At 35.8% G+C, this 42,113-nt stretch carries 41 protein-coding genes, 1 tRNA gene and 7 pseudogenes; 24 read left to right on the top strand and 25 right to left on the bottom strand.

The features are described 5' to 3' along the window. Positions 1-60 precede the first annotated feature (60 nt). The 16 genes and pseudogenes from purB (at position 61) to cybH (ending at position 14,117) form a co-directional block, all read left to right on the top strand. On the top strand, positions 61-1,398 hold the full coding sequence (gene purB, locus MRZ19_RS02275; protein ID WP_291029902.1) for an adenylosuccinate lyase: 1,338 nt from the start codon (positions 61-63) through the stop codon (positions 1,396-1,398). Positions 1,399-1,487: 89 nt separating this feature from the next. Next, complete coding sequence (locus MRZ19_RS02270) at positions 1,488-1,616, top strand: hypothetical protein (RefSeq protein ID WP_291029900.1); 129 nt, start codon at positions 1,488-1,490, stop codon at positions 1,614-1,616. Positions 1,617-1,824: 208 nt separating this feature from the next. Further along, positions 1,825-2,070, top strand: a complete 246-nt coding sequence (locus MRZ19_RS02265; protein ID WP_366936141.1) for a type I restriction-modification system subunit M N-terminal domain-containing protein — start codon at positions 1,825-1,827, stop codon at positions 2,068-2,070. A 338-nt stretch (positions 2,071-2,408) separates the two neighbouring features. Next, on the top strand, positions 2,409-3,689 hold the full coding sequence (locus MRZ19_RS02260; protein WP_291029898.1) for a PD-(D/E)XK nuclease family protein: 1,281 nt from the start codon (positions 2,409-2,411) through the stop codon (positions 3,687-3,689). A 163-nt stretch (positions 3,690-3,852) separates the two neighbouring features. Next, positions 3,853-4,008, top strand: a pseudogene (locus MRZ19_RS02255) (adenylosuccinate lyase); the annotation flags it as partial. A gap of 50 nt (positions 4,009-4,058) precedes the next feature. Then, positions 4,059-4,373, top strand: a complete 315-nt coding sequence (locus MRZ19_RS02250) for a hypothetical protein (protein WP_291029896.1) — start codon at positions 4,059-4,061, stop codon at positions 4,371-4,373. A 347-nt stretch (positions 4,374-4,720) separates the two neighbouring features. Next, positions 4,721-5,302 carry a site-specific DNA-methyltransferase gene (locus tag MRZ19_RS02245; protein ID WP_291029894.1) on the top strand — a complete coding sequence of 194 codons (582 nt, stop codon included), beginning with the start codon at positions 4,721-4,723 and terminating at the stop codon, positions 5,300-5,302. Between the two features lie 340 nt (positions 5,303-5,642). Beyond that, positions 5,643-5,855, top strand: a pseudogene (locus MRZ19_RS02240) (site-specific DNA-methyltransferase); the annotation flags it as partial. Positions 5,856-6,011: 156 nt separating this feature from the next. Beyond that, on the top strand, positions 6,012-6,197 hold the full coding sequence (locus tag MRZ19_RS02235) for a DpnII family type II restriction endonuclease (protein WP_291029892.1): 186 nt from the start codon (positions 6,012-6,014) through the stop codon (positions 6,195-6,197). Between the two features lie 385 nt (positions 6,198-6,582). Further along, positions 6,583-6,888, top strand: a complete 306-nt coding sequence (locus MRZ19_RS02230; RefSeq protein ID WP_291029890.1) for a hypothetical protein — start codon at positions 6,583-6,585, stop codon at positions 6,886-6,888. Positions 6,889-6,892: 4 nt separating this feature from the next. Next, a complete protein-coding gene (locus tag MRZ19_RS02225) occupies positions 6,893-7,723 on the top strand; it encodes a site-specific DNA-methyltransferase (RefSeq protein ID WP_291029888.1) in 831 nt (276 codons plus the stop codon). Positions 7,724-7,775: 52 nt separating this feature from the next. Then, the gene (locus MRZ19_RS02220) at positions 7,776-8,861 is read left to right on the top strand and encodes a hypothetical protein (protein ID WP_291029886.1); all 1,086 of its coding nucleotides are present in this window, start codon (positions 7,776-7,778) and stop codon (positions 8,859-8,861) included. Next, entirely contained in the window at positions 8,858-9,697 is an 840-nt protein-coding gene (locus MRZ19_RS02215; protein ID WP_291029884.1) for a DNA adenine methylase, read from the top strand. Before MRZ19_RS02220 ends, MRZ19_RS02215 begins: the two co-directional genes overlap by 4 nt. Positions 9,698-10,533: 836 nt before the next feature. Further along, positions 10,534-11,694: a hydrogenase small subunit gene (locus MRZ19_RS02210; protein ID WP_291029882.1), complete on the top strand. Its 1,161-nt coding sequence runs from the start codon at positions 10,534-10,536 to the stop codon at positions 11,692-11,694. Positions 11,695-11,704: 10 nt separating this feature from the next. Further along, a complete protein-coding gene (locus MRZ19_RS02205) occupies positions 11,705-13,438 on the top strand; it encodes a nickel-dependent hydrogenase large subunit (RefSeq protein ID WP_291029879.1) in 1,734 nt (577 codons plus the stop codon). A 10-nt stretch (positions 13,439-13,448) separates the two neighbouring features. Continuing rightward, the gene (cybH, locus tag MRZ19_RS02200; RefSeq protein ID WP_291029877.1) at positions 13,449-14,117 is read left to right on the top strand and encodes a Ni/Fe-hydrogenase, b-type cytochrome subunit; all 669 of its coding nucleotides are present in this window, start codon (positions 13,449-13,451) and stop codon (positions 14,115-14,117) included. A gap of 38 nt (positions 14,118-14,155) precedes the next feature. Here the strand turns inward: cybH and MRZ19_RS02195 are convergent, their stop codons facing one another. Genes MRZ19_RS02195 through MRZ19_RS02175 form a run of 5 tightly spaced genes read right to left on the bottom strand, consistent with a single transcriptional unit; the run spans position 14,156 to position 18,118 of the window. Beyond that, a complete protein-coding gene (locus MRZ19_RS02195) occupies positions 14,156-14,893 on the bottom strand; it encodes an ABC transporter ATP-binding protein (RefSeq protein WP_291029875.1) in 738 nt (245 codons plus the stop codon). Continuing rightward, on the bottom strand, positions 14,890-15,879 hold the full coding sequence (locus tag MRZ19_RS02190) for an iron ABC transporter permease (protein WP_291029873.1): 990 nt from the start codon (positions 15,877-15,879) through the stop codon (positions 14,890-14,892). The genes MRZ19_RS02195 and MRZ19_RS02190 overlap by 4 nt, the downstream gene beginning before the upstream one ends. Then, complete coding sequence (locus tag MRZ19_RS02185; protein WP_291029871.1) at positions 15,876-16,853, bottom strand: ABC transporter substrate-binding protein; 978 nt, start codon at positions 16,851-16,853, stop codon at positions 15,876-15,878. Before MRZ19_RS02185 ends, MRZ19_RS02190 begins: the two co-directional genes overlap by 4 nt. A gap of 3 nt (positions 16,854-16,856) precedes the next feature. Beyond that, positions 16,857-17,468, bottom strand: a complete 612-nt coding sequence (locus tag MRZ19_RS02180; RefSeq protein ID WP_291029869.1) for a hypothetical protein — start codon at positions 17,466-17,468, stop codon at positions 16,857-16,859. Then, positions 17,465-18,118: a hypothetical protein gene (locus MRZ19_RS02175; protein WP_291029867.1), complete on the bottom strand. Its 654-nt coding sequence runs from the start codon at positions 18,116-18,118 to the stop codon at positions 17,465-17,467. The genes MRZ19_RS02180 and MRZ19_RS02175 overlap by 4 nt, the downstream gene beginning before the upstream one ends. Before the next feature lie 176 nt (positions 18,119-18,294). Here MRZ19_RS02175 and MRZ19_RS02170 point away from each other — a divergent pair, with 176 nt between their 5' ends. Both MRZ19_RS02170 and MRZ19_RS02165 read left to right on the top strand, forming a co-directional pair. Beyond that, positions 18,295-18,834, top strand: a complete 540-nt coding sequence (locus MRZ19_RS02170) for a HyaD/HybD family hydrogenase maturation endopeptidase (RefSeq protein WP_291029866.1) — start codon at positions 18,295-18,297, stop codon at positions 18,832-18,834. Further along, positions 18,831-20,477 (top strand): protein hydE, encoded by a 1,647-nt coding sequence (locus MRZ19_RS02165; protein WP_291029864.1) that lies wholly within the window; start codon positions 18,831-18,833, stop codon positions 20,475-20,477. Before MRZ19_RS02170 ends, MRZ19_RS02165 begins: the two co-directional genes overlap by 4 nt. A gap of 16 nt (positions 20,478-20,493) precedes the next feature. Here MRZ19_RS02165 and MRZ19_RS02160 read toward each other — a convergent pair whose 3' ends face one another. Further along, complete coding sequence (locus MRZ19_RS02160; RefSeq protein ID WP_291029862.1) at positions 20,494-20,745, bottom strand: hypothetical protein; 252 nt, start codon at positions 20,743-20,745, stop codon at positions 20,494-20,496. A gap of 20 nt (positions 20,746-20,765) precedes the next feature. Then, positions 20,766-21,089, bottom strand: a complete 324-nt coding sequence (locus MRZ19_RS02155) for a ubiquinol-cytochrome C chaperone family protein (protein WP_291029860.1) — start codon at positions 21,087-21,089, stop codon at positions 20,766-20,768. 159 nt (positions 21,090-21,248) lie between these two features. Between MRZ19_RS02155 and MRZ19_RS02150 the strand changes: the two genes are divergently transcribed. Beyond that, positions 21,249-21,449 carry a hypothetical protein gene (locus MRZ19_RS02150; protein ID WP_291029858.1) on the top strand — a complete coding sequence of 67 codons (201 nt, stop codon included), beginning with the start codon at positions 21,249-21,251 and terminating at the stop codon, positions 21,447-21,449. On the opposite strand, the gene MRZ19_RS02145 is transcribed toward MRZ19_RS02150, so the two are convergent. From MRZ19_RS02145 to MRZ19_RS02130, 4 genes are read right to left on the bottom strand one after another with little or no spacing between them, the layout of a single operon-like run. Continuing rightward, positions 21,446-22,213 carry an ATP-binding protein gene (locus MRZ19_RS02145; protein ID WP_291029856.1) on the bottom strand — a complete coding sequence of 256 codons (768 nt, stop codon included), beginning with the start codon at positions 22,211-22,213 and terminating at the stop codon, positions 21,446-21,448. The two genes, MRZ19_RS02150 and MRZ19_RS02145, sit on opposite strands and share 4 nt — an antisense overlap. A gap of 31 nt (positions 22,214-22,244) precedes the next feature. Further along, entirely contained in the window at positions 22,245-22,589 is a 345-nt protein-coding gene (locus MRZ19_RS02140; protein ID WP_291029854.1) for a hypothetical protein, read from the bottom strand. A gap of 15 nt (positions 22,590-22,604) precedes the next feature. Next, positions 22,605-25,085, bottom strand: coding sequence for a DNA methyltransferase (locus MRZ19_RS02135; RefSeq protein ID WP_291029852.1), 2,481 nt, complete (start codon positions 25,083-25,085; stop codon positions 22,605-22,607). After that, positions 25,079-26,440: an MFS transporter gene (locus tag MRZ19_RS02130; protein WP_291029850.1), complete on the bottom strand. Its 1,362-nt coding sequence runs from the start codon at positions 26,438-26,440 to the stop codon at positions 25,079-25,081. The genes MRZ19_RS02135 and MRZ19_RS02130 overlap by 7 nt, the downstream gene beginning before the upstream one ends. Before the next feature lie 70 nt (positions 26,441-26,510). Between MRZ19_RS02130 and rdgB the strand changes: the two genes are divergently transcribed. Then, positions 26,511-27,125: an RdgB/HAM1 family non-canonical purine NTP pyrophosphatase gene (gene rdgB, locus MRZ19_RS02125; protein WP_291029848.1), complete on the top strand. Its 615-nt coding sequence runs from the start codon at positions 26,511-26,513 to the stop codon at positions 27,123-27,125. 130 nt (positions 27,126-27,255) lie between these two features. On the opposite strand, the gene MRZ19_RS02120 is transcribed toward rdgB, so the two are convergent. Next, positions 27,256-27,588, bottom strand: a complete 333-nt coding sequence (locus MRZ19_RS02120) for a hypothetical protein (RefSeq protein ID WP_291029846.1) — start codon at positions 27,586-27,588, stop codon at positions 27,256-27,258. Between the two features lie 64 nt (positions 27,589-27,652). On the opposite strand from MRZ19_RS02120, the gene MRZ19_RS02115 reads away from it, so the two are divergent. Both MRZ19_RS02115 and MRZ19_RS02110 read left to right on the top strand, forming a co-directional pair. Then, the gene (locus tag MRZ19_RS02115) at positions 27,653-28,615 is read left to right on the top strand and encodes a methionine ABC transporter ATP-binding protein (RefSeq protein ID WP_291029844.1); all 963 of its coding nucleotides are present in this window, start codon (positions 27,653-27,655) and stop codon (positions 28,613-28,615) included. Next, the gene (locus tag MRZ19_RS02110) at positions 28,608-29,258 is read left to right on the top strand and encodes a methionine ABC transporter permease (RefSeq protein ID WP_291029842.1); all 651 of its coding nucleotides are present in this window, start codon (positions 28,608-28,610) and stop codon (positions 29,256-29,258) included. The genes MRZ19_RS02115 and MRZ19_RS02110 overlap by 8 nt, the downstream gene beginning before the upstream one ends. Here the strand turns inward: MRZ19_RS02110 and MRZ19_RS02105 are convergent. After that, on the bottom strand, positions 29,248-29,712 hold the full coding sequence (locus MRZ19_RS02105) for an ankyrin repeat domain-containing protein (protein ID WP_291029840.1): 465 nt from the start codon (positions 29,710-29,712) through the stop codon (positions 29,248-29,250). The two genes, MRZ19_RS02110 and MRZ19_RS02105, sit on opposite strands and share 11 nt — an antisense overlap. A gap of 37 nt (positions 29,713-29,749) precedes the next feature. Further along, positions 29,750-31,174: a catalase gene (locus MRZ19_RS02100; RefSeq protein WP_291029838.1), complete on the bottom strand. Its 1,425-nt coding sequence runs from the start codon at positions 31,172-31,174 to the stop codon at positions 29,750-29,752. Positions 31,175-31,472: 298 nt separating this feature from the next. On the opposite strand from MRZ19_RS02100, the gene MRZ19_RS02095 reads away from it, so the two are divergent. Then, positions 31,473-32,228: a MetQ/NlpA family ABC transporter substrate-binding protein gene (locus MRZ19_RS02095; protein WP_291029904.1), complete on the top strand. Its 756-nt coding sequence runs from the start codon at positions 31,473-31,475 to the stop codon at positions 32,226-32,228. Positions 32,229-32,258: 30 nt separating this feature from the next. On the opposite strand, the pseudogene MRZ19_RS02090 reads toward MRZ19_RS02095, so the two are convergent. The 10 genes and pseudogenes from MRZ19_RS02090 to MRZ19_RS02045 form a co-directional block, all read right to left on the bottom strand. Further along, positions 32,259-32,896 (bottom strand): annotated as a pseudogene (locus tag MRZ19_RS02090) (HAD-IB family hydrolase). Beyond that, positions 32,890-33,885, bottom strand: coding sequence for an ABC transporter ATP-binding protein (locus MRZ19_RS02085; RefSeq protein ID WP_291029836.1), 996 nt, complete (start codon positions 33,883-33,885; stop codon positions 32,890-32,892). The pseudogene MRZ19_RS02090 and the gene MRZ19_RS02085 overlap by 7 nt, the downstream one beginning before the upstream one ends. A 2-nt stretch (positions 33,886-33,887) precedes the next feature. Further along, a pseudogene (locus MRZ19_RS02080) lies at positions 33,888-34,670 on the bottom strand (ABC transporter permease). After that, the gene (locus MRZ19_RS02075; RefSeq protein ID WP_291029835.1) at positions 34,671-35,507 is read right to left on the bottom strand and encodes an ABC transporter permease; all 837 of its coding nucleotides are present in this window, start codon (positions 35,505-35,507) and stop codon (positions 34,671-34,673) included. Continuing rightward, on the bottom strand, positions 35,508-36,539 hold the full coding sequence (gene glpQ / locus MRZ19_RS02070; RefSeq protein ID WP_291029833.1) for a glycerophosphodiester phosphodiesterase: 1,032 nt from the start codon (positions 36,537-36,539) through the stop codon (positions 35,508-35,510). A gap of 2 nt (positions 36,540-36,541) precedes the next feature. Continuing rightward, positions 36,542-37,343, bottom strand: a pseudogene (locus tag MRZ19_RS02065) (alkaline phosphatase family protein). A 2-nt stretch (positions 37,344-37,345) separates the two neighbouring features. Further along, positions 37,346-38,668 (bottom strand): esterase-like activity of phytase family protein, encoded by a 1,323-nt coding sequence (locus tag MRZ19_RS02060; protein WP_291029831.1) that lies wholly within the window; start codon positions 38,666-38,668, stop codon positions 37,346-37,348. A 10-nt stretch (positions 38,669-38,678) separates the two neighbouring features. Continuing rightward, positions 38,679-39,663: pseudogene (locus tag MRZ19_RS02055) on the bottom strand (extracellular solute-binding protein); the annotation flags it as partial. Between the two features lie 290 nt (positions 39,664-39,953). Then, positions 39,954-40,029, bottom strand: a tRNA-Phe gene (locus tag MRZ19_RS02050). Between the two features lie 50 nt (positions 40,030-40,079). Then, positions 40,080-41,006, bottom strand: a complete 927-nt coding sequence (locus MRZ19_RS02045; protein ID WP_291029829.1) for a hypothetical protein — start codon at positions 41,004-41,006, stop codon at positions 40,080-40,082. 114 nt (positions 41,007-41,120) lie between these two features. Between MRZ19_RS02045 and panC the strand changes: the two genes are divergently transcribed. Continuing rightward, entirely contained in the window at positions 41,121-41,966 is an 846-nt protein-coding gene (gene panC / locus MRZ19_RS02040) for a pantoate--beta-alanine ligase (RefSeq protein ID WP_291029827.1), read from the top strand. A 6-nt stretch (positions 41,967-41,972) separates the two neighbouring features. On the opposite strand, the pseudogene MRZ19_RS02035 reads toward panC, so the two are convergent. Continuing rightward, positions 41,973-42,113, bottom strand: a pseudogene (locus MRZ19_RS02035) (methyl-accepting chemotaxis protein); the annotation flags it as partial.

The following is a 42,113-nucleotide window of genomic DNA, read 5'->3' as shown; positions in this document are numbered from 1 at the left end:
CGTCTACCAAACTAAAAAGCAAGTAAAATCAGATAAATCTAAAGCACAAGGAAAGGAAAAATGGTAGAGCGATATGCAAGAAGTGAGATGAAAAATCTCTGGAGTGTGGAGGCCAAATACAGCGCGTGGCTAGAGGTGGAGAAAGCCCTTGTGCGCGGGTGGAATCGCTTAGGGCTAATCCCTGATTCTGATTGTGAGAAAATCTGCAAAAATGCGAAGTTTGATATTACGCGCATTGAGAAAATCGAGGCGGTTACAAAGCATGATTTAATCGCCTTTACCACAAGCGTCGCGGAGTCTTTGGGTGAAGAAAGCCGCTGGGTGCATTATGGGATTACTTCAAGTGATTGCATTGATACGGCTGTGGCGTTGCAAATGCGCGATTCTCTAAAAATTATCATTCAAGATTTACAAGACTTGCGCGAAGTCATAAAAAACCGCGCAATAGAGCATAAATACACGCTTATGGTTGGACGCTCTCATGGAATCCACGGAGAGCCTATCACCTTTGGGCTTGTGCTAGCGATTTGGTATGATGAGTTAGGACGGCATTTAAACGCTTTAGAATCTACCTTAGAAGTCATTGCTGTAGGGCAGCTAAGTGGCGCAATGGGGAATCTCGCGCATACACCTATGGAATTAGAAGAGCTGGTGTGTAAAGAACTAGGGCTAAAGCCCGCGCCTGTGAGTAACCAAGTCATCCAACGCGATAGATATGCAAGGCTAATGAGTGATTTAGCACTTTTGGCCAGTAGTTGCGAGAAAATCGCCATAGAAGTGCGCCATTTGCAACGCACAGAAGTCTATGAAGCTGAAGAGTATTTTGAAAGCGGACAAAAGGGCAGCTCTGCTATGCCACATAAGCGCAATCCGGTTTTGAGTGAAAACATCACAGGGCTTTGCAGAATGATTCGCTCCTATGCTCTGCCGGCAATGGAGAATGTCGCCCTCTGGCATGAGAGGGATATTAGCCATTCAAGTGTGGAGCGCTTCATTTTGCCAGATAGCTTTATTACGACAGATTTTATGCTCCATCGCTTAAAAGGGCTGCTTGAAAAGCTCGTGGTGTATCCAAAAAATATGCTAAAAAATCTTAACTTAACAGGCGGGCTTGTGTTTTCCCAGCGCATACTTTTAGAGCTTCCAAAACAAGGCATATCGCGCGAAGATGCCTATAAAATCGTGCAACGCAATGCGATGCAAGTATGGGGCGATTTGCAAGAAGGAAAAAATGCGCTAAACGATAAAGGCGAATCGCTTTATTTGCAATATCTCTTAGCAGATTCTGAGCTTGTAGGACTTATTGGAGAAGAGGCAATTAGAGAATGCTTTGAGTTTAGCTATTACACAAAAAATGTCGATGCGATTTTTCAAAGAGTGTTTGGGAACAAGATATAAAACCAGAGCATCACAGAAGCCTTTAAAGCCTTTTTTACCGCTATAGGTGATGTTGTGCTGGTATAAAATGTCAATTTAAGGATAGCGCAATGATTACACAGCAAAATCTAAAAGAAGTGCTAGAGCTTTTAGGCTTTGAAAAATTGGAATCTAAAAGCCTAGATTCTAAGCCTACCTACACAAAAACCATAGATTCCCACACAGCAAGTAGATTTTAACAATCAAAAGCTTATCTACCCACAAGGCATAGATATTCATGATGCTACGACTCCAAACTTTTCTCACCCTGACCAAAAAGACAAACCATGACACCAATTAGCCAAGATCATCTAGGAAGGCGCAAATCATCTGCCTTCTTAAAATTACTGAAAATATATAATACACACCAAAACACGCTATCAAAAATCAAATTTAAAGGTAATCAAAATGGCAAGCAACCACCAAAGAGAAGAATTACATAAAGCGATATGGTCCATCGCTGATGATTTGAGAGGTTCAGTGGATGGATGGGATTTTAAGCAGTATGTGCTAGGCGTTATGTTTTATAGATATATATCAGAAAATATAGCTAATTATATAAATGAAGGGGAGAGAGCAGCAGCAGGCGATACCACTTTTGATTATGCAAATTTAAAAGATAGCCAAGCCGAGTTGGAAAGGGCCCTGGTCTAGTAATGTCATGTAATCACCCCACAAATATTATCTGAATAAATTACACCACATTTTTATTATTACCTCAATCAGAACTACTTGTAATGATTTTTCTGGAAAATGGTTGGTATATACATTTCAAATCGGGGAATTATTTGGGACGGTTTATGCATTTTAGGTTTTTTATAATATTAATGATTGCAATGATAAGAGTACTATTTTATGAATTATATATTGGAATTTGAGTAGGTGTCAAAAGGTTATGTAAGGAGATTTTGTTTGTGATAGTTTGGATTATGACATGTTGTATATTATGATCTTTGTGAACAGAACAGCTATCTATAAGGAGGAACTTGCGAATGGATCATTACGAAGAACTGCTTTCAAAAATATGTGACGAAAGAAAAAATCTACCACTTTATAAGTCAATGTCAGAATATAATATCTTTAACGTACTGGGGATTAATGCAAAAGAGGTACTCATGTGCCGTTTTTTAGCGGATTTACTAAATCCGGAAGGACAGCATGGTTGTGGGACTTTGTTTTTGAAATCCTTTCTTGAGGATGTCCTAAATAGAGATGATGTAAATGAAACTTTGCTTGAATACACACATGTCATGAGAGAGTATGTAATAGACCGTGGCAAACGTATTGATATTATGATTGAGAATTCTCGGTTTAATATTCCAATGGAAGTAAAAATTTTTGGAGATGAACAGGAGGGGCAGTGTTATGATTATTACAAATATGCGAAAAATTCTCCATTGGTTTATCTGACAAGATTTGGAGATTCGCCCTCACCCTATAGCCGAAAAAAACAAGGTAGTACAGATATTTTACCACTCAATCACATACGCTGTATTTCATGGAAAGACGATATTTGTTGCTGGCTGACGAAGTTGTTGGAAAAACTGGATAAACCGATGAAGTCAATCATTATACAGTATATAGACAGCATTCATATGTTTACAAATGAAGGAGACAAAAGGTTTATGGAAAGAAACTTAGAAATATTATATAAATCGCCGGACTATTTTAGTGCAGGCATTGAAATTGAAAGGTCTATGAAAACAGCTAAGCTGGGTCTTATGAGACTTGTTTTTGATGACTTTAAGGAGGAAATGGAGATCATTGCCCCCCAATATGGGCTGGAACTTGAGAAAGAATTTGGTTATTATTCGTATGAAGAAAAAGAACATGACAAATTTTACGAAATTAGCGATGGTACATATCCTGGATTAAATTATGTAGTAAAGAAAGCGAAGTTCAAAAAAGGTAGTCTGCAGATGTGGTTTCGTATTGAACTCTGGCATAATCTATATGCCGGAATCACTCTGTTTGATACTGAGTTATTATCACAGGACGGGAAACAAAAAGGATATCAGGTTAACAATATAACGGAAAATCTCATAGATGAAGCAACCCATTATCTTGACAGAGATGTTATGACGCCTTTCAACTGGTGGTTTACATGGTGTTATCCGAATAGAAGACATCAGTTTGATTATTATGATGATGTGCCGGATTTTAAGCATATGAATCAGTGTGCTATCAATCTAGTTGATCGTCAGTACAGAAAGAATTTCGTGAGAAATGCTGTGAAAGTATTTGAGGAACATATTCTGAAATATTTGCGATAGACCGCATCTTGCACAGAAAAGGGGTTTTTCATTCGTCCTTCGGAGTTGTTTGCTAATGTGATTAAATCAGCTAAAAGCCATAGCGCTACATTCACAGATAGCGAGGGTAAAACTAAAAATATAAAAGATAATTTAAATGAATATTTAGAAATGATATTTAACAATAAACGATAAAGGCGAATCGCTTTATTTGCAATATCTCTTAGCAGATTCTGAGCTTGTAGGACTTATCGGCGAAGTTGCGATTAGAGAATGCTTTGAGTTTAGCTACTACACAAAAAATGTAGATTCTATTTTTCAAAGGGTGTTTGGGGAGTGAGAAAAGAGATGTTTTATGGATTGGGAAATATCTAAAATGAGGTGTGGAAAGTGAGTAAAAGGCTTGAGAGTAAAAAACATTTAGTTTTGGAAGCTTTGTATCAGTATTGTAGCAAACACAATAGTTTTACTTTTGATAATAATTTAGTTAAAGAAGTATCTAAACAATATGGTTTTGGCAATCCATTTGACGCGACAAAGCTAGATTCTAGTGAAAAACTCCCACAAAGCTTTATTAATGAAAATATTTGTATTTTGCATTTAGGTAGCGGCTATCATCAGTTTATAAAGGGTATTGATAAACTCTACCACCCTTTTGAAGCTTTGCAAAAACGCATAAGTTGGCAATATAAAAAAGCCTTTTAAATGAATACAATGATAGTGAAAGCAATATTTTACTAGTTTAAAACTTTGGGCTTATACTTTTAGTAATCCTTTGCGTTTAGATTCTATTGTATTTTTAAAATCGTGCGAATATGTTTTGGTAAGGCAATGAAATGAAACTCAATAAACTTTATAACGACGATGTATTAAAAGTGCTTAAAACCTTGCCAGATTCTAGCTTGGATATGGTAATGGGGACCCAGATTATAATGTAGGCATTAATTATAATGGCTCAAAATACACGCAAAAATGGGAAGACTATATACAATGGTATTGTGAGTTGGCTAAAGAATCCATACGTGTATTAAAGCCTAGCGGGAATTTTATTTATGATGAATTATCCTAAGCAAAATGCGTATCTAAGGGTTAAATGCCTAGATTCTATTGCTTATGATGTGCAAGAATATGTATGGGTATATAATACAAATGTTGGGCATAGCAAAAGGCGCCTTACCACAGCCCACAGAAGCATACTTCACGCGACAAAAACAAAGAATAATCATTGTTATAAAGACAATATCGCCCTGCCTTACCAAAACCCCACCGATAAGAGAATCTTACAAAGGCTAAAAGAAGGACATAAGGGCAGAATGCCTTATTCTTGGTTTTATTTTGATTTAGTCAAAAATGTCAGCAAAGACAAAACCTTCCATTCTTGTCAGATTCCCTTGGGCTTAGTGGAAATGTTAATAAAATCTTGCACCAATGAAGGGGATTCTGTGTTTATCCTTTTTGGTGGAAGTGGCGGTGAGCTTGTGCTATGTGAGAAGTTAAAGCGACAATGGCTAAGTTGTGAATTACATAAGCCCTATTATGCAATGATACTTGATAGACTAGCAAATCAAGGAAAAATCAAAGAGGAATTTAAGTTGCAAAGCTCACAAAATCGCAAGGAAGTTTCTTTGTTTTGAGCTTAGATTCTACATTCCAAAATCTATTTTGCTTTTTCACAATTTCAAAAAACTACCCAAATATCCTAAAACAGGCATTTTGACTAGCAAGACATAAAAAGTCATTTTACGGATTTCTGGCACACTCACTTTACTCGCGCCAAACTTACCACAAACAAAAGCATAAAGCCTAAGCCTCCAAACCGCGCCAAATCCCGCGCCCCAAAGGCAAGCCCAAAACAAAGAGAATTTTGCACTTTTTGCCTTGCAATTTTTTACAAAAAAACTTTTTTTGCAAGCCGTGCAACAATTTACTAAAAATAATTCTTTTTAAAAGCCCAAAGTCAAAAGCACTTACAATCCTGCTCCTTTTCCTAGAGAGTTGCCTAAGCGGTGCATTAAACTTTTCTCTTATGTGGGCGAAGTGGTATTTGATCCATTTTGTGGGAGTGGCACGACGCTTTTAGAAGCAGAATCTAATTGTCGCATAGGCATTGGGCTTGAGCTTGATAAAGCGTATTGCAAGCTTATAGAAAAAAGATTAAAAGAGAATGTGAAACTTTTTAAAGTCTAGTGTTATAATGCAGCTAGGCAGTAAATTTACACAGGCTGTTTATAGGTATTAAAAAAGAATCTAGTTGTATAGGCATAAAACGCAAAGAGATAGAATCCAAAATAAAGATAGTGCTTTAGAATATTGGATTTTAAAATCTTAATAAAAGGGATAATTATGAAAAATACATTGTCATTTGAGATTTTTCTAAGCACTCTGAGGGCTACAAATAGGGATTTGGGCTTGTTTGTGGATTGGCAAAAATGTCTAGCAAATAAAGATAGGTTAAGTATTAGCCTTAATGATTTCAATCTTTTGCTAGGTGTATCAAAAGATAGTTTGAGAGATTGCTTTGCTTTTTAATGAATATGCTAAGGCTTTTGATGTTTTGCCTTTGATTTTAGCGATCCGCGAATGTTTTAAATTTCAGCCACCACATAAAAAAATTGGTAAAAAAATGATATAACTTTAAGTTTTCTTTGTAAAACTATATCATTTAAACGAGAATTGTTGTGTTGGAAATAGAATATGTTCTAAATGCTAATACGCGAGATGAAATAAGAAAAGAGTTGATTTTCTTGTTTTTGCAAGAAAAGTCAGGGTGGGAATTTGCTGAAGGCAGATCAGCCTATTAAGTATATAGTTGAATCTGTAGATCAGTATGTTATTTATCTACAAAGACTTACACGACTTAATAAGGGCTTTGACTTTGTTGTGAATGTTGAAAATATGTATTTTAAATTAGGGGATGCTAGGCGACATAGAAACCCTTCTCATACGGACATCGTGGCCATTTTGGTGGCATACAAACAGCATTATTTCAAAGAATACGACAAAATTAAAAAAACTGATAAATAGGATTTTTCAATGTGAGAATTTTGATATTGTAGAAGAAGCAAAAGATTTGCCACCTTTTACAAACTATGATAATGAAGAGATACCTATTGCTGTTGTTTTGTGTTGTATTAAATGGTTGTTTATCAAGCAGGACATTACATATTGGAACAGGTCTGGTAGATCAATGCTGTTTAATGGCTTGCAAAAAAAGATTTAGCTTAATGATTGCTCATACACTCACTCCTACTTTTACAAGTCTAGATTCTACATTTAGTCTCTATCAAGGTGATTGTAATGCGCTTTTGCCACAGATGAAAGAGAGTTTTGATGTGATTTTTGCTGATCCGCCTTATTTTCTCTCAAATGATGGCTTAAGTATCCAAAGCGGTAAGATTGTGAGTGTAAATAAAGGCGAATGGGATAGGGGAGAAAATATTGATGAAATCGATAGATTTAATATGGAGTGGATACGCAATGCTAGAGTCGCCCTAAAGCCAACAGGTAGCATTATGATAAGCGGGACTTATCATAATATTTTTTCACTTGGCAGGGCGTTGCAAAAGCTTGATTTTAAGATTTTAAATATCATTACTTGGCAGAAAACTAATCCCCCACCAAACTTTAGTTGTCGCTATCTTACGCACTCTACTGAGCAAATCATTTGGGCTAGAAAAAGTCATAAACATAAGCATATTTTTAACTATGAGATTCTAAAAAAGCTCAATAACAATAAGCAAATGCGTGATGTGTGGAGTCTCCCAGCTATCGCCCCTTGGGAAAAGACCTTTGGCAAACACCCAACACAAAAGCCCTTAGCCCTTTTGGTGCGATTGCTTTTAATGGCAAGCAATGAAGATTCTATCATTTGCGATCCATTTTCAGGCTCTAGCACTACAGGCATTGCAGCAAATCTCTTGGGTAGGCATTTTGTAGGTATCGAGAAAGAATCTAGCTCTATAGATCTAAGTATAAAACGCAAGGACGAGCTAGACTCTAAATTTAAAGCAATAGAATCTAAAATAACTGATTTAAGGTTGTGTAATAATATTTAGAAAAATAATTTGTGCAATGAAATATATTTATACTCTATAATAAGGGACTTATATGCTACACGCAAAGATAAAGAATTTTTCTTATATAAAATCTTGCACAAAATCTTGGGGAGAGGATTTAGAGCGATATGATTTTGATAATATCAATAACCTGCCTAGCAAATGTATTGTAAATTTTGAGAATAAAAGCTTTGCTATAAGCAAGTGGGTAAGCCCCAAACGCACAAGATCTTATCCTTATGCTAGAGTGTATGATACTTTTAGCAGTGGCACAAATAAGGTAGTAACGATAATCCCACTAATCAAAGATGAAGGGATAAATGGCGATAGGGATTATTTACAATGGGATAGCCTTAGCCTTATGAGTTTGCTCAATGTTTATGCGATTATCGCCTTTTATGACAAGGCAAATTTGCACCCAACAAAGCAGGGCAAAATTACCAATCAGCAATTTAATAATGAGTATATTTGCAAACAACTTAGTAAGCTTACAAATTATCATCAATCAGCATTGCATTGGAATATAAATCAGCTTGAAAATCTTCCTGCCTTAGCACAAAAAGCTAAAAATGCTTATGTGGATATTGCTACATCTCTTGGAGTAAAACTTCATAGTTTGGAAAGTATTGATAAATTCATCGCAAAAATCATAAAAAGCAAAGAATCTTTTATGGATTTCTCACGGACAAAAGCTAGGGCAGCACAGCATAGAGAAATGCTAACTTTGCAGCCAAAAGAGCAAATTGGCATAGGGCAAAAATGTAAAATCACCATAGAAAACTATTTAGGTGGGCAGTATTTTTTCACTTGTGATGATGTGCTATTGCAGGATAATATTTTAGTTTTATGTGAGAGTAAGCATAGTAAAAACGCATTGCTTCCAAGTAGTGATGATGTAAAAGATGGACTCTTAAAACTTATGCTTTATAACAATATAGATTCTATTGTGGGCTATGAGAAGTTTAAAGTAGTTTTGCGACTTACTTCGGGGCTTTTACAAGATAGCTGTATATTGCCTAGTGATAATTTGCAAGATTTCATCAACCGCAATACTTTTTCACAAACGCATATTGCAACACTTCAAGCACTTAATATAGAATCTAGCAACAATCATTTTGAAGTATGGATAAATCTATGAAAAATTATCACAAATCTCCGCTTCGCTATCCCGGAGGCAAAAGCAGGGTGATAAAGTTTCTGCAAGACTTTTTTCCTAAAGATTTTAAAGAGTTTAGAGAGCCATTTTTTGGCGGTGGGAGTGTGGGGCTTTATCTTGCACAAACACATACAAACGCAATTTTTTTTGCTAATGATTTAAACTATGATTTATACTGCTTTTGGCAGACATTAAAAGTGGATTCTATGCGTCTTATTGAAAAGATTGTCGCAATAAAAGAAGCTTATAAAGATGGCAGAGAGTTACACACAGAGATTTTAAGCCGCAGGAAGCAAGATTTAAGCCCATTGCAAAGAGCGGTAGATTTTTTTATCTTAAATCGCGTTACTTTTTCAGGGCTACTTGATTGTGGCGGATATTCTCAAAAGGCTTATGAATCTCGCTTTACACAAAGTAGCATTGAGCGGCTTAGGGCAATGCCACAGATTTTGCAGCATTTTTATTTTAGCAGCGATGATTATGAAGTGCTATTGCAAAAAGAGGGGCAAGGCGTGTTTATATTCCTTGATCCGCCTTATTTTAGCGCGATTAAATCAAAGCTTTATGGCAAAAAGGGTGATTTACACATAGGCTTTGACCACAAAAGGCTTTGTGAAAATCTTAAAAACACAACGCATAAATTTTTGCTAACTTATGATGATAGTGAGTTTATTAGAGAACTTTATAGGGATTTTTATGTAAAAGAATTTAGTGTGCAGTATGGTATGAATAATTTTAAGCAAGATAAGGCACAAAAGGGCAGAGAGCTTTTAATTAGCAATTTTGCTTTATCTAGCCTTTCACTTTTTAGTGCGTAATTTATATGATAGTTATAAGGATTGCGCATAAGCACTAAAAAAGAATCTAGCTTTATAGATATAAGCATAAAATGCAAGAATTCTAAGGGCAAAATGTTGGAATCTAAAATTAAAGATTTAAAATTATTTAGGGCGTTTTGAGAAAGGACTTTAAAATCTTAAGATTTAAATGTGTAAAACTAAATGCTACAATAAGGGCTTTATAAAATCCTAGTAAAAGAATAAAAACCCAAAGAAGTGTTACAAGGCGTAACCACTTCGCTTAAAGCCTCACAAATTTGGGACATAGCGGTAGCAAAAGGGTTGAATAAAGAATTTAGTAAGCACCAGTAAAACTTTCCAAACAATTATGGATTGCTGTATGTAAATGTGAGAAATAGGCAGGATTCTCTCTTTAAAAAGCTCAATTTTTTGGCTAAAGGACAAAGAGATTGAACTATAAAAAAGCTTAAGTGAATCTACAATGTAAGAGAAAAGTGATAAAATCATACAAAGCAAAAAGACACAAAGTGGGCAGGATAAGTGAACTACTTAACGGCTGGCAAAAAGGAAACGCTAGAGCTAAGTTGGAATCTAAATTGCCGTGATTTTATAATTTTAACAATTTGAAAGAAAGTTATTTTTAAGCGGTGTCAAACTCTAGCTTTGCAAACGAAGGAATTTAATTGATAACCATACGAATATTAATAAAGCACTTGATGATGAATTAAAAAATCACACTAAACCCTTAAACTTTCGTCAATTTAAAAAATTATTAACTTTTTGTAGTTTAAATTAAGAAAAAAAAGAGTAAATTCTAAACGATTTTTCAACTCTCAATGTGAAGGAAGGTTAAGATGATAGAAAAAGACAATCTTTTACTTAAACAAGCAGAGGAAAGGCTAGCAAAACTTGCTAAATTTCCAGCACTCAAAAAAGGCAATAGCATTAAAAAAATGCTTAAAGAAAAAGGAATCTCAAGAAGAGATTTTATGAAATGGGCAGGGGCAATGACGACAATGCTAGCGTTACCAGCAAGTTTTGCTCCGCTTACAGCAAAGGCGGCAGAAGTTGCGGATAGACTTCCAGTGATTTGGCTACATTTAGCAGAATGCACAGGCTGTAGTGAGAGCCTACTAAGAAGCGATGGTCCGGGAATTGATAGTCTTATTTTTGATTACATTTCTTTAGAATACCACGAAACACTAATGGCTGCTTCTGGTTTTCAAGCAGAAGAAAACCTAGAATCTGCAATGGAACGCTATAAAGGACGCTATGTATTAATGGTAGAAGGAGGCGTTCCTACTGCACTAGAAGGTGGATATTTAACCATTGGCGCACATGGTAAAACAGGAATGCAAACCGCAATAGAAGCAAGTGAACACGCAGCAGCGATTTTTGCCATTGGAACTTGCTCTAGCTTTGGCGGTATCCAAGCAGCAAATCCAAATCCAACTGCCTCAAAACCGCTCACAGCAGTAACAAATAAGCCTGTAATTAATGTCCCGGGTTGCCCACCAAGTGAGAAAAACATTGTAGGCAATGTGTTGCACTTTATTCTTTTTGGGACCTTACCAAGCCTTGATGCTTACAATCGTCCTAAATGGGCATACGGATTTAGAATCCACGATTTATGTGAAAGGCGCGGGCATTTTGATGCGGGTGAATTTGTCCAAACTTTTGGTGATGAAGGCGCAAAAAGCGGCTATTGCCTGTATAAAGTAGGCTGTAAAGGTCCTTACACTTTCAATAACTGCTCCAAGCTCCGCTTTAACTCACACACAAGCTGGCCTATTCAAGCAGGACACGGCTGTATTGGTTGTAGCGAACCAAACTTTTGGGACACAATGGGACCTTTTGAAGAACCGCTTGCTAGCAAGTTGTATGACACACCTATGCTAGGGGGTGCAGATAGGACAGCAGACACGATTGGAATCACACTTTTAGGAGCGGCTGCTATTGGTATGGCAGCGCACGCTGTGTTGAGCAATATCAAAAAAGAAAAAGATCAAGCATAAGGAGGAATGAATGACAAAACGAATCATTGTAGATCCCATCACAAGAATTGAAGGGCATTTGAGAATTGAGGTGATGGTAGATGAAAATAATGTCATTACCGATGCGTATTCTAGTTCAACATTGTGGCGTGGAATTGAAGTCATTGTAAAAAATCGCGATCCTAGAGATGTGGGCTTTTTGACACAAAGGATTTGTGGGGTTTGCACTTTTTCCCATTACAAAGCCGGAGTTGCAGCAGTAGAAGACGCACTTGGCATTACAGTCCCTTTTAATGCAGAAATGGTACGTTCTTTAATGAATGTTTCTCTTGTCTTACACGATCATTTGGTGCATTTTTATCACTTGCACGGGCTTGATTGGTGTGATATTACCTCTGCTTTAAAAGCAGATCCCAAAAAAGCTTCTGAACTTGCCTTTAAATACTCCAAAACGCCTCTTGCAACAGGTGCAGATGAGTTAACAAATGTGCAAGAAAGAGTTAAAAAGTTTGCAAGCGGAAAACAAGGTTTAGGACCTTTTGCAAACGCATATTGGGGACATAAAACTTACCATTTTTCTCCAGAGCAAAATTTAATTGTTCTCTCACACTACCTAAAAGCACTTGAAGTGCAAAGGGTAGCAGCACAAATGATGGCTATCTTTGGCGCAAAACAACCCCATCCGCAAAGTCTAACAGTTGGTGGGGTAACTTGCGTGATGGATCTTTTAGACCCAACAAGACTTGGAGATTGGCTAACTAAATACAAAGAAGTGCAAGAATTTGTAAATCGTGCATATTATGCTGATATTGTTATGGCAGCTGAAATGTATAAGAATGAGCCAAGTGTGCTTAAGGGCTGTGGAGTGCGCAATTTCTTATGCCACGCTGAAATTCCGGTAAATCGCAGTGAAACTCTTTATAGCACGGGTATTGTTCGCAATGGAGATATTTCAAAACTCCTAGACTTAGATGAAGATTTAATCACAGAAGAAGCTATCCACTCTTGGTATAAAAATGATAAACCTCTGCATCCTTATGATGGTGAAACAGAGCCAAATTACACAGGATTTGTAGATAAAGATACAATTGGACCAGATGGCAACCTTATCCATACGAAAGCCTTAGATACAGATGGCAAATACAGCTGGATTAAATCTCCGCGCTATAATGGAGAGTCTATGGAAGTTGGACCTCTAGCGGCGATTGTTGTGGGGCTTGCTGCGAAAAATCCGCGCATTACACAGATTGCCACACAATTTTTAGAGGATACAGGCTTGCCTATTGAAGCACTTTTTAGCACGCTTGGAAGAACAGCAGCTAGAGCACTTGAATGCAAGCTTTCAGCAAATTATGGAATCGAAGCCTTTAATTCTTTAGTGGAAAATCTAAAAAGTGATCAGGCAACTTGTGCGCCTTATAATATTGATAATAGCAAGGAATACAAAGGGCGTTATATCGGAAATGTGCCACGCGGGACACTAAGCCATTGGGTAAGAATCAAAGATGGTGTGGTTTCAAATTATCAAGCTGTTGTTCCTAGTACTTGGAATGCAGGACCAAAAGATGCTAAAAACCAAATGGGACCTTATGAGGCATCTCTTATTGGCACAAAAATTCAGGATTTAACCCAGCCGCTTGAAATTATCCGCACAATCCATTCCTTTGATCCTTGCATTGCGTGTTCTGTACATTTAATAGACGCAAAGGGGAATGCAATTAGTCAATATAAGCTTGATCCTATTGCAATGAATTGTAACATTTAAAGGGGAAATTATGGAAACAAAATATAAACGCGTTGTTGAGTTTTCTAAGCTTACACGGATTTTTCACTGGATAAGAGCAATTACCATTTTTGTGCTTATTGGAACAGGCTTTTATCTAGGCTATCCCTTCTTAGCTCCTAACAATTTTAGTGGCGAGCCCACAGGATTCCTATATGCGCTAATGCGTAGTTGGCATTTGATTTTTGGATTTGCACTCATTGCGGTTACAATTTTTCGGATTTATTTATTTTTCACCAAAGAATGCGCAAAGGAGCGTCGTTCATTTTCAGACTTCATTAATCCTATGGTTTGGATTGGTGTCATTAAGGCATATTTACTGCTTGGTGGACATCCGCATTTAAAAGGTTCTTATAATCCCTTACAGCTTATCACTTATATCACCATAATGTTGCTCATTCTTGCAATTTCACTTACAGGCTTAGTGCTATATGCAAATGTCTATCACGAGGGCTTTGGAGGATTTATTGCTCCTTTGATGAAGCCCATTGAAGTGTTGTGCGGAGGGCTTGCAAATGTGCGTTCAATCCATCATATCTTAACTTGGGCATTTGTGATTTTTATCCCTATTCACATTTATATGGCTGTATGGAATGCTACACGCTATCCAGGTGGAGGAATTGACTCTATCATAAGTGGTGCTAAATTTGAAAAAGAATAGGAATCCTCCCTATTCTTTAGAAGCTTTATAGGTATTTATTAAAGCAAATTTAAATAATCAAAAAAGTTTTCATCCACTTCAAAACTTGTACTGAGTTGTTTTTTATTAATGAGATGTTTATCTCCAAAAAGATACTTTCTATCTTGCATAATCAAAACCTTATCAGCTAATTTATAGGCATTTTGTGGAAAATGCGTGTTGATAATGATAGCTTTATTTTGCTTTTTTAAATTTTCTAAAACATTTAAAATACAATGTTGATTTTTAAAATCTAAATTAGATTCAGGCTCATCTAATATAATCAACAAAGGATCATTAATAAGAGCCCTCGCTAAAACAACCATTTGCAATTCACCTCCACTTAAATTTGCACAAGATTTTTCACTTAGTTTTGCAATATTAAGCGACTCTAAAATTGCATAGGCTTTTTCTCTGTGCATTTTCTTAGGAATGCTTTTTATGTGCATATTGCAACCCAGCAAAACCATATCCAAGACGCTTAAGTTGATACTAGAATTTTTCGCTTGAGGCACATAGGCTATTTGTGAAAAAAGCTTCTTAATAGGAATGCTTTTAATATCTTTTTGGAGTAAAAAACTTTTCCCATTCGTCCATTTTAAAAGCCCAATGCAACATTTAATCAGCGTTGTCTTCCCCACTCCGTTATGCCCTAAAATCGCTAAAATTTCTCCGGGATTTAAATCAAAATTTAAATCCTTAAAAACCATCTTATCCTTATAGGCAAAACACGCTCCATTGATTTTAAACACACTCATAAATTCACTCCTTTAAAACGATAAAGTATAAAAAGAAATACCGATGCACCAATAAAGGCACTCAATACAGAAATAGGAATCTCCTGTCCGAATAAATTCCTACTCATAGTATCAATAATCAACATAAAGATAGCTCCTATAAATACGCTAGTAGGAAGGATTTTCGCATTATCACTTCCAAAAATCAGCCTTGCAATATGTGGTATAATAAGCCCCACCCAAGAAATAATCCCACACAAACTTACAATAGAAGAGATGATAAGCGTATTGACAACAATAAGAATGATTCTTAGCTGTGTTACATTTAAACCAAGACTTTTAGCCTCCAAATCCTCCAGCATTAAAAGATTATGCTTCCATCTAAAAAAGAGTAAAATTAAAATTCCAACGCTTGTAATGACACAACAAAAAACTATCTGTGCCACATCACTAACCTGCAAAGAACCTAAAAGCCAGTAAGTTATCACAGGCAAGACATCTTGTGGATCAGCTAAATATTTCACCAAGGAAATGAAGCTTTGAAAAAGTGCCGCTACAATAATTCCAGCAAGCACTATCATCACATAATTACTAGCTCCCCTTGCAATAAAAAGCGTAAGAGTCAAACTTATGATTCCAAAGAGAAAAGCCAGAGAATTTACCCAAAAAACGCCCAAACCAAAAAGCAAAGCTAAAACCGCACCAAATGCTGAACCACTAGTTACCCCTAAAATATCCGGCGATGCTAAAGGATTTTTAAAAATAGCTTGAAAAGAAGCTCCAGCAATACCCAAAGTCGCCCCACAAAAGAGTGCTAAGATTACCCTTGGAAGCCTTATATCAAAGAATATAAACGCAGCATTGGCTAGATTTTCATCATATTCTAAAAGATGGAATCGCATTAAGAGAATCTTATAAAGCTCCTCAAGGCTTAAGCTATACCTTCCCAAACTCAAACAATACAAACAAACAACAATCAAAATCAATAATAAAACTATATATCTCATTGCTTTATCGTGCCTTGTATGGGAGTAGGATTAAACACCCTCTCTAGCTGCTCTTCACTAAGCTCAAGATTGAAAAAAGTTTTAAAATGCTCTTTATAAACCTCTTTTATATCCATATCCCTAAAAGCATCGGGATAATTTTTTTGCGCAAGATAAAGCAAAAAAGGTCCAAAATCAAGATTAGGCGCAAAAGCCCTGTAAGAGCCTAAAGGCACTTTATAAACTCTTTTATCTTTCACAGCTTGCAAGCCTTGCCATTTTTTATCATCATATAAATCCTGTGGCATTAGCGGTGTGAAATTACTAATAAAAATCACCTCCGGATTAAGCTTATAAACCTCCTCTAAATTAATGCTACCATTTGCTTTAAAATCATAGCTATTAGCTGCCCCACTTTGTTTATAAAAATAATCCGCATAAAATCCCGGAGAAATATTTTTCTCGCTATATTGTCTAACAATCAAAACCCTAGGCTTTGTTTTACCCTCTATCCTTTGTGCTATGTCCTTTTGAATACGCTCAATCTCGGCGATGAGTTTTTGGTTTTTCTCTTTAATGGGAAAATATTTTTCTAACTGAAAAATCCAGCTCTCCAAAGCTTTCTTGAAATTATAATTATCCACATTAACACCAAGCTCTATCAATTCCACCCCCGCTTTTTTAAGAGCACCACAAATTTTAACATTAGCCTGATGACAAATATACAAATCTGCTTTAAGTAGCAAAAGCTCCTCTATATTATCATTATCAGAATTTGCTCCTTTTTTAATCTCTCTTAGCTTAGGAAAAAAGTCCAAAACCACAGAATCCTCAATCAAACCCGACCTAGGCATATAGATAATTTCAGCATCGGTATAAACACTAAGCATATTAGGCACAGGCCACATTCCACCAATGACAGCAACCTTTGTCTTTGCAAAACCTTGAGCATAAAACAAGCAGCATAAAGCCAGCACAAACGCAATTTTTTTCATAATTTATCCTTTCAAAATGTCGTATTCAATCCATTGGATGTATTTTTCAAAAAAGGGCAAGGTAATGGGCATAAAGCCCTGCCCTATGTGAAAATCCGGATCTAGGGCACTCAAATAAAGCCTCCCTTTAAAATGCAAATCATCCTTATAAAGTATGTTCTCACCAATTTCATTGATGAGTATTCTTTGGCATCCTTCCTCCACTTTAAAAGTGCCGTGATAATGCCACTTACACTCCTCAATGCTTAGAAAATTCCAAAATGTATGGTTTGCATTAAAAGCAAAAAGAGGCAAATCTGCCCCCTCGTGAATCCACCACCAAAAATTCACTTCTCCTTCTTTATAAACTATATGGGGCAAATACTCCTCCTCCACTCCACCTAAAATCGCTATATTTCCACCCTCCTCCAGATAATCTAGCAATTTTTGCGCATTGAGTCTTAAAAATTTAGGATTCAAACGCGAAGAGAGAAAAACGCAATCATAATTTTTCAAATCATAACTATGCAGCTTAGGCAAATAAATTACCTCACTAAACAAATGCGCAAATTCAGTCCTTGCAAGCAAAGCCTGATGAAAATAACTCCCACCTAGCACAATAGCTCTTTTTATCACCCTATCTCCTTTAAATGCCCTTCGAGCCATAGCAAAAGATTAAAAGCTAGTCTTTTTGCTGTGCTGTTTTCAAAAAACCCAAATCCTAGTAAATCTGCCCCTGCTGTGTGGATGAGCAGCCCTTGTGTGTTATCTACATAAGCGACGCATCGTCCATCGCTATCCTTTAAAAAAATTTCAGCATTTTTAGGGCAATCTATAAAACCTCTTGAAAAAAATCCTTTAACCCCCCGCCTATAACTTATGTCATAGGATTTTACCCCCCTAGTGATGCAGTGCTCTAAAGGTTCAATATCCCTTAGCTTAATAGGTGTTTTGCTCGCTGTGTATAGGGGAAGCTTGGGTAAATATTGTAAATAAGTCGGAGCAAAATTTAAAAGAATTCCTCCATTAGTTAAAAAATTTTTAATTTGATTTTTATTTTCAAATAATAAAATCTGGTCAATATCCGTAGGAAAGATAATAATCTTATAGCTTGTAAAGACATTCTCTTCTTTTAAAAATTCCTCATAAGCATCTTTAGAAAAAATCAGCCCTTCTTCAAAATAATCCCCATAAGGTTTTTTATAACCCTGCGTGTCTAAATAAACAATACCCTTATGCTTTTTAATGTGTTTAAAATCGCAATGGGAATAATCAAAAAGCGACATTGCCAACCTTAAAGAAATTTGATAGCGGGAATTCTATAAATTTTCAACTTATAAAAATATTAATAATAATTATCATTAATAATATTTTAGAATTTTTATAAACCTTAACTTTATCCTTTAATTTTTTATCCGTTTTGGGTAAAATCCACAATCAATTAGCAATTTAAGGTAGGGTTTTGAAAATACTGATTTTAGGCATAGGTAATATTCTCTTTGGCGATGAAGGCATTGGCGTGCATTTATCCAATCTCTTAAAGCTCAATTACAAGTTTAGCGGTGAGCATTCTGTGGATATTGTAGATGGTGGGACAATGGCACAGCACCTAATCCCGCTTATCTCACAATACGATTCTGTGCTAATTATGGATTCCATTGATGCAAACGATGCAAAGGTTGGCGATGTGTATTTTTTTGACTTTAATGCGATTCCAAACGCCATCACTTGGGCAGGAAGTGCGCACGAAGTGGAGATACTCCAAACCTTAAAAATGATTGAAATGCTAGGTGATTTACCACCAACAAAAATTCTAGGAATCAAACCCTTTATCATCGGTGAAAGCACAACTTTTGATTTAACGCAAGAAGTTTTACAAGGGGCTAAACTTATGGAATCCCAAGCAATTAAATATTTAGAATCGCTTAATGTGATTGTAGAAAGAAAAGGCAATCAGGATTTACAAGAGATTGCAAAATTTTCCTATAAAGGCTATGCGTGATATTTGCAAGCTACACTTTTGAAAATATCGCCAATTTAAAGCATACAAAATTTAGCACAGATTCCATTAAAAACTTCCTTTTACAAGCCCTATATGCTGCCCTTGAAAGCAAGCAATTAGAAGGGCAATGCGTGCAAAATTACGATTCTATTAGCCTTCAAACACGAGGCACACAAGAACAGATTTTAGAATTTAGCAACACCCTAACACAATACATTCCGCTATCCTTACAATGGGCTTTTAAAGAGCTTACGCTCATAGAATCCTTTAGCACACAAGGAATCTTAAAAAAGGATTCCAACTTTAAAAGCCATTTTTTAACTCCCTTAGAACTTCACAATCTTACAAACAAGGATTCTAAAGATTTTTGTAATTTGTGGGGAGATTTTATCCATTATAAACAAGAGAAAATTACTTTTTTGCAAAAGGATAAAAAGCTAGAAATTAGCAACTCTGCAGAGCTAAAACAAGCTTTAGAAACAAATGCACAATTACTAAAAAATGGCGAACAAATTTTTCTAAAAACAATCTTTGGCAAATACGCCGTTATTTTGCTTGATGAAAAGCGCAAAGCCCAAGAAACAAAGCTTTTGAATGATTTTATGTTTATGCCTTTTTCCTTAGATTGCGCAAAGCTTATCTTTAAAGCAGAAGAGCAAGATTTACAAGCCCTAGCCACGCTAGAGAAGCCCTTAATTACTCTTAGTCCAAAAAGCATTTTTGCAGACTTTTTTCCTAATGCGTTTGTGAATGTGATTCTTCCTTTTGAACCGCATTTAGTGCTTTTAAGCAAATTTTTAGAAGAGTATCAAGGTTTATATTTATTGCCACTGGATAAAAAACTAGAGAATGGAATCCCTCCGTTACACATTAGTGTGGCAAAAAATGGGCTAATCCTAGCACACAGCTTTAGCCCCTTTACACCAAATGCGAACCTGCACGCATTTAAAAACACAATCACAAGCAATCATTTAGAGCGCACAAATGCAGTTTATCTAGGTAGACAAAACACACGCTTTTTAGTGTATTTTGATAATAGCTTTAAAGAAGCCTTAGAATTTAGCTTTGAATCCAATTTAAGCAATACCATTGCTACTTTAGAATCGCTTAATGCAACTACGCAAAGCCTACTTAAAAACTTCACAAAAGAAAATGAAACCTTGATTGCGCATTTAAAATCCTTGCCTAAAGATTCCATCATCTCTGAAAATTTACTAGATTTAATAGGAATGGCAGGAGTTTTATTAGATTTAGGGAACGAAACAGATTTGCAACACGCTTACAAGCAAGTTTTACAAAGTTCTGCTAACTTTATGGGGCAAAAGGGACCACGCATTGACTTCCGCTTGGAGCGCGATAGCGAAGGTAAAATTTCTCTTAACACACTACGCACTTTGCGTTCTGTGATGAGTTTTAAACTTGCTGGTGTTGAAACTCCCCTACTTTGCTTTGGAATTTTAGATTCTTTAGCAGAGTTTTTTGCAAACCTTAGCCGTGATATGAATGAAAACTACCACACACAAGGCATAGTTCTTTGTGGAGAAATGTTTTTCAACAAGCAATTTTTAAATCAGTTTTTACATTATCTTCCTAAGACTTCAGAAACTTTTGCCTGTGAAACTATGGAGTTTACACACCAATAGTGTAAAAGTTATGTTACTAATTTACACTTTTCTTTTGCTTTAAAAGCTGTCTTAAATACGCTAATTGAATCACTGCTGGAATTGTTACTCTATAAGCTGGGCTAGCAATATCAAAAGCAGTCCAACCAATAGGACCTAAGAATACAGATAAAGTTTTAGTCAATGTTGCATTAGTTGCAAAAGATAAGCCTTTCCCAAAAATAAATTTCCAAAACGCATTGGCTACAATAACCGTTAATTTATAAGTTGCAAAACCTTTTGCTTTCATTATTGCTTGCAAGCTAGCAGTTAAGGACGCTTTAGTGCTAAAAGAAACATTAACTCTCCTCCAATCTTTTTCATATCTTCTGGAGATAAATTATTTATATAATCTTCTAATATTTTTGCAAATAAATTTTCTTCAATGATTTGTGTTGATGATGTTTCATTGTAATTTACTTTCAATTTATCACAAACATCACATAGAATTTCTTTGTAAAGCACACCCTTTCCACCTCTAAATACATTCACAATAGAATTGCCTCCAAAAAACTGAAGTTCCTCTAAAATTAAATCTATGTATTCTTTGTGCTCTGGATATTTATATTTTACCAAATCGTTATTAGTAAGCATTTCTGTAAATCTAGTATTGCCATCTTTTCTCCTTTCTAAAAATACATAATATTATACGAAATAATTTCTTAAATTAATTATTTTATATGAATATATTTCGTAATTTTAGATTAATAGGAATCATTGTTTAATGCTTAAAATTTAATAAGAAAGCCTTTTATGAAATACACACAACAAGACAAAGCTAGAATTTTAAAAATTACAACACGCACATTGCAACGCTGGAAATACACAAAACCTGAACTTTTTGCAATTATTGAAGCAGGTTTCAAACTACGGGAAAAAATAAATTGTGATGATTTCTACACAAAAGAAATTGAAGAGCTAATTCGTCAAATTGACAAGGAATCTCAATCTTAATCTTGTTTATCTAAATATTTCGTATCAAAAAGACTCTTTAAATGCACATTGCTTAATGCCACTTTTAAGGAAGTGAAAAAATCTGGATTTGCCTCCTCCATTTCCTTTAACATTTGCTTGGTTTTCTCCCTTGCAAAGGGGCGTTTATCATCCTTTTGCCACATTATCGGGCAGTTGCAATCAGGGGCTATGTAAATATTATTTTTAGCGATAAAGTCTATGATTTGTCTCTCTCTTACAAAAATCAAAGGACGGATGACAAAAAGTCCATTCTCCGCCTTGTAAATGGGTGGCATAGAACGCAATGCACCATTATAAGTTAGATTCATCATAAAACTCTCTGCCGCATCATCTAAATGATGCGCTAGAGCCAGCTTGTTGTATCCGCCTTCTAGCGCTTTTGTGTAGAGCGCACCCCTACGCATACGCGAGCAAAAGCTACAATACACGCTCCCTTCTCTTTTATTCTCTTCTAAAATCTTATAAATCTCTGTGCGGTAGAGTTCATAAGGGATTCCGTGTTTTTCGCAGTATTCAAAGATGTAGTCGTATTCTCCACCGCGCCCATAATCAATAGTTATCGCTTTAAACTCAAAATCAAAGGGAGCATATTGCTTCAATCTAGCAAGCAAAGTAGCCAACAATATGGAATCCTTCCCCCCGCTTAAGCCTAAAAGCACTCTATCGCCTTCTTTAATAAGCCCTAGTTGCGCATTGGTTTGCCCTGTGATTTTTAAGATTTTTTTGCTAATTTCCACTCGCATTGGTTTCCTTAATTTTTCTCATTAAATTAAACTATTCAAATTGACAAATCACTTCTTCGCAATACACTCTATCAAGTTCTGCTTCTACTTCTTCTTGGCTAATATCAGGTCCTAATCCATAATATACTCTATCATAAATATCGCTAGCATATAAAAATACATAATCTTGCGGATTTATAAGGATTTCTAGCTTTTCTTTAGGGTCGCTTACAGCATCATTTAAGGATTCCATAAATTCCAAAAAACCATCGCTATCAAATTCCCAAGCTTCTTGTAATGCTTCTGCGTCTTGTGCTTCTTTAGGCAATAGCGCATTATCTTTTATGATAAAACTTACTTCTTTTTGTGTGTCTTTGATGTAGCCTTTGAATTCCATTGATTTTCCCTTAAATTAATCTAAATTATCAAAAAGACTAGGCTTGCGTTCTTTGCGATACCAAAGCCCATTGCGTTCATAAGCTAACAATTTTAAAACTTCTCTTATAAGTTTTTTACTTGCTTGCACACCATTTTTTGAAAGTGGTATTACTTCAAAAACTATATCATCAAAGCTTACGCCTTTGTTTTTTTCTTGCGCTCTACCTAAAATTGCTTTTATAAAATATTCCACCCTGCGCTCTAATGGAATTTCATAGTTGCTAAAGCCAGAAAACTCTTTTAAATGGTATTTGTCGTTCTTATCACACGCAAATCGCTCATTAATGATAAGAATAAAGTCTTCAAATCGTTTTACAATTTTATCGGTATAATTACCTTCAACTGCTTTAATAATAAGATTATTCCAAATTTCATCTGCGGTCGCCCCATCTCTCTCAACGATAATCTCTTCAATATCTTTAAATATTCTTTCTATTATATTTTCTCCAACTTCAATCTTTGTGCGTGATTTTGCATTATCTACCTTTTTAAAATAAATAATAAGTTGCCCATTTAATATGCGTGTAGGTCTTTGTCTTTTTTTAAATGTAGTTTGTCCATTTTCTTGACGCATACTACTGACATATTCAAATCCTAGATTTTCAGCGGCTTCTACAAGGGTTTGCCAAAGTCTTACATCTTCGTGCTGAAACACAAAGGCAAGCCAGCGGTTAAACTTCAGCACCCTATACATTTCTTTTAGGCTTTTTTTCATTAAATCATAATAATCATAACGCGTTTTTTCTAGGCTTCCTTTTTCTATACATTCCTTCTCTCTAATCTCTCTATTTATAGGGAAGTCAAGCCACGCATTCCACATTGTGCTTAAGTCTAAATATGGAATCTTAGCACCATAGGGCGGATCTGTGTAGATAAAATCTATGCTTTGGTCTTCTATCTCTTTTAAATTTGTAGCATCTGCTTGGAAGATTTTATCGCCATTGCTTTTGGATTCCATAGAATCTAATTGTTCTAAATTCTCTCTATTTACTAGCAAAGTTCCGCTAAAGTCTTTAATCACGGATTTTAAGGGCTGATAATAGGCTTTGTAAAAAGTGGATTGCTGATGGGGGGAGGGCTGTAATTCCTTTTTTCCTTTAATTATCCTGTCAATTTTACTTTTGAATATATCACCAACATCAATCAGTGTTGGATTCTTTGCGACACGATAACGATAATATCTAAAAATTGAACTATCACCTGCTTTATCAGTAAGTCCTTTATGATTTGATATGTGATATGTTAGGTTGGCAACATTAATGGTATTATAAAATGCAAGCAGTAAAGAATAGCGTAAATTGCGCTTTAGGATTCTGTTTTCTTTATTTCCACTTGGAATGGTTTTTTTAAAAATTAATTGTCTTAAAAAGGCTAGTTCTACTAATTGTTTAGAAGTAAAAAGTCCTAAGAGAGAATCCACATTGCTACCTTTAGGTAAAATTTCATCATACGGAATCCAAAATGTGCTATCTTGCTCTTTTTGTGTGGCAGTTTTTCCAAACTCATTGTCAATGGCGTTAGGGTAGTATTTAGCGTTTTTTAAGAATGCCTTTGCTTCTTTTCCATTCTTTGGTCGCATCGCTTCAAGTTCTTCTAAAATCTCTTCTGCGCTATCATAAAGCAAGTCTAAATCGCATTGCGCGCTTAAAGCCTTTGTGATAAAAACGCTTAAGGGATTTAAATCAGCGTGGATTCCAATTCTACCATTCATCATCGCTTCTATTGCAGTAACACCACTACCACCAAAGGGGTCTAGCACTACATCGCCTTCATCGGTAAAGTTTTTAATATTTCTCTCTACAATATCCCAACTTTGTCTCGTAAAGTAGGCGGAGCAACCATAATGTCTTGCCTTTTCTCTTTTTTTGGGTTTTATTATGATTTTTGGCAATTCTCTTGTTAAATACCATTCATCAGGCTTTTTTGACGTCATATTTGTGTGCGTGGGGGCTTGCTTTAAAGAGTTAGGCGGTGTGGTTAAATACTGCTTTAAGAGATTGCGCTTGCTTGTGTTATAAAACAACTCTTGGCAGGTAAAAGTTTCTAGCATTTCTTGCGTGTTAGTGCTAAAGAGTGTCCATTCTAAGCCGTTGCATAGGGCGTAATATGGGGACTTTATCGCCTTGTTGATTGCGTAGTAAAAGACTTGGCGTTCGTTGTTACTCTCTTGGTTTATGGATTCTGTGGAGGCTTTTGCGTCTAAAATGCAATGAGGTTTGGATTTTATATAAAGTGTGTAATCTGGGCGCATCAAGTCTTTCGCGCCTATTTTTTTGTTTGAGCCTGTGATTGTGGGGTTTGTAAGGGTTTTAGAGCGCGCTACTTTAAAATCACCTTGCGTGTCAAAACCAAGTGCCTTTAATAGCGGGGCTATGATAAGCTCTCTTACCGAATCCTCTTTAAAATCTTGCAAAAACTCTTTATTTTCAAATTGTGCAAAGTCAAATTCTAGCATTCTAGCTCCTTAAAGCAGTCCTTTAAATGCTTATTAATAAACTCTAAAATCTTATCTTTGTCAATAATGTGCTTATCGTATTTAATCACCGCTATACGCTCACTTTCATTAATATACCACTCTAAAATCCCGCTAAGTTGCGCTAAAGACTCTAAAGAAGCGTTTGCAGTGGAATTTGCAAGGGGTAGATAGAGATTTTTTTGCATTGCTGGATTTGCCAAGAAAGCAAAGATTAAAATCCACACAAAACACGCAATCACTACAAAAACCACAAGGGATAAAATGCTAAAAAATTCATACAAATGCCCACCTAAAACTGCTCCAAAAAATGAACCTAAATAGCCAAAAGCAGTAAAAATTCCCATAGCACTTCCCTTTTGATAAGCCTTACAATAGCGACTTGCAAGGCTTTGCATAATGGGTTCGTGGATGGAAAACCCGATGAAAAACACAAGCACGCCAAAGATAAACACTGCTTTACTTTGGCTTAACATCAACAAATACGCTAATGCAAAAAATAAGATTCCAACAATCATAACCGCCTTAAACTTACCTTTTTTTTCTGCAACAATCGCCGCTGGAATCATCGCAAAAAACCCTAGCAAACTTGCAGGAACATACACCTGCCATAAATCTCCTTTAGACATATCAAAGCCCTTTACAAGCGCAATTGGAATCACTAAGAGTGCTAAAGTCATAAAGCCTTTTTGTAAGAAATTTGTCAAATTCATAATTTGCAAATTTTTATTTTTTAAAACACTGCTACGCTCTGCATTTCTAAAGCTGTAAGTGATTTTTGGTGCATTTGGCACAGTAACAATAAGAACAACAAAAGCAATACAAGCTAAAGCACAGGTTATCCAAAACAAACTTGGCACACCAAAGCTTCCCGCTAGAATCGGACCTAAAATCAATGCTATGGTAAAACTTAAAGAAATCGTTGCCCCCATAAATACCATTGCCTTTGTGCGATTCTCTTCTTTAACTAAATCTGCAATCATCGCACTAACAACGCCACCAACAGCACCTGCTCCTTGCAAAAGGCGTCCTAAAATTAGCATATAAATGTCTTCGCTTAAAGCACAAATTAAAGAACCAAGCGCAAAAATGACAAGCCCAATGGCAATCATACTTTTGCGTCCAAATTTATCGCTTAAAAACCCAAAGGGGATTTGAAAAAGCACCTGTGTTAAGGCATATCCACCTACTGCGATTCCAACTAAAAGAGGCGTTACACCCGGAAGTGATAGAGTGTAGAGTGAAAGCACAGGCATTACAATAAATAGTCCAAAAAAGCGTGAGCCTAATATCAAACTTAGCGGCAAACTTTGTTTGACCAAAGAATCTTTTGCCATTCTTACAATCCTTTTGCTAAAATTCTAAAATTGCAATTCTAGCTAATAAAAACTTATACAAGGTAGCAATATGCGCTTAATTTTGGCAACTTCCAATGCAGATAAAATTAAAGAAATTAGGGAGATTTATAGCCCCCTATGCAAAGCATTACATTTAGAAATTCTAGCGTGGGATAGACTTATAATGCCTTTTGAGATTGTAGAAAATGGAGAGAGTTTTAAGGAAAATGCGCTAATTAAATCTAAAGCAGTTTTTAATGCGCTAAAGGGCGTTTTGCGCCACAGCGATATTGTGCTATCTGATGACAGCGGGATTTGCGTTGAAGCACTTGGTGGCAAACCCGGAATCCATAGCGCAAGATATAGCGGAGGAAATGCAACAGATAATCTAAACTTGCTCTGCGCTGAAGTTGCAAAACTCCCTAGCAAAACTTCAAAGGCGCATTATTGTGCGTGCATTGGAATCTCTAGCGCACAAGGGGATTTTAGTGCGCACGGCTTTATGTATGGAAGTGTGATTAGCACACCCAAAGGCAAAAATGGCTTTGGCTATGACCCTATGTTTATTCCCAAAGGCTTTAACAAAACGCTAGCAGAATTAAGCAGTGAAGAAAAAAACGCAATCTCACACCGCACACAAGCCTTAATGCGTGCAAGCTATATTCTTCGCACCTTAAAGACTTAAAGCTAAAATCGCATTTAGATTAAAACTTGCTTTATTTTTTTACGAACATTTTATTGCTTTTGTGCGTGAAATTTTAAAAAGCAAGAATATCTATCATAAGCTAACCGCAAGGCTTTCAAGTTTATTAAACCTACTCTCCACCTAAAAGTGCGCCTTGAATGCTTCTTTGTAGCTCTTGAGCCTGTTTTAAAAGCTTCTTTTGCTCCTCTAACTCGCTTTTAGATTCCGTGTTTTTTGGTTCTGTCACAGACTTTTTCTTACCATTAATGGAATCTAAAACGCCCATTTTTACAAAGGTATCTTCATAATTTTTGCCACCCTTTTTAATGCGAATATATACATTTCCACTTGCTTGGTCATACAAATAAGTATCATCCTTATCGCTAAACATCACCCAAGGCTGTGCCTTTAAACTCACTCCACACAGCAATAAACCAAAAATTTTCAATAGTATTTTACGCACGGCGATTACCTTTGATTTCTTTTTTTGCTAGAATTGCGAAATTTTATCAAAACTTGGGAATAAAATGGATTTAATCAAGGTAAAAAATCTCCACAAAAGCTTTGGTGATTTGGAAGTTTTAAAAGATATTAATCTAAACATTAAAAAAGGTTCTATCTTTGGGCTTGTGGGGCATAGTGGTGCTGGCAAAAGCACATTATTAAGAACTTTTAATGGATTGGAATCCATAAATAGTGGTTCAATTAACATTGATGGATTAGAAGTTTCAAAACTTAATGTAAAAGATTTACGAGCCTTGCGTCAAAAAATTGGAATGATTTTTCAGCATTTTTCCTTATTGCAACGCAAAAGTGTGTGGGAAAATGTTGTTTTGCCCCTGCAATGCGCAAATCTTAAAATTGACAACCAAAAAATTAAGAATCTTTTAGAGCTTGTAGGCTTAAAAGATAAGGCAAATTCCTACCCAAACGCACTAAGTGGTGGACAAAAGCAGCGCGTGGCAATCGCAAGAGCCTTAGTTTTAAACCCTATGCTACTCCTTAGTGACGAAGCAACAAGCGCACTTGATCCTAACATTACAGGGGCGATTTTAGAATTGCTTAAAAACATCAACAAAGAATTAAGCGTTACCATCGTGCTTGTAACGCACGAAATGGAAGTGGTTAAAACACTCTGTGAAGAAGCTGCTTTTATGGAAAATGGGGAGGTACTAAAAAGTGGCACGATAGAAGATTTATTTTTATCGCCAGATCCTAAAATGAGAGAGTTTTTAGGAGAAAATGAAATCTTGCCACAAAGTGGGCTAAATATCCGCATCTACTTCCCTAAGAACATTGCGCAAAACCCTATCATCACACAAATGGCAAGGGCATTAGAGATAAACTTTAGCATTGTGTGGGGGAATTTGGAATCTTTTAATGGTGTAGCACTTGGCGTGCTTGTGATTAATATTAAAGAAAGCGCAAAAGAGAGCGTTTGTAACTATTTAGACGCACAAGGGGCAATTTGGGAGATGATAAATGGATAGCAAAATGTTTCATTTACTTTTAGAGGCAACCTTTGATACTTTATATATGAGCGTGCTTGCAACACTGATTGCAACAATCCTAGCAATTTTGCCTAGTGTGCTATTAATGCTATGTGCCCCCAATGGATTGTCGCCTAATGCGTTTGTGTTTAGGGTACTAGATAGCATTACAAACACTTTGCGCTCTTTTCCGTTTTTGATTTTAATGGTGGTTTTGTTTCCCTTGACACAAATTATTGTGGGTAAAAGCATAGGCGCAACAGCGGCAATTGTGCCTTTAAGCATAGGTGCAGCTCCCTTTATTGTGCGGATTATTGAAAATGCACTTAAAGAAGTGGATAAAGGCGTGATTGAAGCAGCCCTTAGTTTTGGAGCAACAAACTTACAAATCATTTTTCGTATTATGTTTGTTGAAGCCCTTCCTAGCATAATTAGTGGAATCACACTTGCATTAATTTTAGTCGTAGGTTTTAGCGCGATGGCAGGAGCAATAGGAGGTGGAGGGCTTGGAGATATTGCAATCAAATATGGTTATTATCGTTTTCAAACTGATATTATGTTATACACCGTTTTGATTTTAATTGTCTTAGTGCAAATTATCCAAAGTCTTGGAGATTTTCTCTATAAGAAGCTTAAGCGTTAAATAATTTTAACACTTTTAATGCACCTCTTTTAAATAAACTTTTTTTGGAGTGTTGGAGTAAAAATTCTGCAATCTCTTTTCTCCTAAACATAATCGCAAAACTATAAGGCGTCATACCTAAGCCATTATTTTCATCAATATTCGCTCCATTTTCTACTAATAATTTGCACATTGGCAAATACCCTTTAAAACATACACCAGCAAGAGGGGTTTGCCCTCTATCATTTTTTTCATCTACTCTTGCGCCATTTTCTAATAGCATTTGTGCGGTTTCTAAAGCATTATGATAAGCAGCTAGCATTAAAAGGCTATCCCCTTTATGCGTTTTTAAATTAACATTCAAACCCGCTTTTATCATCACTTCTAAATCATCACATTGATTATTCCTAGCAAAGTTAAACGCCATCTTTCCTAATTCTTCAAACCTTTTTTCTTCTTCTTGAGTTAAAGACATTTTTTATCCTTTTATAACCGCCCACAAGGGGCAGAAATTACTTACCTAAAGCCTCTTTTACACCTTTTGCATAATCAGGAGAAATGTTTTCAAAATGCTTCAACGCCTTTTGAATGATAGCATCCTCTACCTCTTCCATACTTCCAGCGATGTTGCTAAAGAGCTGTTGTTTTTGCTCTGCATTCATAAGATTAAAGAGCGCTCTAGGCTGTGTGTAAAAATCCTCATCTAATGGCGAATATCTTTGTGCATCACCCTCTAGTGCCAATGGTGGCTCTAAATAAGCGGAATTTTCTTTTGGGCTATCTGCACAGCTATTTGGCTCATAATACGCATCGCCATTTTTATAAACATCAAAATTCATCGCACCTGCAACATTATAAGTGTTCACTTCACTTCTTGGACGATTAACAGGAAGCAAGTGGTAATTTGTCCCAATTCTATACCTATGCGCATCAGGATAGCTAAAGACTCTAGCTTGGAGCATTTTATCAGGACTAAAGCTAATGCCAGGAACAATATTACTAGGGCTAAATGCTGCCTGCTCAACCTCATTAAAATAATTTTCCGGATTCTTATTTAACACCATTTCACCAATATCTATAAGGGGCACAACACTATGTGGCCAAACTTTCGTTAAGTCAAAAGGATTAAAGCCTAGTTTATCTGTTGCATTCTCTGCTAGAATTTGCACTTGCACTTTCCATTTTGGAAAATCCCCTTTTTTAATCGCTTCATACAAATCTCTTTGGTGGCTCTCTCTGTCTTTTGCAATGATTTTTTCAGCTTCTGCATTTGTAAGATTCTTAATGCCTTGTTGTGTTTTAAAATGGAATTTCACCCAAAATCTTTCCTTCTTAGCATTAATGAAGCTATAAGTATGGCTTCCAAATCCGTGCATATGACGATAAGTTGCTGGAATCCCTCTATCACTCATTAGAATTGTAACTTGATGCAAGGCTTCAGGACAAAGTGTCCAAAAATCCCAGGCAGCATTATTACTTCTTAAATGCGTTTGGGGATTACGCTTTTGCGTATGGATAAAATCTGGAAATTTATACGCATCGCGGATAAAGAATGTTGGCGTATTATTGCCTACTAAATCCCAATTTCCTTCTTTTGTATAAAATTTAATCGCAAAACCCCTAACATCTCTCTCAGCATCTGCTGCCCCTGCTTCACCTGCAACGGTTGAAAAGCGCAAGAACAAAGGCGTAACCTCACCTTTTTGGAAAACTTTCGCCTTTGTGTATTGAGAAATATCTGCTGTGATTTTAAGCTCTCCATAAGCTCCACTTCCCTTTGCGTGGACGGTTCTCTCTGGGATTCTCTCTCTATTTTGATGCGCAAGTTTTTCAAGCAAAATATAATCTTGTAGTAAAAGCGGTCCTTTAGATCCTGCGCTTAATGAATTTTGATTATCCGCAACAATGTTACCAAAATCATTTGTTAGATTCCTCATTAACTCTCCTTAATAGTGAAATTTGATAGATAATTGTGTGAATTATCTTAAGAAACATTATAACAAAAATAAATCCTACATTTTCATTTTTTAATAAAAAATACTAAATAATATTTTTTATCCATTAAAATATGAAACATAATGAAACAGGAATTTAAGGATTCCTATGTTAAAAAACGCAAACGATTTTATTTAAAAAGGAAAAATTATGCTAACAAAAACGATTTTTAGCAAATTTACATTAGGTACTTTAGGTGTGTTGCTTACAGCAGCAGTCTTTAGCGGTTGTGATTCTAAAATGGAATCCACACAGGATAACACCGCAAGTCAAGCACAAACAGAAAAAATCATCGTAGGTGCTACTCCAGAACCACACGCAATAATTTTAGAGCAAATTAAACCGCTTTTAGAAAAAGATGGTATAGTGCTTGAAATCAAGGAATTTACAGATTATGTAACTCCCAATAAGTCTTTAGATGATGGCTCGCTGGATGCAAATTTCTTCCAACACAAGCCCTATTTAGATTCCTTTAACCAAGAACACAAAACAAATTTAGTCAGCGTAGGAGGAATCCATATTGAACCAATGGGTGTGTATTCTAAAACCATTAAAAACTTAGAGGAATTGCAAGAAGGCGATTTAATCTCACTCCCAAATGATCCTAGCAATGGTGCACGCGCACTTAGAATCTTAGAAAAAAATGGACTCATTGCTCTAAAAGGCGATGTAGAGCTTGTTAGCGTGCAAGACATTGTAGAAAATCCAAAAGGACTAAAATTTAAAGAAATAGATGCCCCACAACTTGCACGCACTTTAGATGATGTAAGCGCATCTGTGATTAACACAAATTTTGCATTACTAGCTGGATTAAATCCCCTCAATGATGCCATCGCCATTGAAGACAAAGACTCTCCTTATGCAAATATCCTTGTAGTAAAAGCAGGCAATGAAAACAATCCTAATATCCAAAAGTTGATTAACGCCCTACAAAGTGAAAAAGTTAAACAATTTATTACAGAGGAATACAAAGGCGCAATTCTCCCTAGCTTTTAATCATTCTTTCTTAAAGGATTGCCAGTGGATTTAAGCTAAATCCACGCAGGCATAACCTCTTTGCTTTGCAATCCTTAAAAGCTCCGCATCACCATTACACACAACAGGCTTTGAAACATTTTCCAACAATGGTAAATCATTAATAGAATCCGTATAAAAATAGGAATCCTGCATCAAAGCATCATAATCCTCTTTTAAATACTCTCTTAAGCGCAAAATCTTCCCCTCTTGAAAACTAAAAATGCCCTCACTCTTGCCGCTAAAGATTCCATTATGGAGCACGCAAGTAACTGCAATGCTTTCTTCAATGCCTAAATGTTTAGCAATTTTGCGCACTAAAAAATCTGCCGTAGCTGAAATCACAATGCAACGATCTTGCTTATGCTTTGCAATAAGACTATGGGCTTTTGTATGGGGCTTGATATATTGCGTGATAAAAGCGTCGCTTAAAGATTCCACCTCTTGTCTACTTTTATTTTGAACACTGCGCAAAAAAATGCAATGTATGCACTCATATCAAGCGTTTTTGCGTGGTATTGTTGTTGAAAAAGTGTAGCTTGTTGCAAGCAAGAATGCTCTAGGATTCCTTGTTTAACGCAAAATTGAATCCATAATTGCGCACTATCATTTTGTATTAATGTTCCGTCTAAATCAAATAAGGCTAGCAAGTTAGCTCCTTAGCAAATTCTAAATGGAATTTAAGATAAACATTATCATTCACATTAAAATGGCTAGAATTGCTAAAATTTAAAGTATCAATTTTTAACTCTAAATCCTTTATTTTTACCTTATAGCGAATCACATTTCCTAATAAAATTTTTTCTTTAATCTTTGCCTTCACCCCTTGTGTACCACTAATTTCTATGGTTTCTGGTCTTAAAGCGATGTCTTCTTTAAAAGAATGGGAAAGATTAAGCAAATCTAAATCCTTTGGGCTAAGAATATTGTAATTTCCTATAAAACTTGCCACAAAGCGATTCTTAGGAAGTAAATATAAATTTTGTGCATCGGAATTTTGTAAAATCTCCCCTTGGTGCATTAAAATGATTCTATCAGAAAGCTCTAGGGCTTCTTCTTGGTCGTGCGTTACAAAAATTGTAGTAAGATGGAATTCTTTTTGAATGGCTTTAATTTGCGCCCTTAAATGCTTACGGATTTTAGCATCAAGGGCAGATAAAGGCTCATCAAGCAACAACAAATCAGGCTTTGTGATTAAAGAGCGCGCTAGTGCCACTCTTTGCGCTTGTCCTCCGCTAAAGCTATGGGGATAACTTTTGCTAAAATCCTCTAATTCTACGAGTTTTAGCATTTTTTTCACTCTTTTTTCTATCTCTTTTTTATGCACTTTTTTGATTTTCAAACCAAAGGCAACATTTTCAAACACATTTAAATTGGGAAAAAGTGCATAATTTTGAAACACCATTCCAATATTTCTTTTTTGCGGACTGAGTTTTGTAATGTCTTTATCTGCAAGAGAAATTTTACCTGTATCAACAGAACTTAATCCCGCAATACATCGCAAAAGTGTAGATTTTCCGCAACCACTTGGTCCTAAAAGCGTTACAAACTCCCCCCTTTTAGCAGAAAACTCTATGCTATCAAAAATCGCTTTATCCCCATAGGATTTTTTCAAATGCTTAATTTTAAGATAAGACATATTCACTCCTTCATACTAAAAATGCTTGCAATAAAAGTTGCTAAAAAAATCAAAAAAAATAAAAAAATACAAAGGCACTTGCATAATGTCCACTCTTTCCTCTTATGTGATAGAGATAAACTTGTAAGGTTTCATAAGAGCTACCAACTAGTAGGTTTGCAAAAAGGAAATCTCCAACCAAAAAGGAAAAAGACAAAAAAATAGCAACAAGGATTCCATTTTTAATATTAGGTAAAATCAATTTGAAAATAGCCTTGAAAAACACTTCCACTAGCATTGCATTAGAATCCATCAACTCCCTGAGATTTAAAGGATTAAGAGCATTGTCTAATGCGCGATAAATAAAGGGCAACACACAAATTAATACACAAAAATCAAAATAAAAGCACTCCCTACTAAACTTTCTGCATACAATTGCAAAAGCCCCACACAAGAAACAACGCCCGGAACTGCAAAAGGCATTATAACAAGCACATTAAAGAAGCTTTTTAGCTTAGGATAATACAAATTCGCAAGTAAAACCATTGAAAAAATCAAAACAATTGCTAAAAAATCGCACCAAAGCACACAATAAAACTTCTTAACAAAGAAGCAAGAAAGCGCATATCCCTAAAAAGCTCTGCATACCATTTTAGTGTCAAGCCATCAGGCAAAACACTGACCCCCCAAGAAGTAGAAAGAGAATACAATAAAGTAGCAGCAATGGGTGAAGCCATAAAAAGAAACACAAAAAATAAAAGGCTATAATGATAAATCCTAGCCTTTAAAGACAATGTATTTTTCATTTATAACGCCTTAAAATTGTATTTTTTACTCATAAAATTTGCAACCAAAGTAATCCCTAGCATAATCACCATTAAAACCACGCTCAAAGCACTTGCCAAATAAGGGTCAAGACTAATATCGCCAGCGACTAAACTTGTGATTCTAATGGGCAGAATGTTAAAATTGCTATTTAAGGCATAAATGCTTGCATACGCACCAATTGCATTGGCAAATAAAATCACAAAAACACCTAAAAGCGCAGGAGCTAACAGGGGGCAGGCGATTTTTATCCAATAGACAACATTGCTAGCACCTAGAATTTTTGAAGCTTGCTTGTGGGATTCTTCTAAACTTTTAAATGCAGGAAATAAAAGCAAAACCCCAAGAGGAATCTGAAAATAAATATACACTAAATTGATTCCAATATTAGAATAAATGCTAAAAAATGGCTCAATCCCCATACTTTTTAACAAAACATTCACAACCCCATTATTACCCGCAATAATAATGCACGCAAAGGCTAAAGGAATCCCAGCAAAATTGCTAAACATCGTATTTAAGGAGAACAAAAAAGAAGCAAGCTTTGAAGGACTAAGTGCATAAATAGAATAACTTGTTAAAGTTGCTATAATTAGCCCAATAACACTAGAATAAAAACTCACACTAAGGGATTGCACAATGCTTTGGAGATAAAATTGTGAGGCAAAAATTCTCCTAAAATTTTCTAAAGAATAAGATTCCAACTCTTCTGCATAAAAAGCATTCATAAGAATCCAACCAAGAGGAAGGATTAAAAACGCAATAAAAATGGCAAAAATTGGTAAAAGACTCACACAAGAGAGTATTTTAATACGCATTTATTGCACTTTCTTTAAAAACTGCAATCCTAAATCAGGAAAATCCGTAAAGACACCATCTGCCCCTGCTTTAAAAAGAATTGCGTCTAATAACGCATCAGAGGATTGCGTCCAGCTTGGCAAAGCATCTGCTCTATGCGTCCAAACAAACACTTTGAGCTTATGCTTATGCGCATTTTTGACAAAGGCGTTGGGCTGTGCTTTATTCTCTTTAATGGTAAAAAGTTCATTATAATTAGGGGCGATTCCCATTACAATTTTTGCAAGTTCAGCATTCCTTTTACCCGATTGAAAAGGAGTGTAGTCAAATGCTACCCACTTTCCATTTTCTAGTGCATAAGTTTCATTCCATTCATTTTTGCCCAATGCAAACACAAGATTGACATCCATATCCATTTGAGGCAATAATTCTTTTTTAATACGCACTAGCTCAGGATAATCAAAACTAGAAAAATAAAGATTATTTGTGTCAAGCCCATAATTTTTAAAAATTTCTAAGACAACTTTTGAAATGTCCTTGCCTTCTTGTTTGTGAAACCAAGGCTTTTTAATCTCAATGCAAAATCCTATATTTTTGCCAAAGACTTGATTAAGCCCCTGTATCAACTCTATCATCTCAGACAATGTGCTAATAGCAAAAGAAGCATCCCCCATCGGACAACGCTTAGGATATTTTTGCTCTTGCTTGCCATCCTTAAGTGTAAAAACTTCGCTCATTTTCAAAGTCTTAAGTTCATCCAAGGTAAAGTCAATCACATAATAATGCCCATCTTCACGCTTTCTTTGTGGAAACTTTTGTGCTACATCACTAAGATTATCCAAATATAAATCGTGGATAATCACAGGAATATTATCTTTGCTTAAAACAAGATCAAATTCCACATAATGTGCGCCCATTGCGTGTGCTAAAACCATTGCTTCTTGCGTGCTTTCTGGCAAGTATGCACTCGCACCTCTGTGTGCGATAATAAGCTTATCACTTGCAAAAAGATTTAAACCTAAAAGCATTAGAGCAAAAATCATCTTTTTCATTATCACTCCTTCAATAGCATTTTGCACGCTGTTTTATCGTGTGCTATGTTTAGAATTTCACAAATTGTTCCACAAATTTGCGTTTGTGAAATTTCACACTCTTTTAAAGAAAAGCTTTTTTCCAAAAACAAAAAACGGCACAAGCCTCTCTTCATCGCTCAAGCCCCGTGTGTGTGGGCTGTATTCATCCCGTGATCTGAAGTGATGATGACACTAAGCCCTTCTTTTAGCCAATTTGGAAGTAAGGTAGAAAGGATATAATCTGCTTTTTTGTGGCGTTTGCATACTCTTTTGAAGCAAGATTAAACTTATGCCCACTATCATCAATATTCATAGAATGTATGAGTAAAAAAATCTAGGTTTTTTCTTAAGCGTAAATTTTCCCCATCCATAAAAAGATGAGAATCCAAATAATCATCCTCACAATAAAAACTCCCATAAGGCAAAGGTAAGGACTCATCATCAACATAGCGGTGCAAATAGGGATTAAAAGGCATTTTGTTATACAGCTCAAAAATCCAATGATACGCTGCCGCACCTGCCTTTAAACCTGCATTTTTAGCATAATCAAAAAATGCTTTTTTGCGTAGAAAAGCCTAAGTGATTATTTACGATTCCACTTAAGGCAGGCTTTACTCCCGTTAAAATACACTCATACAAGGGGCGTGATATGCTTGGAAGCTCACATTGCATTTTGTAGAGCTTCCCTACATTTTCTTCGCACAAGGCTTGTAAAAAGCCCATATTTTCATAAGCAACATCGTAATTTAAACCATCTAAGACTACCAAAATACAACGCTTCATACTCACTTAGCCTTTAAAAAATCTTCCACTTCTAGCAAAATCACTTCATTATCATCAGGGATAAAAGGCTCTCTGCTTGCTGAAAAAGGAAAATTATTATCATTTGCTACAACAATATGTTTAGAATCCACAATATCCACATATTCAATGGTAAAGAAAGGAAAAACAAACTTACCATTTACCAAAGGTTTTTTAGCGATTTTTTCTGGGTCGCTAATGTTCATAAGATCAATGTAAGCGATTTTTTCCGCAACGCCTTTTTTCTCATCAAGCTTAACCTTGTAAATTCTTTTAAATTTAGCCGGGTTTTTAAAGCAATGCTTTGTTGTTTGCGCATTACAAGCCTTATCCATCGTGCCTTCGGTATCATCTCTTTCTATAATTAAGCCGTATTTTTCATCAATCATATTAAAATCCCCAATAGAATGTGCATTGCTCTCTAGCGTGTAAGTATAGCTTTTGCCTGTGAATTTTCTAGCCTTGATATCAAACTCTAAGATTCTTAGGAAATTTTTACCCCCATTATTTTCATACTCTCCGTTTTTAAACATCGCATATTCTAGCATAGGATAGAGTTTGGTTTTATCCTTAGAGCTTGCCATTGCTTCAAAGCCTTTAGAGCGTTTAATGTTAGCTTTATTTTCCACTTTATCTGGATTTGAAAGCTGTAAAGAAGGATTATCAGGCGATAAAATAGGCTCTCCGTTTAAACTCACATCAAACACTTCCTTTAAAGTGCCTTTCTCGTCAAATTCTAACAAAAATGGTCCAAACTCATCTCCTACCCAAAAACTCTTACCGATGATTTGAAAGCTCTCAGGATCTATATCCGCCCCTGTTAAATATCTGCTTGTTGTGCCTTCAAGGTTGATAAGATAGGGAAATTTTTTATTTTTATCATTAAAAAATAGGGTTTTAAGATGTTTATAATCTCCCTTATTAAAATCAAATTGATACTGATGGATAAACACCATAGAATCCGCAGAATTTTTCTTAGTGCCTAAGCCATTATCGCTTAAAAGCCAATAGCTCTTATCCTCTGCAAATTTAATCCCACTATGCCCTTGCAATGCTTGTTTTTTAAAAGGAATCTTAAAAGCATTAGGCGTTTCTTCCTCCACATAATTTGCATCAAAAGCTCCTAGATTTTCATTTCTTGTTGTGCGTAAAAACTTCCCCGTGCTTTGTAAAAAAGTAGGCGCATCTTTAGGGGCGTCAATAAAATTTTCCGCAGGGATAACAATATGCCCCGCAAGCTTTGCTTCATACGCATTTGTGGCAAATAAAGCACTGTATAAACATAAGAAACATAAAATTTTTCTCATCACTTCTCCTTTACTTCATATTAACAATAACTTTTTCCTGCCAAAGTGCTGGAAGTTTTTTAGAAGTTTTTTCCCAGATTTTTTGATCTTTTATAGGCTTTGCGTTTTGATATTGCTCACTTGGTAAAAGATTATCTTTTACATCTTCAGGCAAGCTTAAAAAATCCGCCCTTATAGGTCTTGCATAGCCTTTTGCAAGATTGATTTGCCCTTTATCTGATAGGATAAATTCTCTAGCGAGTTTTGCAGCATTAGGGTGTTTTGCATACTTATTAATAATCGTTGCATAGCCTGAAGTAATACTTCCATCGCTTGGAATAAACACATCATAGCGACTTTTTCCAATCTTTTCTCTATATCCTAAGCCTAAAAAATCCCAAATGATTCCAATCTCTATTTCACCTTTTTCAAGATTTAATAAAGACACATCACTTGTTACTAGTCTGCCTTGCTTTGCAATTTCTGCAAAATAATCAAGCGCAGGTGTTAAATCACTCTCATCTCCACCTAAGGAATAATTTGCTGCTAAGACACCATTAATTGCCATAGCCGCCACGCTCACATCACCAACAGTTACCTTATAATTGCTTTGTAATAACTCCTGCCAACTTTTAGGGGGATTTTTCACCACTTCCTTATTCACAATAAAGGCAATCGTCCCTGTGTATGCCACTATCCAATGCCCATTCTTTATCCTTTGCCCATTGTGGAATCTGCTCCCAATAACTTGTTTTAAAAGGTTGCGTAACACCTTGCTTAATCGCAACATCACCAAAAGAGATTCCAACATCTCCTATATCCCCACTTGCATTTTTTCTCTCCGCTTTAAACTTCGCAATCTCTTGGGCTGAACTCATATCTGTGTCGCTATGCTCTATCCCATATAAGCTTTTTAAATCTTCCCAAGTTTCTTTCCAATTTGCCCACGCATCAGGCATCCCTAAAGAATTTACTCTACCTTCTTTTTGCGCAGATTGGATCAAACTCTCATCAATTCCATACAACGCTAACGCCCCTAGAAAAAAGATTCCAATCCCCTTTATCACGATTCTTTTTACTGCTTCCATTCTTATCCTTATTTCAAAAGATTTTTTGCAAGTATGGCTTAGTTATGTGTCTATTCTGTATAGCATTTGTAAAATATTCGCAAAATTTATTTCTGCTCTGATTGCCTTAACTTGAGCGCATCACACATACGCATTACTCTTGCAGACAACATAAAAAGAATCATTAAGTAGCGGTATTTAAGGGATTTTATAAAATTTTGTAGATTTAAAAGTTTCAATGGTGGCTCGAGGCGGAATCGAACCACCGACACGGAGATTTTCAGTCTCCTGCTCTACCGACTGAGCTATCGAGCCTTTTTATAAAAAAAGAGTTGCAATTATAGCATTTAACATTTAACTAAAACTTAAGCCCCAAGTTTGCGGAGCAAATAAATCGCATTGCCCTTTGTATCGCAGAATGCTTTGAGATTTTCATATCCGTAAAACAAAGCAAGCTTAAAAAACCCATCTAAGCTATAATCTTTTGCCTTCTCCACAAAAATCATTCCTCCACTTTCTAGCTTTTTATGCAAAGACAAAAAGTCCTTTTTTTCACGATTCTCACATTCTGCACTACTAACTTGCGCAGCATTTAAACGCTCTTTAGTAATGCCTGAAAACCACATCTTAAGCAAATGTTTTTCAAAATAAATTTCTGGATTCAACACATAAGGTGCATAATATGCCATTTTAACTTTTCTTCCATTTAGCACAGCATCTACTGCACTTTCATTGTCAAAGAAACTTGGCACATAATAATGTAAAATTAAAATTTTCATCGGATCAATATTAGATAGCACAGCCTTATATGTGTGTAAGGCAAGTTCTCTTATGTCAAAATATTTGGGGGCAGAGATTGTATTATCTACAATTTGTGGCATTTTTAATGCTTCAGAAACCAAACGCTTAATCCATAAGTTCACAAAATCCCTAGATGCAGAATCCAAAAACTCTCTAACGCTCATCACTTCATCATAAGTTTTGGAATCCAAAAACTGCTTCACGCCACAATCTGAATAATTGCGTGTGATTTTAATCTCAGCTAGACGATTCCTAATCCCTGAAAAAGTAGGATAAAAAAACTCCGATTCAAAGTTAATCTTAATGAGTGGATTATCATCATACACTAAGCATTTTCGCTCATTAATCGCTGCTTCAAAGGCAAAATTTCCCATTGGCATATAAGGCACTAAAATCTCTTCACCCTCATTTGTCTGCGATAAAATCACTCTTTCATAAATGCTAAGATAATCCGCATCTGAAATCTTTATTAAGTCTTTTAATCCCTGCATACAACCCCTTATTGATTTTGGCGCATTCTAACATATTTATATTGTTTTATTTATTTTTTAACTTTATATGCGCATAATTCAAGCTTTCTTGCAAACACAAATAAGGAATCGCAAATGCTAATCTTTACGACCACACAACAACTACGCTACCACATTGCAAAGCTTAAAGCTGAAAATCCCAATAAAACTCTAGGTTTAGTTCCTACAATGGGCGCATTGCATAATGGACATTTATCCCTTATCACACAAAGTAAAGAGCAATGCGATTACACAATCGTGTCTATTTTTGTCAATCCCACACAATTCTCCCCTAACGAAGACTTTGACAAATATCCTAGAAAACAAAAAGAAGATTTAAAAACCTGCCAAGAAGCAGGTGTTGAACTTGTCTTTATGCCTGAGATTACAGAAATGTATCCCTTGGATTCCACCTTACAAACCACCTTTAATGCCCCAAAAACTCTAGCAAATGTGCTAGAAGGAAAAATGCGTCCGGGGCATTTTAATGGCGTGCTACAAGTGGTGTTAAAACTCTTTAATCTCACACAACCCACAAAAGCATTTTTTGGACAAAAAGATGCACAACAACTCTTAATCATTCAAAAAATGGTAGAGGACTTGTTTTTGCCCATTACCATTGTGCCTTGCCCAATTGTTCGCACACAAGAAGGATTAGCACTCAGTTCGCGCAATGCGTATTTAAGCGCAAATGGTAAAAAAGAAGCCTTAAAAATCTCTAGCGCATTAAATGCAATCACAAATGCGATAATGCAGGGAGTTATAGAGTCTAAAACATTAAAAAAAATCGCCTTAGAAATTTTACAAGGCATAGAAGTAGAATATCTAGTAATTGTCAATAGGGAGTTAAAAGAATTGCTAGAAATCAAAAAGGATTCCACCTTAGTGCTAATTGTAGCACGCATAGAAGGCGTGCGATTATTAGATAATTTATGGTTTTAAGGAATCTTAAAACTTCTTCTTATTCACATCTCCTAAAATATCATCAGCAATCTTATTGACATTTGTAGAAATATCACTTGTATGGTTTGCAACACTTACATTATCTTGTGTTACAGATTCTAATTGTGCAATGGCTTCATTGATTTG

Origin of the sequence: Helicobacter sp. (assembly GCF_022770205.1) — a bacterium.
Classification (GTDB): Bacteria; Campylobacterota; Campylobacteria; order Campylobacterales; family Helicobacteraceae; genus Helicobacter_D.
This window is presented reverse-complemented; position numbering and strand designations above follow the sequence as displayed.

Excerpts from the sequence above, each read along its gene's own strand:
- MRZ19_RS02150 (WP_291029858.1), top strand. The coding sequence starts at position 21,249 with ATGAAATACACACAACAAGACAAAGCTAGAATTTTAAAAATTACAACA.
- MRZ19_RS02145 (WP_291029856.1), bottom strand. The coding sequence starts at position 22,213 with ATGCGAGTGGAAATTAGCAAAAAAATCTTAAAAATCACAGGGCAAACC.
- MRZ19_RS02060 (WP_291029831.1), bottom strand. The coding sequence starts at position 38,668 with ATGAGAAAAATTTTATGTTTCTTATGTTTATACAGTGCTTTATTTGCC.
- MRZ19_RS02175 (WP_291029867.1), bottom strand. The coding sequence starts at position 18,118 with ATGTCGCTTTTTGATTATTCCCATTGCGATTTTAAACACATTAAAAAG.
- MRZ19_RS02230 (WP_291029890.1), top strand. The coding sequence starts at position 6,583 with ATGCTAGGCGACATAGAAACCCTTCTCATACGGACATCGTGGCCATTT.
- MRZ19_RS02100 (WP_291029838.1), bottom strand. The coding sequence starts at position 31,174 with ATGAGGAATCTAACAAATGATTTTGGTAACATTGTTGCGGATAATCAA.
- purB (WP_291029902.1), top strand. The coding sequence starts at position 61 with ATGGTAGAGCGATATGCAAGAAGTGAGATGAAAAATCTCTGGAGTGTG.
- MRZ19_RS02115 (WP_291029844.1), top strand. The coding sequence starts at position 27,653 with ATGGATTTAATCAAGGTAAAAAATCTCCACAAAAGCTTTGGTGATTTG.
- MRZ19_RS02270 (WP_291029900.1), top strand. The coding sequence starts at position 1,488 with ATGATTACACAGCAAAATCTAAAAGAAGTGCTAGAGCTTTTAGGCTTT.
- MRZ19_RS02190 (WP_291029873.1), bottom strand. The coding sequence starts at position 15,879 with ATGAGATATATAGTTTTATTATTGATTTTGATTGTTGTTTGTTTGTAT.
- MRZ19_RS02260 (WP_291029898.1), top strand. The coding sequence starts at position 2,409 with ATGGATCATTACGAAGAACTGCTTTCAAAAATATGTGACGAAAGAAAA.
- MRZ19_RS02215 (WP_291029884.1), top strand. The coding sequence starts at position 8,858 with ATGAAAAATTATCACAAATCTCCGCTTCGCTATCCCGGAGGCAAAAGC.
- MRZ19_RS02225 (WP_291029888.1), top strand. The coding sequence starts at position 6,893 with ATGATTGCTCATACACTCACTCCTACTTTTACAAGTCTAGATTCTACA.
- MRZ19_RS02140 (WP_291029854.1), bottom strand. The coding sequence starts at position 22,589 with ATGGAATTCAAAGGCTACATCAAAGACACACAAAAAGAAGTAAGTTTT.
- MRZ19_RS02220 (WP_291029886.1), top strand. The coding sequence starts at position 7,776 with ATGCTACACGCAAAGATAAAGAATTTTTCTTATATAAAATCTTGCACA.
- MRZ19_RS02205 (WP_291029879.1), top strand. The coding sequence starts at position 11,705 with ATGACAAAACGAATCATTGTAGATCCCATCACAAGAATTGAAGGGCAT.
- MRZ19_RS02085 (WP_291029836.1), bottom strand. The coding sequence starts at position 33,885 with ATGTCTTATCTTAAAATTAAGCATTTGAAAAAATCCTATGGGGATAAA.
- MRZ19_RS02235 (WP_291029892.1), top strand. The coding sequence starts at position 6,012 with ATGAAAAATACATTGTCATTTGAGATTTTTCTAAGCACTCTGAGGGCT.
- MRZ19_RS02130 (WP_291029850.1), bottom strand. The coding sequence starts at position 26,440 with ATGGCAAAAGATTCTTTGGTCAAACAAAGTTTGCCGCTAAGTTTGATA.
- MRZ19_RS02245 (WP_291029894.1), top strand. The coding sequence starts at position 4,721 with ATGATGAATTATCCTAAGCAAAATGCGTATCTAAGGGTTAAATGCCTA.
- MRZ19_RS02265 (WP_366936141.1), top strand. The coding sequence starts at position 1,825 with ATGGCAAGCAACCACCAAAGAGAAGAATTACATAAAGCGATATGGTCC.
- MRZ19_RS02160 (WP_291029862.1), bottom strand. The coding sequence starts at position 20,745 with ATGAAAGCAAAAGGTTTTGCAACTTATAAATTAACGGTTATTGTAGCC.
- MRZ19_RS02075 (WP_291029835.1), bottom strand. The coding sequence starts at position 35,507 with ATGCGTATTAAAATACTCTCTTGTGTGAGTCTTTTACCAATTTTTGCC.
- MRZ19_RS02135 (WP_291029852.1), bottom strand. The coding sequence starts at position 25,085 with ATGCTAGAATTTGACTTTGCACAATTTGAAAATAAAGAGTTTTTGCAA.
- glpQ (WP_291029833.1), bottom strand. The coding sequence starts at position 36,539 with ATGAAAAAGATGATTTTTGCTCTAATGCTTTTAGGTTTAAATCTTTTT.
- MRZ19_RS02095 (WP_291029904.1), top strand. The coding sequence starts at position 31,473 with ATGGAATCCACACAGGATAACACCGCAAGTCAAGCACAAACAGAAAAA.
- rdgB (WP_291029848.1), top strand. The coding sequence starts at position 26,511 with ATGCGCTTAATTTTGGCAACTTCCAATGCAGATAAAATTAAAGAAATT.
- MRZ19_RS02155 (WP_291029860.1), bottom strand. The coding sequence starts at position 21,089 with ATGCTTACTAATAACGATTTGGTAAAATATAAATATCCAGAGCACAAA.
- MRZ19_RS02185 (WP_291029871.1), bottom strand. The coding sequence starts at position 16,853 with ATGAAAAAAATTGCGTTTGTGCTGGCTTTATGCTGCTTGTTTTATGCT.
- cybH (WP_291029877.1), top strand. The coding sequence starts at position 13,449 with ATGGAAACAAAATATAAACGCGTTGTTGAGTTTTCTAAGCTTACACGG.
- panC (WP_291029827.1), top strand. The coding sequence starts at position 41,121 with ATGCTAATCTTTACGACCACACAACAACTACGCTACCACATTGCAAAG.
- MRZ19_RS02105 (WP_291029840.1), bottom strand. The coding sequence starts at position 29,712 with ATGTCTTTAACTCAAGAAGAAGAAAAAAGGTTTGAAGAATTAGGAAAG.
- MRZ19_RS02045 (WP_291029829.1), bottom strand. The coding sequence starts at position 41,006 with ATGCAGGGATTAAAAGACTTAATAAAGATTTCAGATGCGGATTATCTT.
- MRZ19_RS02110 (WP_291029842.1), top strand. The coding sequence starts at position 28,608 with ATGGATAGCAAAATGTTTCATTTACTTTTAGAGGCAACCTTTGATACT.
- MRZ19_RS02210 (WP_291029882.1), top strand. The coding sequence starts at position 10,534 with ATGATAGAAAAAGACAATCTTTTACTTAAACAAGCAGAGGAAAGGCTA.
- MRZ19_RS02195 (WP_291029875.1), bottom strand. The coding sequence starts at position 14,893 with ATGAGTGTGTTTAAAATCAATGGAGCGTGTTTTGCCTATAAGGATAAG.